This window comes from Mesorhizobium sp. CNPSo 4684, assembly GCF_057784315.1.
In genome coordinates, this window is record NZ_JBWLUX010000001.1 from 221,646 (window position 1) to 273,957 (window position 52,312).

At 63.5% G+C, this 52,312-nt stretch carries 66 protein-coding genes and 1 tRNA gene (2 of these 67 only partly in view); 41 read left to right on the forward strand and 26 right to left on the reverse strand.

The features are described from left to right. The 3 genes from AC04SG_RS01140 to hrcA form a co-directional block, all read right to left on the reverse strand. On the reverse strand, nucleotides 1–405 hold the start of the coding sequence (locus AC04SG_RS01140) for a PQQ-dependent sugar dehydrogenase (RefSeq protein WP_488549578.1). It extends 945 nt beyond the left edge of the window; the window shows 405 of its 1,350 coding nt (coding positions 1–405); the start codon lies at nucleotides 403–405; the stop codon falls past the left edge of the window. 105 nt (nucleotides 406–510) lie between these two features. Next, complete coding sequence (locus AC04SG_RS01145) at nucleotides 511–714, reverse strand: hypothetical protein (protein WP_192258685.1); 204 nt, start codon at nucleotides 712–714, stop codon at nucleotides 511–513. A 36-nt stretch (nucleotides 715–750) separates the two neighbouring features. Then, a complete protein-coding gene (gene hrcA / locus AC04SG_RS01150) occupies nucleotides 751–1,836 on the reverse strand; it encodes a heat-inducible transcriptional repressor HrcA (protein WP_488549579.1) in 1,086 nt (361 codons plus the stop codon). Nucleotides 1,837–2,089: 253 nt separating this feature from the next. Here hrcA and rph point away from each other — a divergent pair, with 253 nt between their 5' ends. From rph to AC04SG_RS01180, 6 genes are all read left to right on the forward strand, one after another. Further along, nucleotides 2,090–2,806, forward strand: coding sequence for a ribonuclease PH (gene rph, locus AC04SG_RS01155; protein ID WP_023672052.1), 717 nt, complete (start codon nucleotides 2,090–2,092; stop codon nucleotides 2,804–2,806). A gap of 190 nt (nucleotides 2,807–2,996) precedes the next feature. Next, the gene (locus AC04SG_RS01160; protein WP_488549580.1) at nucleotides 2,997–3,407 is read left to right on the forward strand and encodes a VOC family protein; all 411 of its coding nucleotides are present in this window, start codon (nucleotides 2,997–2,999) and stop codon (nucleotides 3,405–3,407) included. Further along, complete coding sequence (rdgB, locus tag AC04SG_RS01165; protein WP_488549581.1) at nucleotides 3,407–4,054, forward strand: RdgB/HAM1 family non-canonical purine NTP pyrophosphatase; 648 nt, start codon at nucleotides 3,407–3,409, stop codon at nucleotides 4,052–4,054. The genes AC04SG_RS01160 and rdgB overlap by 1 nt, the downstream gene beginning before the upstream one ends. Nucleotide 4,055: 1 nt before the next feature. Then, entirely contained in the window at nucleotides 4,056–5,213 is a 1,158-nt protein-coding gene (gene hemW / locus AC04SG_RS01170) for a radical SAM family heme chaperone HemW (protein WP_488549582.1), read from the forward strand. 116 nt (nucleotides 5,214–5,329) lie between these two features. After that, the gene (locus AC04SG_RS01175) at nucleotides 5,330–5,653 is read left to right on the forward strand and encodes a hypothetical protein (RefSeq protein WP_488549583.1); all 324 of its coding nucleotides are present in this window, start codon (nucleotides 5,330–5,332) and stop codon (nucleotides 5,651–5,653) included. Between the two features lie 68 nt (nucleotides 5,654–5,721). Continuing rightward, a complete protein-coding gene (locus AC04SG_RS01180; protein ID WP_488549584.1) occupies nucleotides 5,722–6,045 on the forward strand; it encodes a low molecular weight protein tyrosine phosphatase family protein in 324 nt (107 codons plus the stop codon). 228 nt (nucleotides 6,046–6,273) lie between these two features. Here AC04SG_RS01180 and AC04SG_RS01185 read toward each other — a convergent pair whose 3' ends face one another. Together AC04SG_RS01185 and AC04SG_RS01190 are read right to left on the reverse strand one after the other, a co-directional pair. Continuing rightward, nucleotides 6,274–6,462 carry a hypothetical protein gene (locus tag AC04SG_RS01185; protein WP_488549585.1) on the reverse strand — a complete coding sequence of 63 codons (189 nt, stop codon included), beginning with the start codon at nucleotides 6,460–6,462 and terminating at the stop codon, nucleotides 6,274–6,276. A 7-nt stretch (nucleotides 6,463–6,469) separates the two neighbouring features. Beyond that, nucleotides 6,470–6,661 (reverse strand): hypothetical protein, encoded by a 192-nt coding sequence (locus AC04SG_RS01190; protein WP_488549586.1) that lies wholly within the window; start codon nucleotides 6,659–6,661, stop codon nucleotides 6,470–6,472. Nucleotides 6,662–6,848: 187 nt separating this feature from the next. On the opposite strand from AC04SG_RS01190, the gene rsmI reads away from it, so the two are divergent. Both rsmI and AC04SG_RS01200 read left to right on the forward strand, forming a co-directional pair. Next, complete coding sequence (gene rsmI, locus AC04SG_RS01195; protein ID WP_488549587.1) at nucleotides 6,849–7,757, forward strand: 16S rRNA (cytidine(1402)-2'-O)-methyltransferase; 909 nt, start codon at nucleotides 6,849–6,851, stop codon at nucleotides 7,755–7,757. Further along, a complete protein-coding gene (locus AC04SG_RS01200; RefSeq protein ID WP_162739130.1) occupies nucleotides 7,750–8,127 on the forward strand; it encodes a YraN family protein in 378 nt (125 codons plus the stop codon). Before rsmI ends, AC04SG_RS01200 begins: the two co-directional genes overlap by 8 nt. Before the next feature lie 99 nt (nucleotides 8,128–8,226). On the opposite strand, the gene AC04SG_RS01205 is transcribed toward AC04SG_RS01200, so the two are convergent. Continuing rightward, the gene (locus tag AC04SG_RS01205; RefSeq protein WP_488549588.1) at nucleotides 8,227–9,033 is read right to left on the reverse strand and encodes an undecaprenyl-diphosphate phosphatase; all 807 of its coding nucleotides are present in this window, start codon (nucleotides 9,031–9,033) and stop codon (nucleotides 8,227–8,229) included. A gap of 169 nt (nucleotides 9,034–9,202) precedes the next feature. Between AC04SG_RS01205 and AC04SG_RS01210 the strand changes: the two genes are divergently transcribed. The 9 genes from AC04SG_RS01210 (at nucleotide 9,203) to AC04SG_RS01250 (ending at nucleotide 17,955) form a co-directional block, all read left to right on the forward strand. Continuing rightward, nucleotides 9,203–9,895, forward strand: a complete 693-nt coding sequence (locus AC04SG_RS01210) for a glutathione S-transferase family protein (RefSeq protein WP_112559120.1) — start codon at nucleotides 9,203–9,205, stop codon at nucleotides 9,893–9,895. Further along, nucleotides 9,876–11,030 carry a tRNA epoxyqueuosine(34) reductase QueG gene (gene queG, locus AC04SG_RS01215; RefSeq protein WP_488549589.1) on the forward strand — a complete coding sequence of 385 codons (1,155 nt, stop codon included), beginning with the start codon at nucleotides 9,876–9,878 and terminating at the stop codon, nucleotides 11,028–11,030. Before AC04SG_RS01210 ends, queG begins: the two co-directional genes overlap by 20 nt. Further along, on the forward strand, nucleotides 11,027–11,929 hold the full coding sequence (locus tag AC04SG_RS01220) for an SDR family oxidoreductase (protein ID WP_488549590.1): 903 nt from the start codon (nucleotides 11,027–11,029) through the stop codon (nucleotides 11,927–11,929). The genes queG and AC04SG_RS01220 overlap by 4 nt, the downstream gene beginning before the upstream one ends. 64 nt (nucleotides 11,930–11,993) lie before the next feature. Next, nucleotides 11,994–13,091, forward strand: coding sequence for a penicillin-insensitive murein endopeptidase (gene mepA, locus AC04SG_RS01225; RefSeq protein ID WP_488549591.1), 1,098 nt, complete (start codon nucleotides 11,994–11,996; stop codon nucleotides 13,089–13,091). A gap of 82 nt (nucleotides 13,092–13,173) precedes the next feature. Continuing rightward, a complete protein-coding gene (locus AC04SG_RS01230; RefSeq protein WP_488549639.1) occupies nucleotides 13,174–14,202 on the forward strand; it encodes a glucokinase in 1,029 nt (342 codons plus the stop codon). 143 nt (nucleotides 14,203–14,345) lie between these two features. Next, entirely contained in the window at nucleotides 14,346–16,205 is a 1,860-nt protein-coding gene (locus AC04SG_RS01235; protein ID WP_488549592.1) for an ABC transporter ATP-binding protein, read from the forward strand. Then, a complete protein-coding gene (gene dapB / locus AC04SG_RS01240; protein ID WP_488549593.1) occupies nucleotides 16,202–17,023 on the forward strand; it encodes a 4-hydroxy-tetrahydrodipicolinate reductase in 822 nt (273 codons plus the stop codon). The genes AC04SG_RS01235 and dapB overlap by 4 nt, the downstream gene beginning before the upstream one ends. Before the next feature lie 94 nt (nucleotides 17,024–17,117). After that, nucleotides 17,118–17,738, forward strand: coding sequence for a 2,3-bisphosphoglycerate-dependent phosphoglycerate mutase (locus AC04SG_RS01245; protein ID WP_488549594.1), 621 nt, complete (start codon nucleotides 17,118–17,120; stop codon nucleotides 17,736–17,738). A gap of 132 nt (nucleotides 17,739–17,870) precedes the next feature. Beyond that, a tRNA-Leu gene (locus AC04SG_RS01250) sits at nucleotides 17,871–17,955 on the forward strand. A 161-nt stretch (nucleotides 17,956–18,116) separates the two neighbouring features. Here the strand turns inward: AC04SG_RS01250 and AC04SG_RS01255 are convergent. After that, nucleotides 18,117–18,860, reverse strand: coding sequence for a cation efflux transmembrane domain-containing protein (locus tag AC04SG_RS01255; protein WP_488549595.1), 744 nt, complete (start codon nucleotides 18,858–18,860; stop codon nucleotides 18,117–18,119). A 64-nt stretch (nucleotides 18,861–18,924) separates the two neighbouring features. Here AC04SG_RS01255 and AC04SG_RS01260 point away from each other — a divergent pair, with 64 nt between their 5' ends. From AC04SG_RS01260 to AC04SG_RS01290, 7 genes are all read left to right on the forward strand, one after another. Continuing rightward, nucleotides 18,925–19,350: a MerR family transcriptional regulator gene (locus tag AC04SG_RS01260; protein WP_477344527.1), complete on the forward strand. Its 426-nt coding sequence runs from the start codon at nucleotides 18,925–18,927 to the stop codon at nucleotides 19,348–19,350. 165 nt (nucleotides 19,351–19,515) lie between these two features. Next, nucleotides 19,516–19,848: an ArsR/SmtB family transcription factor gene (locus tag AC04SG_RS01265; RefSeq protein ID WP_488549596.1), complete on the forward strand. Its 333-nt coding sequence runs from the start codon at nucleotides 19,516–19,518 to the stop codon at nucleotides 19,846–19,848. A 26-nt stretch (nucleotides 19,849–19,874) separates the two neighbouring features. Beyond that, nucleotides 19,875–20,384 carry an arsenate reductase ArsC gene (locus AC04SG_RS01270; RefSeq protein ID WP_488549640.1) on the forward strand — a complete coding sequence of 170 codons (510 nt, stop codon included), beginning with the start codon at nucleotides 19,875–19,877 and terminating at the stop codon, nucleotides 20,382–20,384. 5 nt (nucleotides 20,385–20,389) lie between these two features. Further along, complete coding sequence (locus AC04SG_RS01275; RefSeq protein ID WP_488549597.1) at nucleotides 20,390–21,079, forward strand: aquaporin; 690 nt, start codon at nucleotides 20,390–20,392, stop codon at nucleotides 21,077–21,079. Continuing rightward, nucleotides 21,076–21,498: an arsenate reductase (glutaredoxin) gene (gene arsC, locus AC04SG_RS01280; protein WP_488549598.1), complete on the forward strand. Its 423-nt coding sequence runs from the start codon at nucleotides 21,076–21,078 to the stop codon at nucleotides 21,496–21,498. The genes AC04SG_RS01275 and arsC overlap by 4 nt, the downstream gene beginning before the upstream one ends. A gap of 69 nt (nucleotides 21,499–21,567) precedes the next feature. Beyond that, the gene (locus AC04SG_RS01285; protein ID WP_436262201.1) at nucleotides 21,568–21,888 is read left to right on the forward strand and encodes an ArsR/SmtB family transcription factor; all 321 of its coding nucleotides are present in this window, start codon (nucleotides 21,568–21,570) and stop codon (nucleotides 21,886–21,888) included. Between the two features lie 49 nt (nucleotides 21,889–21,937). After that, nucleotides 21,938–23,323: an NAD(P)-binding protein gene (locus tag AC04SG_RS01290; RefSeq protein ID WP_488549599.1), complete on the forward strand. Its 1,386-nt coding sequence runs from the start codon at nucleotides 21,938–21,940 to the stop codon at nucleotides 23,321–23,323. 35 nt (nucleotides 23,324–23,358) lie between these two features. On the opposite strand, the gene AC04SG_RS01295 is transcribed toward AC04SG_RS01290, so the two are convergent. Then, nucleotides 23,359–23,877 carry a GNAT family N-acetyltransferase gene (locus AC04SG_RS01295; protein ID WP_488549600.1) on the reverse strand — a complete coding sequence of 173 codons (519 nt, stop codon included), beginning with the start codon at nucleotides 23,875–23,877 and terminating at the stop codon, nucleotides 23,359–23,361. Between the two features lie 156 nt (nucleotides 23,878–24,033). Between AC04SG_RS01295 and AC04SG_RS01300 the strand changes: the two genes are divergently transcribed. Further along, complete coding sequence (locus tag AC04SG_RS01300; protein WP_488549641.1) at nucleotides 24,034–25,173, forward strand: MFS transporter; 1,140 nt, start codon at nucleotides 24,034–24,036, stop codon at nucleotides 25,171–25,173. A gap of 209 nt (nucleotides 25,174–25,382) precedes the next feature. Here the strand turns inward: AC04SG_RS01300 and AC04SG_RS01305 are convergent, their stop codons facing one another. Continuing rightward, nucleotides 25,383–25,628, reverse strand: coding sequence for a hypothetical protein (locus AC04SG_RS01305; RefSeq protein WP_488549601.1), 246 nt, complete (start codon nucleotides 25,626–25,628; stop codon nucleotides 25,383–25,385). A gap of 471 nt (nucleotides 25,629–26,099) precedes the next feature. Here AC04SG_RS01305 and AC04SG_RS01310 point away from each other — a divergent pair, with 471 nt between their 5' ends. The 3 genes from AC04SG_RS01310 to AC04SG_RS01320 all read left to right on the forward strand — a co-directional run bounded on the left by AC04SG_RS01310 (nucleotide 26,100) and on the right by AC04SG_RS01320 (nucleotide 28,442). Continuing rightward, nucleotides 26,100–26,324, forward strand: a complete 225-nt coding sequence (locus AC04SG_RS01310; RefSeq protein WP_488549602.1) for a hypothetical protein — start codon at nucleotides 26,100–26,102, stop codon at nucleotides 26,322–26,324. 133 nt (nucleotides 26,325–26,457) lie between these two features. After that, nucleotides 26,458–28,137: an FAD-dependent oxidoreductase gene (locus AC04SG_RS01315; RefSeq protein WP_488549603.1), complete on the forward strand. Its 1,680-nt coding sequence runs from the start codon at nucleotides 26,458–26,460 to the stop codon at nucleotides 28,135–28,137. Then, a complete protein-coding gene (locus tag AC04SG_RS01320) occupies nucleotides 28,134–28,442 on the forward strand; it encodes a UBP-type zinc finger domain-containing protein (protein ID WP_488549604.1) in 309 nt (102 codons plus the stop codon). Before AC04SG_RS01315 ends, AC04SG_RS01320 begins: the two co-directional genes overlap by 4 nt. Before the next feature lie 52 nt (nucleotides 28,443–28,494). Here AC04SG_RS01320 and AC04SG_RS01325 read toward each other — a convergent pair whose 3' ends face one another. After that, nucleotides 28,495–28,686 carry a hypothetical protein gene (locus tag AC04SG_RS01325; RefSeq protein WP_488549605.1) on the reverse strand — a complete coding sequence of 64 codons (192 nt, stop codon included), beginning with the start codon at nucleotides 28,684–28,686 and terminating at the stop codon, nucleotides 28,495–28,497. A 117-nt stretch (nucleotides 28,687–28,803) separates the two neighbouring features. On the opposite strand from AC04SG_RS01325, the gene AC04SG_RS01330 reads away from it, so the two are divergent. Further along, entirely contained in the window at nucleotides 28,804–29,100 is a 297-nt protein-coding gene (locus AC04SG_RS01330) for a type II toxin-antitoxin system TacA family antitoxin (RefSeq protein ID WP_488549606.1), read from the forward strand. 43 nt (nucleotides 29,101–29,143) lie between these two features. Then, nucleotides 29,144–29,647, forward strand: coding sequence for a GNAT family N-acetyltransferase (locus AC04SG_RS01335; protein WP_488549607.1), 504 nt, complete (start codon nucleotides 29,144–29,146; stop codon nucleotides 29,645–29,647). 43 nt (nucleotides 29,648–29,690) lie between these two features. On the opposite strand, the gene AC04SG_RS01340 is transcribed toward AC04SG_RS01335, so the two are convergent. Further along, nucleotides 29,691–30,869 carry a trans-sulfuration enzyme family protein gene (locus tag AC04SG_RS01340; protein WP_488549608.1) on the reverse strand — a complete coding sequence of 393 codons (1,179 nt, stop codon included), beginning with the start codon at nucleotides 30,867–30,869 and terminating at the stop codon, nucleotides 29,691–29,693. Then, nucleotides 30,866–32,299 carry a pyridoxal-phosphate dependent enzyme gene (locus AC04SG_RS01345; protein ID WP_488549609.1) on the reverse strand — a complete coding sequence of 478 codons (1,434 nt, stop codon included), beginning with the start codon at nucleotides 32,297–32,299 and terminating at the stop codon, nucleotides 30,866–30,868. The genes AC04SG_RS01340 and AC04SG_RS01345 overlap by 4 nt, the downstream gene beginning before the upstream one ends. A 249-nt stretch (nucleotides 32,300–32,548) precedes the next feature. Here AC04SG_RS01345 and AC04SG_RS01350 point away from each other — a divergent pair, with 249 nt between their 5' ends. Both AC04SG_RS01350 and AC04SG_RS01355 read left to right on the forward strand, forming a co-directional pair. After that, nucleotides 32,549–32,974 (forward strand): hypothetical protein, encoded by a 426-nt coding sequence (locus AC04SG_RS01350; protein ID WP_488549610.1) that lies wholly within the window; start codon nucleotides 32,549–32,551, stop codon nucleotides 32,972–32,974. Beyond that, nucleotides 32,971–33,615 (forward strand): cysteine hydrolase family protein, encoded by a 645-nt coding sequence (locus AC04SG_RS01355; protein ID WP_488549611.1) that lies wholly within the window; start codon nucleotides 32,971–32,973, stop codon nucleotides 33,613–33,615. The genes AC04SG_RS01350 and AC04SG_RS01355 overlap by 4 nt, the downstream gene beginning before the upstream one ends. A 7-nt stretch (nucleotides 33,616–33,622) precedes the next feature. Here AC04SG_RS01355 and AC04SG_RS01360 read toward each other — a convergent pair whose 3' ends face one another. Continuing rightward, nucleotides 33,623–33,976, reverse strand: a complete 354-nt coding sequence (locus AC04SG_RS01360; RefSeq protein WP_488549612.1) for a winged helix-turn-helix transcriptional regulator — start codon at nucleotides 33,974–33,976, stop codon at nucleotides 33,623–33,625. Nucleotides 33,977–34,088: 112 nt separating this feature from the next. Between AC04SG_RS01360 and AC04SG_RS01365 the strand changes: the two genes are divergently transcribed. After that, a complete protein-coding gene (locus tag AC04SG_RS01365; protein WP_488549613.1) occupies nucleotides 34,089–34,859 on the forward strand; it encodes a type 1 glutamine amidotransferase domain-containing protein in 771 nt (256 codons plus the stop codon). A gap of 328 nt (nucleotides 34,860–35,187) precedes the next feature. Here AC04SG_RS01365 and AC04SG_RS01370 read toward each other — a convergent pair whose 3' ends face one another. From AC04SG_RS01370 to AC04SG_RS01385, 4 genes are all read right to left on the reverse strand, one after another. Further along, on the reverse strand, nucleotides 35,188–36,540 hold the full coding sequence (locus AC04SG_RS01370; protein ID WP_488549614.1) for an FAD/NAD(P)-binding protein: 1,353 nt from the start codon (nucleotides 36,538–36,540) through the stop codon (nucleotides 35,188–35,190). A 16-nt stretch (nucleotides 36,541–36,556) separates the two neighbouring features. Further along, nucleotides 36,557–37,033, reverse strand: coding sequence for an RrF2 family transcriptional regulator (locus tag AC04SG_RS01375; RefSeq protein WP_488549615.1), 477 nt, complete (start codon nucleotides 37,031–37,033; stop codon nucleotides 36,557–36,559). 433 nt (nucleotides 37,034–37,466) lie between these two features. Continuing rightward, nucleotides 37,467–38,075, reverse strand: coding sequence for a histidine phosphatase family protein (locus tag AC04SG_RS01380; protein WP_488549616.1), 609 nt, complete (start codon nucleotides 38,073–38,075; stop codon nucleotides 37,467–37,469). A gap of 230 nt (nucleotides 38,076–38,305) precedes the next feature. Further along, on the reverse strand, nucleotides 38,306–38,491 hold the full coding sequence (locus AC04SG_RS01385) for a hypothetical protein (protein ID WP_162711955.1): 186 nt from the start codon (nucleotides 38,489–38,491) through the stop codon (nucleotides 38,306–38,308). Between the two features lie 353 nt (nucleotides 38,492–38,844). Between AC04SG_RS01385 and AC04SG_RS01390 the strand changes: the two genes are divergently transcribed. The 4 genes from AC04SG_RS01390 to AC04SG_RS01405 all read left to right on the forward strand — a co-directional run bounded on the left by AC04SG_RS01390 (nucleotide 38,845) and on the right by AC04SG_RS01405 (nucleotide 41,986). Next, nucleotides 38,845–39,150: a septal ring lytic transglycosylase RlpA family protein gene (locus AC04SG_RS01390; RefSeq protein ID WP_434221202.1), complete on the forward strand. Its 306-nt coding sequence runs from the start codon at nucleotides 38,845–38,847 to the stop codon at nucleotides 39,148–39,150. A 251-nt stretch (nucleotides 39,151–39,401) separates the two neighbouring features. After that, nucleotides 39,402–40,679 carry a polyhydroxyalkanoate depolymerase gene (locus tag AC04SG_RS01395; protein ID WP_488549617.1) on the forward strand — a complete coding sequence of 426 codons (1,278 nt, stop codon included), beginning with the start codon at nucleotides 39,402–39,404 and terminating at the stop codon, nucleotides 40,677–40,679. Nucleotides 40,680–40,871: 192 nt separating this feature from the next. Then, complete coding sequence (locus AC04SG_RS01400; protein ID WP_488549618.1) at nucleotides 40,872–41,489, forward strand: transglutaminase-like cysteine peptidase; 618 nt, start codon at nucleotides 40,872–40,874, stop codon at nucleotides 41,487–41,489. A 272-nt stretch (nucleotides 41,490–41,761) separates the two neighbouring features. Next, entirely contained in the window at nucleotides 41,762–41,986 is a 225-nt protein-coding gene (locus AC04SG_RS01405) for a hypothetical protein (RefSeq protein WP_488549619.1), read from the forward strand. Between the two features lie 65 nt (nucleotides 41,987–42,051). Here AC04SG_RS01405 and AC04SG_RS01410 read toward each other — a convergent pair whose 3' ends face one another. Genes AC04SG_RS01410 through AC04SG_RS01425 form a run of 4 tightly spaced genes read right to left on the reverse strand, consistent with a single transcriptional unit; the run spans nucleotide 42,052 to nucleotide 44,768 of the window. Continuing rightward, complete coding sequence (locus tag AC04SG_RS01410) at nucleotides 42,052–42,420, reverse strand: helix-turn-helix domain-containing protein (RefSeq protein ID WP_436262185.1); 369 nt, start codon at nucleotides 42,418–42,420, stop codon at nucleotides 42,052–42,054. Continuing rightward, nucleotides 42,421–42,939 carry a Smr/MutS family protein gene (locus AC04SG_RS01415; RefSeq protein ID WP_488549620.1) on the reverse strand — a complete coding sequence of 173 codons (519 nt, stop codon included), beginning with the start codon at nucleotides 42,937–42,939 and terminating at the stop codon, nucleotides 42,421–42,423. Next, complete coding sequence (gene mltA, locus AC04SG_RS01420; protein WP_488549621.1) at nucleotides 42,936–44,039, reverse strand: murein transglycosylase A; 1,104 nt, start codon at nucleotides 44,037–44,039, stop codon at nucleotides 42,936–42,938. The genes AC04SG_RS01415 and mltA overlap by 4 nt, the downstream gene beginning before the upstream one ends. 24 nt (nucleotides 44,040–44,063) lie before the next feature. Further along, on the reverse strand, nucleotides 44,064–44,768 hold the full coding sequence (locus AC04SG_RS01425) for a Tim44/TimA family putative adaptor protein (protein ID WP_488549622.1): 705 nt from the start codon (nucleotides 44,766–44,768) through the stop codon (nucleotides 44,064–44,066). Between the two features lie 198 nt (nucleotides 44,769–44,966). On the opposite strand from AC04SG_RS01425, the gene AC04SG_RS01430 reads away from it, so the two are divergent. Together AC04SG_RS01430 and secB are read left to right on the forward strand one after the other, a co-directional pair. Next, the gene (locus AC04SG_RS01430) at nucleotides 44,967–45,467 is read left to right on the forward strand and encodes an FxsA family protein (protein ID WP_488549623.1); all 501 of its coding nucleotides are present in this window, start codon (nucleotides 44,967–44,969) and stop codon (nucleotides 45,465–45,467) included. A gap of 426 nt (nucleotides 45,468–45,893) precedes the next feature. Continuing rightward, nucleotides 45,894–46,397 carry a protein-export chaperone SecB gene (gene secB, locus AC04SG_RS01435; protein ID WP_112393905.1) on the forward strand — a complete coding sequence of 168 codons (504 nt, stop codon included), beginning with the start codon at nucleotides 45,894–45,896 and terminating at the stop codon, nucleotides 46,395–46,397. Nucleotides 46,398–46,502: 105 nt separating this feature from the next. On the opposite strand, the gene dnaQ is transcribed toward secB, so the two are convergent. The 5 genes from dnaQ to AC04SG_RS01460 form a co-directional block, all read right to left on the reverse strand. Continuing rightward, nucleotides 46,503–47,207: a DNA polymerase III subunit epsilon gene (gene dnaQ, locus AC04SG_RS01440; RefSeq protein ID WP_488549624.1), complete on the reverse strand. Its 705-nt coding sequence runs from the start codon at nucleotides 47,205–47,207 to the stop codon at nucleotides 46,503–46,505. Between the two features lie 219 nt (nucleotides 47,208–47,426). Next, nucleotides 47,427–48,011, reverse strand: coding sequence for a dephospho-CoA kinase (gene coaE / locus AC04SG_RS01445; RefSeq protein WP_488549625.1), 585 nt, complete (start codon nucleotides 48,009–48,011; stop codon nucleotides 47,427–47,429). 13 nt (nucleotides 48,012–48,024) lie between these two features. Continuing rightward, entirely contained in the window at nucleotides 48,025–48,852 is an 828-nt protein-coding gene (locus tag AC04SG_RS01450) for a shikimate dehydrogenase (protein WP_488549626.1), read from the reverse strand. Continuing rightward, entirely contained in the window at nucleotides 48,845–49,444 is a 600-nt protein-coding gene (locus AC04SG_RS01455) for a Maf-like protein (protein WP_488549627.1), read from the reverse strand. Before AC04SG_RS01455 ends, AC04SG_RS01450 begins: the two co-directional genes overlap by 8 nt. 251 nt (nucleotides 49,445–49,695) lie before the next feature. Next, nucleotides 49,696–50,517: a pyruvate, water dikinase regulatory protein gene (locus tag AC04SG_RS01460; RefSeq protein ID WP_192251860.1), complete on the reverse strand. Its 822-nt coding sequence runs from the start codon at nucleotides 50,515–50,517 to the stop codon at nucleotides 49,696–49,698. Nucleotides 50,518–50,917: 400 nt separating this feature from the next. Here AC04SG_RS01460 and hemE point away from each other — a divergent pair, with 400 nt between their 5' ends. Beyond that, the gene (gene hemE, locus AC04SG_RS01465; protein WP_488549628.1) at nucleotides 50,918–51,949 is read left to right on the forward strand and encodes a uroporphyrinogen decarboxylase; all 1,032 of its coding nucleotides are present in this window, start codon (nucleotides 50,918–50,920) and stop codon (nucleotides 51,947–51,949) included. A 59-nt stretch (nucleotides 51,950–52,008) separates the two neighbouring features. Next, a protein-coding gene (gene hemJ, locus AC04SG_RS01470; protein WP_488549629.1) for a protoporphyrinogen oxidase HemJ crosses the window boundary here: on the forward strand, nucleotides 52,009–52,312 show its 5' portion. 185 nt of this gene lie beyond the right edge of the window; only the first 304 of its 489 coding nucleotides appear in the window; its start codon is at nucleotides 52,009–52,011; the stop codon falls past the right edge of the window.

The following is a 52,312-nucleotide window of genomic DNA, read 5'->3' on the forward strand; positions in this document are numbered from 1 at the left end:
GGCAAAGATCGCTTTCTGAACGGGTTTTGCGCTACCCTTTCCGAGACGATAAACGCGTATCTCGTCGTCGTTGCTGTTGGCAACAAACAGGTCGCCATTCGGAGCAACGCGAACGACGCGCGGGTTGGCGATACCGGAGGCGATAAGCTCCGCTGTAAAACCCGGCAGCACAACTGGATTGGCGCCTTCGGGCCTCTCCGCCACGCCGGGACCATTGGATGCGGATTCGGTGACAAAGGGCGCCTGTAGGTCCTGCGGCTTGATCAGCCGGCGCACGCCCGGTTTGTCCGCCTTCCAGTCGCCGAAAGCGTCCTTGCCGGTCAGCAGCGGTTGATCGGCTTGCTGAGCGAAGGCACTGGTGGCCACAAGCAGGGCAAGGCTCGCGAAGCCGGCAATCCGGATCATACTGTCCTCCTCGAATTCACGCCGGTCGGGGCGTCATGCAAAGAAGAGATATCGCGCGAGCGCCACAAAAGAGAAGCGTGCGCGCGCAGATTCAAGCGAAACCCGTCAGCTGTCCTCTTCCTCGACGTCGAGATCGTCGTCGAGCCGCTTTTCCAGCGCGACGAGATCGTCCGGCAGCGGCAGGCCCATGGCGCGCATTTCGCGAAGTTTTTCGCGCAGCTGCTCCTGGATTTCGTGCTCGTCCTCGGGCTGGTTGACCATTTCCTCGAGCAGCAGACTGATCTGGGCCTTGAACGATTCAAGCGCCATTCTGCGCCCTCCTTTGCGGTGATGCCGGCTTTGGACTTATCTCAACATCCGGGTAATCAATTGGGCAGTGTAGTCGACCATGGGCACGATGCGGGCATAATTCAGCCTGGTAGGGCCGATGACGCCGAGCGCGCCGACGACGCGGGCATCCTTGTCGCGGTAAGGCGCCACCACCAGCGACGAGCCTGAGAGCGAAAACAGCTTGTTTTCCGAGCCGATGAAAATGCGCACGCCGGGGCCGTCCTCGGCGAGGTCGAGCAGCTGGATCAGCCCGTCCTGCGTTTCCAGGTCCTCGAACAGGTGCCTGAGCAATTCGATGTCGGCGTGGGCGGTGACATTTTCGAGCAGATTGGCGCGGCCGCGCACGATGAGACGCGCCGGCAGGCCGCTGTCGGCGCCCGCCCACACCGCCAGGCCTTTTTCGACGAGATCCTGCGACAGCGTGTCGAGGGCGGCCCTGGTCTCGTCCTTGATACGGGCGATCTCGATGCGCGCCTCGGCGAGCGTGCGGCCCCTGATATGGGCGTTTAGGAAGTTGGAGGCTTCGTGCAGCTGCGAGACGGTGATGCCGGCCGGCAGGTCGACGACACGGTTCTCGACATCGCCGTTCTGCGACACCATCACGGCCAGCGCCTTGGTCGGCTCAAGCTGGATGAACTCGATGTGCTTCAGCGCCACCTCGTTCTTGGTGGCCAGCACCAGGCCGGCGCCGCGCGACATGCCCGACAGCATCTGGCTGGCCTCGGTCAGCATGTGTTCCAGCGTCGCGCCCGAGCCGGAGGCGCGCACCTGCGCCTCGATGACGCGGCGTTCCTCGTCGGAAAGATCGCCGAGCTCCATGAAGGCATCGACAAAGAAACGCAGGCCCGCCTGTGTCGGCAGCCGCCCGGCCGAGATGTGCGGGGCATAGATCAGGCCGAGATGTTCGAGATCGCTCATCACATTGCGGATGGTGGCCGGCGACAGCGACGACGGCAGGATGCGCGACAGGCTGCGCGATCCCACAGGCTCACCATCCTTGAGGTAGGAATCAACGATGCGCCGGAAAATGTCGCGCGAGCGCATGTCGAGCGACTGCAGCGCGGGTGCCAGCAGACTGGGTTCGGTGACTGCCTTGGTCATTCGGGCCAAAAACCTCCGGCTAAAGGATATAGACTTCCTTCGCCCCTGCGCAACCCGCTGCCGCACTTGCGGTCAGCGGCGCCTGTTCCAGATCGCCCGCTGCCGCGTTTGCGGCCAGCGGCGTCGCTCTTGCGATCGCCCCATGCCGTATGCGGTCACGGCGCCGCGTTTGCGGCCATTTTCCTTTGCGCCATGGGCTGCATGCGTCTACAAGCCGCCCACGCAACCGCAAAAAGAACAGAAAGAGGCCTCGATGCGCCCCTCCAAACGCCAAGCCGACGAAATGCGCGCTATCTCCTTCGAGCGCGGCGTGTCCAAACACGCCGAAGGCTCGTGCCTGGTGAAATTCGGCGACACGCATGTTCTGTGCACGGCGAGCCTGGAGGAAAAGGTGCCGGGCTGGATGCGCAATTCCGGCAAGGGCTGGGTGACGGCTGAATACGGCATGCTGCCGCGCTCGACCGGCGAACGCATGCGCCGTGAAGCTTCTGCCGGCAAACAAGGCGGCCGCACGCTGGAGATCCAGCGGCTGATCGGCCGTTCGCTGCGCGCGGTCGTCGACCTGCAGGCGCTGGGCGAACAGCAGATCACCGTCGACTGCGATGTCATCCAGGCCGATGGCGGCACCCGCACGGCTTCGATCACCGGCGGCTGGGTGGCGCTCTACGATTGCCTGCGCTGGATGGAAGCACGGCAGATGGCCAGCGTTGCCAAAGTGCTGAAAGACCATGTCGCGGCGATTTCCTGCGGCATCCATGACGGCCAGCCGGTCATCGATCTCGACTATATCGAGGATTCGTCGGCCGGCACCGACGCCAATTTCGTCATGACCGGCAAGGGTGGCATCGTCGAGATCCAGGGCACCGCCGAGGGCGAGCCTTTCTCCGAAGGGCAGTTCGCGGAGCTGATGGGTCTGGCCAAGAAGGGCATCCAAAGGTTGGTGAGTTTGCAGCAGATGGCTGTGGCCTGATTGAATTTACTGCGATGACGTCGGCGATCCTTCACACCCCCCTCTGGCCTGCCGGCCATCTCCCCCGCAAGGGGGGAGATCAGAGGTCGCTACCGTTTTCGCCAACCATCAACGTTGAGACGCTGCCAGCGGAACTGCCAATCTCCCCCCTTGCGGGGAAGATGCCCGGCAGGGCAGTGGGGGGTGCCTCGTGACTCCCTCTGCTATTTTGGAATCCGCTCTCTACGTCACCGATCTTGCGGCCGCAGAAACCTTCTACCGCGATGTGCTCGGCCTCGACCTCCTCGGCAAGGTCGACGGCCGCCATCTCTTCTTCCGCTGCGGCGCCGGCGTTTTGCTGATCTTCAACGCCGAGGCGACCAAAGTGCCGCCGGCGCCGGATGCGCGGCTGAAAGTGCCGCCGCACGGCACGGTCGGCGAGGGGCATCTGTGCTTTGCGGCGAGCGCGGATGAACTCGGGCGCTGGAAGGCGCAGCTTGAGGCGAAAAACATCGCCATCGAAAGCGAATTCGAATGGCCGCAAGGCGGGCGTTCGATCTACATACGCGACCCCTCGGGCAATTCGATCGAATTCGCCGAGCCACGGATCTGGGGCCTTTGATGCATTCTCTCGATGGAAAAAAGATCGTCGTCGCCAGCCACAATGCAGGCAAACTGCGCGAATTCGCCGATCTGATGGGTCCGTTCGGCTTCGAGGCGAAGTCGGCCAAGGACTACGGCTTGCCGGAACCGGACGAGACCGGCACCACCTTCGAGGAAAATGCCTATATCAAGGCTTTTGCGGCGGCTAAAGCCACCGGCCTGCCGGCGCTGTCGGACGATTCGGGCCTCTGCGTCGACGCGCTCGACGGCGCACCCGGCGTCTACACCGCTAACTGGGCCGAAACCCCGGGAGGCACTCGCGATTTCGGCATGGCCATGCAGCGCACCGAAGTGGCGCTGCAGGAGGTCGGCGCGGCCGAGCCCAAGCAACGAACAGGCCGCTTTGTCGCCGTCATCTGCCTCGCCTTCCCAGACGGCGAAGCCGAATATTATCGCGGCGAGGCCGAGGGAACGCTGGTGTGGCCGCCGCGCGGCGAGCTCGGCTTCGGCTACGACCCGGTTTTCCTGCCTGACGGTTTCGACAAGACGTTCGGCGAGATGAGCGCCGAGGAGAAGCATGGCTGGAAGCCCGGCCAGCCAACGGCGCTGTCGCACCGCGCCCGCGCCTTCCAGAAATTCGCCCGCGCCAGACTTGGTTCGGCCTGAGATGCCGCTGGACCGCAGCCCGGGCTTCGGCGTCTACATCCATTGGCCGTTCTGCGCGGCCAAATGCCCGTATTGCGACTTCAACAGCCATGTCCGCCACCAGCCGGTCGATCAGCAGCGTTTTGCCCGCGCCTTCGAGACCGAGCTCGCGACGATGCGCGGGCGCACCGGGCCGCGCGAAGTGACCAGCATCTTTCTCGGCGGCGGCACGCCGTCGCTGATGCAGCCCCAGACGGTGGCGGCGGTGCTCGACGCCGTGGCCAAGAACTGGACCGTGCCCGATGGCATCGAGGTGACGCTGGAAGCCAATCCGTCCTCGGTCGAGGCCGAGCGTTTTCGCGGCTACCGCACCGCCGGCGTCAACCGGGTGTCGCTCGGCGTGCAGGCGCTGAACGACAAGGATTTGCGCTTCCTTGGCCGGCTGCACAATGTCGAGGAAGCAGTGCATGCCATCGGGCTGGCGCGTGAGATTTTTCCGCGGCTTTCCTTCGATCTGATCTATGCCCGTCCCGGCCAGACGCTGGACGCCTGGCAGGCGGAGCTCGAACAGGCGATCGACCACGCCGCCGACCATCTGTCGCTCTACCAGCTGACCATCGAGGAAGGCACGCCGTTCCACGCCCTGCATGCCGCGCACAAATTCACCATTCCCGACAATGACCGGGCAGCCGATCTCTACGCGCTGACGCAAGAGGTGACCGCAGCGCATGGTTTGCCGGCTTACGAGATTTCCAACCACGCCAGGCCGGGCGCCGAGAGCCGGCACAATCTGACCTACTGGCGCTATGGCGAATATGTCGGCGTCGGGCCGGGCGCGCATGGCCGTTTCATCGAGAACGGCCACCGCACCGTCACCATCGCCGAGCGGATGCCGGAGACCTGGGCCAATCTGGTCGAGGCCAAGGGCCATGGCGTCACCGGCGGCGAAGTCTTGACGCGTTCGGAGGAGGCCGACGAGTTCCTGCTGATGGGGCTCAGGCTCGCTGAAGGCATCGACCTTACCCGCTACGAGGCGTTTTCCGGGCGCGGCCTGTCCAGCGCGCGGCTGTCGGTGCTGCAGGACGAGGGGCTGGTGGCGCCTATCGGCAACGCCAGGCTGCGCGCCACGCCGGCCGGCATGATCGTGCTCGACGCCGTGGTGGCGGATCTGGCGCGGTAAGCCCACAGGCCAAGTGGCTAGTCTGTGGTGGACGATTTATCGGCTCCAGTAAGGATGCTAGAAGTTCGGCTTGTTGAACCGAAGGCGTGCCCGCGCCGTATCCAGATGGTCCTGCGATGAAGTTCCTGATCCACGAGACGCTGCGGACATTGAACACTGATGATGTGTTCGAGTTTGGACTGGGCGAGATCTCTAAACCGTCGAAAGACGAAGATTTCTATGAGGCAGAAGTAATTTTTATCAAGAACGGAAAAGTTCTCACCAAGGGAAAGACAGCCAATCTGAGTGAATTCAGCGTCGTAACCAGCTTTATCACCTTCATCGGCATCAGGCTTAGAGCGATCGCCAAGGATGATTCTATAGAATTCGATCTTTATGGACTTACTATTGATCAGTACATCCCTCTGACAAAATCGATACGAGAGATATGGGATGAGTAATTGCACGCGGCGGAGCGCAGTTTGGGTTTCTAGCCAGGGCAATAGCCAATAACTAAAGATGGAAACTCTTGAGGAACGTCCTCTTTGTCTGCAGCCAGAATCGTTTGCGCAGCCCGACTGCCGAGCAGGTGTTTTCCAAGCGCAGGGACATCGAGGTTGAGTCGGCCGGCACCAATCACGATGCCGACACGCCGCTGACGCATGAACTGGTGGCGTGGGCCGACATCATCTTCGTCATGGAAAAGGCGCACCGCACCAAATTGCAGAAGAAATTCAAGGCGAGCCTGAAGAAGGCGCGGGTGGTCTGCCTCGACATCCCTGATGACTATGAATTCATGGACCCGGAACTGGTGCGTCTGTTGGAGGTGCGCGTTTCGCGGTATCTCGGTTGAACAAGATGCGGGGCGTTGGCATCCACGCCTTCGTCATCCTCGGGCTTGACCCGAGGATCCATGCCGCGACCTTAGCCTAGGAATTCGGCAGAACAGAATTCTGGACCGTTGCGACGCTTTGATGTCACGGCATGGATCCTATGGTCTGCGCCGCGTCGCTACGCTCCTTGCTTCGCCATAGGATGACGAAGGATCAACCGTCTCGCCCAACCGCAAAGGTCTGTGGGATCAAGCGTCGTGCTTGAAGCGGCGCTTGCCACGGTCCTTTGCGGCATGCGCGTTGCCGGGTCGGGCCGGCTTGGCGTCGGCCTTGTCGCGGCGGACGCTGTGCTGGTCGTTCATCGGATGCGGCGGCACGCCTTCTCTGGCGCTCTTGGTTTCAAGACGGGTGATGAAGATATCGAAGCGATTGGGCATCGTCCGGTCAGTGCTCCGTCGTGCTGCTTGGCTGGGGCTGATTGTCGGAAAGCCTGACATTCGTCGGCAAGGGGGTGGTGGCCCGCCTGGTCAGGCTGGTCTCGCTCTTGGCGAGCAGACGCTTGTCCTTTGGCACGGGCACGCGGTTGCGCCCGGCATAGTAGGGCTCGAAAACGTCCTGCAATTTGAGGCTGTCCATCCTGTCCTCCTCCTCAAGAGACTCAGGTATTCAATCCGCCGGCCACGGTTTCGTTCCCCACTATGGCAAAGACATGGCGGCCGGATTACATCGGCGTCAGGTTTGGGGCGGTCAGGTTGAGGCGGGACGCCGGGCTTTTGCAACCGCGCCTGCGCCGTGCCAAACAGGGCTGAACGGAGAGTGAGCGGTGACCGGCGAAAAACGCAGCTATGTGATCGGCCAGACCGAGATGCCGGCCCGACCGCTCGAGCCGGCGCTCTATCTGGTGGCGACGCCGATCGGCAATCTCGCCGACATCACGCTGCGCGCGCTGGAAACGCTGGCCGCCGCCGACATTGTCGCCTGCGAGGATACCCGCGTCTCGCGCGTGCTGCTCGACCGCTACGGCATCCGCCGCCGCACCACCGCCTATCACGAGCACAATGCCGGCGAGGCCGGGCCGAAGCTGATCGCAGCGCTTGAGGCCGGGCAGAGTGTGGCGCTGATTTCCGATGCCGGCACGCCGCTGATCTCCGATCCGGGCTACCGGCTGGTCGGCGAGGCGCAGGAGCGCGGCCTGCGCGTCGTGCCGATCCCGGGTCCGTCGGCGCCGCTGGCGGCGTTGACGGCGTCGGGCCTGCCGTCCGACGCCTTCCTGTTTGCCGGGTTCTTGCCGGTGAAATCAGGGCAGCGGCTGACCAAGCTCGAAACCTTCAGGGCGGTGCCGACGACGCTGATCTTCTTCGAATCGCCACGCCGGCTGGCCGAAACGCTGGCTGCCATGGTCGAGGCGCTGGGTGGCGAGCGCAAGGCAGCCATCGGCCGCGAGCTGACCAAGACCTTTGAGGAGATGCGCACCGGTACGTTGCGGGCGCTGGCCGACCACTATGCGGCGGCCGACACGCCGAAGGGCGAGATCGTCATCTGTGTCGGCCCCGCCGAGGTCAAGGCCGACCAACCCGCCGACATCGACCGGCTGCTTCTGTCGCTGGCCGCCGAAATGCCGGCCTCCAAGGCTGCGGCGGAAGCGGCGAAGATGACCGGCGGGCAGAAGCAGGCGCTGTACCGGCGGCTGCTTGAGCTCAGGGATGCCGCTGGAGAAGGCGAAGGTGGCTGAGCGCCCGAGCGCCAGCCGCCAAAAGGCCTATCGGCGCGGCCATCGCGGCGAGTGGCTGGCAGCAGCGGCGCTGATGCTGAAGGGCTACCGCATCCTTGCGCGCCGCCATCGCACGCGCTTCGGTGAAATCGACTTGATCGCCAGGCGCGGTGACCTCGTGCTGTTCGTCGAGGTCAAGGCGCGGCGCACGCTGATGGAAGCGATGGAGGCGATCGGCCATGAATCCGAGCGCCGCATCGAGGGCGCCGCCGACATCTGGCTGTCGCGGCAGCCGGATTACGGAAAGCTGTCGATGCGATTCGACATGGTGGCGGTGCTGCCCTGGCGCTGGCCGGTGCACGTGGAGAATGCGTTTTATGGGAGGAGTTGAGGGGCTAGTGACAGGCGTCGCTCGCCCTTCGCTGGCTCAGGGCGTTCGTCGTTCGGAAAGCCAAGCAATTGGCTTTCCGTCCGCTTCGCGGACCACTCCTCACCCCCAAATCATCAACGCCACCAAGCCCACACCACCCACCACCAGGCGCCACCAGCCGAACAGCGAGTAGCCGTTGCGCGAGACGTAATCGAGCAGGAAGCGGACGACGATCAGCGCGGCGACGAAGGCGGCGACGAAGCCGATGGCGATGATCGGCAAGTCGGCCGTGGTCAGCACATTGCGGTTCTTGAACAGGTCGAAGGCGAAGGCGCCGACCATGGTCGGGATGGCAAGGAAGAAGGAGAATTCCGCCGCCGCGCGCTTGTCGACGCCCAGAAGCAGCGCGCCGACGATGGTCGAGCCGGAGCGCGACGTGCCGGGGATCAGCGACAGGCACTGGAACAGGCCGATCTGCAGATAGAGCCGGGTCGGGAAACGTTCGACGTCGCGGTAGACGGGCTTGAGGTTCATGCGGTCGACCGCCAGCAGCACGACGCCGCCGATGACCAGCATGATGCAGATCAGCCGCGGCGATTCGAACAGGATGGTCTTGATGAAATCATGCGCCAGCGCGCCGATGATGGCCGCCGGCAGGAAGGCGATCAGGATGCCGAGGACGAAATGCCGCGTCAGCCGGTCATGCGGTAGGTCGAGCAGCATCTGCCACAGGCGGCGGAAATAGACGCTGAGGATCGCCAGGATGGCGCCGAGCTGGATCAGGATCTCGAAGGCCTTGCCTGTGGAATGGAAGCCGAGGAAATGGCCGGCAAGCAGGATATGGCCGGTGGAGGACACCGGGATGAACTCGGTCAGCCCCTCGAGCAGGCCGAGCAGCAGGGCTTCGACAAAGGTGTGGCTATCCATGGCAACCTCGGCATTCAAGTGACGGAAGGAAACGGCTTGCAAAAGGGCTTGCTTGTCACGGCGCGGAAGTCCCCCTATAGGTCGCAATACCGTGACGGCCGCATGACGGGCCGCCAAGACTTACCGGTGCGCCCTGCGATTCGCCAGTGCGCTGAATTATCGCGGAACCATGCTGACGCTTTTCCATCACCCGATGTTTGCCACCTGCCGCTTCGTTCGCCTCGCCTTTGGCGAGTATGGCGAGGAGCTGGCGCTGATCGAGGAAAAACCGTGGACGCGGCGCAAGGAGTTCCTGGCGCTGAACCCGGCCGGCACCTTGCCGATCCTGCTTGCCGAGGGCGACGTGCCGATCGTCGGCGCCATGGTGATTGCCGAATATCTCGACGAGACGCGCGGTGTGCTGAAGCGCGACAAGCGCCTGTTTGCCGAAGACCCGATGCAGCGCGCCGAGATCCGCCGGCTGACCGACTGGTATCTCAACAAGGCCGAGAGCGAAGTGACCAGGCATCTCGTGCGCGAACGGGTGCTGAAGCCGATCATGCCGGAGACGGCGGGCGGCGGTTCGCCCGATTCTGGCGCGATCCGGGCCGCGCGCGCCAACATCCGCCAGCACATGAAATATACCAATTGGCTGGCAGGCACCCGTCATTGGCTGGCCGGCAGCAAGGTCACCTATGCCGACCTGGCAGCGGCCGCGACGCTGTCGGTGCTGGATTATCTCGGCGAGATCGACTGGCGCGAGCATGCCGCGGCGCGCGAATGGTACACGCGGGTGAAATCGCGGCCATCCTTCCGGCCGCTGCTCTCCGACCGGGTGCGCGGCCTGTCGCCGGTGTCGCATTATGCGGACCTCGACTTCTAAACGCGAAACCCTGCGCGCGCTGATCGACGCGGAGGCGCGGCGCGCCGGCTTCGATGCGGTGGCCGTCACCACGCCTGACTCGATCCCGCTTGCGCCGGGACGGCTCGCCGAATTCGTCGCCGATGGTTTTCATGGATCGATGGCTTGGATCGCCGAGACACTCGAGCGGCGCAGCGAACCGTCGACGCTGTGGCCCGAAGTACGCTCGATCATCGTGCTGGCGATGAATTACGGCCCCGACCATGATCCGCGTGCGCTGCAAGCAAGGCGCGACCGCGGCGCGATCTCGGTCTATGCGCAGAACCGCGACTATCACGAGGTGATGAAGGGAAGGCTGAAGGAGATTGCCGGCAAGATCGTGGCGCGGGCCGGCGGCGACGTGAAGGTGTTCGTCGACACCGCACCGGTGATGGAAAAGCCGCTGGCCGAGGCCGCCGGGCTCGGCTGGCAAGGCAAGCACACCAATCTGGTCAGCCGCGAGCACGGCTCGTGGCTGTTCCTCGGCACCATCTTCACCACGGCGGAATTGGCGCCCGATGCAGCCGAGGTAGACCATTGCGGCTCCTGCCGCGCCTGCCTCGACGCCTGCCCGACCGATGCCTTTCCGGCGCCATATCGGCTCGATGCCAGGCGCTGCATCTCCTACCTCACCATTGAGAACAAGGGCCCGATCCCGCACGAATTCCGCGAAAAGATCGGCAACCGCATCTATGGCTGCGACGATTGCCTAGCCGCCTGCCCGTGGAACAAGTTCGCCCGCGCCGCTTCCGAAGCAAAACTCGCCGCGCGCGACGAATTACGCGAGCCGGTGCTGGGGGAGCTGTTGCAGCTGGACGACGCGGCGTTCCGGTCTTTCTTCTCCGGCTCGCCGGTCAAACGCATCGGCCGCGACCGCTTTGTCCGTAACGTGCTGATCGCAGCCGGCAATTCCGGCGATGTTTCGCTGGCCAGTTCGGTGCGCGTTTTGCTGGACGATGCCTCGCCGCTGGTGCGTGGCGCGGCCATCTGGGCGCTGGCGCGGCTGGTGCCGGTCGCGGAATTTGCCGAGCTGGCCGCCGCCTACTCGAAAACCGAAACCAACACGACAGTGCGCGACGAATGGCTGTCCGCGCTGCCGATTGAGGCGGATGCATGAGCGAAAAGCAGATCTTCATCTTCGGCGCCGGCTATTCGGGCAAGGCGTTTGCCCGTGCCAACGAGGAAAAGGCGACGGTTTTCGGCACCTCGCGCTCGCCTGAAAAACTCGAATCACTGAAGCAGGCTGGCATCGCGCCGCTACTGTTCGACGGCGCGCTGACGCCTGAGGCTGGCGAGGCGCTGGAGAATACCACGCATCTGATCGTCTCCGTGGCGCCGGAGGAGGCCGGCGACCCGGTGCTCAACGCCGCGCGCCTGGCGATAACAGCGATGCCCGCCCTTGGCTGGATCGGCTACCTCTCCACCGTCGGTGTCTATGGCGACTATGGCGGCGGCTGGGTCGACGAGACGGCGGCATGCCGGCCGGTGTCGAAGCGCTCGGTGATGCGCGTGGCGGCCGAGCAGGATTGGCTGGAGCTTGGCCGCGAGATCGGCAAGCCGGTGGCTATCCTGCGGCTTTCCGGCATTTACGGGCCGGGTCGCAATGCGCTGGTCAATCTGGAGAACGGCACCGCGCGGCGGCTGGTCAAGCCCGGCCAGGTGTTCAACCGTATCCATTGCGACGACATTGCCGGTGCGCTGTGGCATCTCGTCGACGGCAATACGGGCGGCATTTTCAACGTAACCGATGACGAGCCGGCGCCGCCGCAGGATGTCGTCACCTATGCCGCTTCGCTGATGGGCGTCGAACCGCCGCCCGAAATTCCTTTCGAGACTGCCCAACTTTCGCCCATGGCGCGGTCTTTCTATGGCGAGAACAAGCGCGTCGCCAACACAGCGATCAAGGCGGCCGGCTATCGGTTCCGCTTTCCGGACTACCGCCAGGCATTCGACCAGATGTGGGCTGACGGGAGCTGGCGCGATGGCGAGCCGCGCAGCCCGATCAAGGGTAGATAATCGAAACGCGGCGCCGGGCGTGCTATGATTCGCTTGAATAAGCGGCCTGCAGCAGAGGGGGCTCATGACGATTTCGATGCGATCCTTGCCCGGCAGGCGGCCGTTCCTGACGGCGGCGCTGGCGATCGTGGCGCTGGCCGGACTGGTGGCGGGCGCAATCACGGCCGAGCCCAGGGCAAAAGACCTGTTCGGCGCCAAGAAACTACCGGCGGTGGCCGCGGCGCAATCCTTCGGCTTCTATTCCAAGGGCTGCTTCACCGGCGGCGTCGCCATTCCGATGGATGGTCAGAACTGGGAGGTGATGCGACCATCGCGCAACCGCCGCTGGGGCCATCCGACGATGATCGCGCTGATCGAGAAACTGTCGCGCGATGCCGCCGCCGACGGCTGGCCGGGGCTTCTGATCGGCGATATCTCGCAGCCGCGCGGCGGGCCGATGCTGACCGGGCATGCCTCGCACCAGATCGGGCTCGACGCCGACATCTGGCTGACGCCGATGCCCGACCGCAAGCTCACGACCCAGGAGCGCGAAAACATCAGCGCCACGCTGATGGTCGACGACAAGACGCATCTGGTGAAGGACAGGCTGTGGAAGCCGATGCACACGCAGCTGCTGAAGCGTGCGGCAAGCTATCGGGAAGTCGAGCGCATCCTGGTCAATCCCGGCATCAAGAAGAAGCTTTGCGACACCGTCACCGGCGACCGTTCCTGGCTGCGCAAGATCCGGCCGTTCTGGGGCCATGACTATCATTTCCATATCCGTATCGGCTGCCAGCCGGGCTCGCCCAACTGCAAGGGACAGGAAGCGACACCAGACGATGACGGCTGCGGCAAGCCGCTGGCCTGGTGGTTCACCGCGGAGCCGTGGAGGCCCAACAAGAACCCGGACGCGCCCAAGGCGCGCGACGTGATGACGATGGCGAACCTGCCGAAACAATGCCAGTTCGTGCTCGACCAGCCCGATGCCGACTCGGTTGAAGCCGTCACCTATCGCGGCGGCGGCGTGCCGATCGCGGCCAGGGCGCCCGAACCTGATGCGCCTTTGCCGCCCATCAACGGCAACGCGGCGGGCCTGCCAAGCGCCGCTAACGCCTACACCGCGACGCCGGAGATCGGCATTCCCCTGCCGAGGCGACGGCCGCCGGCAAACGTCGGACAGTAAAGGCGACCTGACGCTTCCCCTTTCCTGGGTCATGCGCTAGTCAATCGATTGAAACGGGCGCAACGGCGTCGCAAAGGGGACGATCAAGAGCATGTCAGGCGACGACGACGCAGCGTTGCGGTTTCCAGTGTTGATCGGCGATATCGGCGGCACCAATGCGCGCTTTTCGATCGTGCTCGATGCGAATTCGGAAGCCGGCGAGCCGCAGATCGTGCAGACGGCCAATTTCAACACCATCGACGAGGCGATCCAGGCGGCGGTGCTCGACCGCTCGTCCATCCGGCCGAATTCGGCGGTGCTGGCGATCGCCGGGCCGGTCGATGGCGACGAGATCCCGCTCACCAACTGTCCCTGGGTGGTGAAGCCGAAGCAGATGTTTTCCAATCTGGGCCTGAGCGACATCGTCGTGCTCAACGATTTCGAGGCGCAGGCGCTGGCCGTCGTGGCGCTCGGCGAAGAGCATATGGAAAAGATCGGCGGCGGCACGCCGGAGGAGAATGCCGGGCGCGTCGTGCTCGGCCCCGGCACAGGGCTCGGCGTCGCCGGGCTGGTCCATGCGCTCAACCACTGGATACCGGTGCCCGGCGAAGGCGGCCATATGGATATCGGGCCGCGCACACCACGCGATTTCGAGGTGTTCCCGCATATCGAGAAGCTCGAAGGGCGCATTTCAGGCGAACAGATCCTCTGCGGGCGCGGCCTGGTCAATGTCTACCGGGCGGTGGCCAAGGCCGACGGAAAACCTTCTCCCTTCACCACGCCGGCCGAAATCACCGGGGCGGCACTGGCGAAGACCGATGCCGTCGCCGAGGAAGCGCTGGCGCTGTTCGTCACTTGCCTCGGCCGCACCGCAGGCGACCTGGCGCTGGTGTTCATGAGCCGCGGCGGCGTGTTTTTGACCGGAGGCATCGCGCAAAAGATCGTGCCGGCTCTGAAGGAAGGCAATTTCCGCGCCGCCTTCGAGGACAAGGCGCCGCACAGCGCGCTGATGCGCACGATGCCGGTCTATGTCATCACCCACCCGCTGGCAGCCCTTCTCGGGCTCGCCGCCTATGCCCGCAACCCGTCGCTGTTCGGCGTCCAGACCGCGGGGCGGCGCTGGCGGGCGTGATCCGCTTTGCCTTTCCTTGGGCCCGTTTCAGGCTGCGATCCCGGCCGCGACGAAGTTTCGCCATAGGCAAGCCGTAGCCGGGGCGCTAAGAGGGGGCCAAATTCAGCCCGCTCTACCCAGGAAACCGACGAAGCGCTGCAGATTTGACACTTCAAAGCCCAAACAGAGTGAAGGTGCGGCCGACCGAGGTCTCGGCGGTGCTGCGCCGTATCCTGGCTGAAAACAGCCGCGACTATCGCTGGCACTATGCCGTCGCCATCATCTGTTCGCTGCTGGTTTCGGCCACGACGGCCTTCAGCGCCTGGATCATGGCGCCGATGGTCAACCAGATCTTCTACGAACGGCAGGGTGGCGCCGTCTTGTGGATCTGCGCCGGTTTCATGGGCGCCTTCATGATCCGCGGCTTCGCCGGCTACGGCCAGGCGGTGGCGCTGGCCACGATCGGCAACAATCTGGTGGCGCGCTACCAGAGACGCATCTTCGATCATCTGATGAAGCTCGGCGTCGACTTCTTCAACGACACGCGTTCGGGCCGGCTGGCGGCGCAGGTCAATGAGAATGTCGGCGGCATTCGCGACCTTTTGTCGTTGACCATCGTCTCGATCACCCGCGACGCCGTCACGCTGGTCGGCCTTGTCGGCGTCATGATTTACCAGGATCCGGTGCTGTCGCTGAGTTCACTGCTGATCGGACCGCCGCTGATCTGGGCCGTCGTCTACATCACGCGCCGGGTACGCAAGATCAACCGGGAATCCGTGCTTATCAATTCCCGGCTGATCGGGGCCGTGCAGGAGGCCACGCAAGGCATCGCCATCGTCAAGGCCTTCACCATGGAGGAGGAGCTGTCGCGCCGCATCGGCGACCTCGCCGCCAGCGCCGAACAGCGCAGCAACAAGATCGCCCGCGTTTCGGAACGGCTGTCGCCGATTTCCGACATGCTGGCCGGCCTCGCAGTGACCGCGGTCATCGGTTATTCCGGCTATCGGGCACTGGTCCTCGGCCAGCCGCCGGGCGCGGTGTTTTCGTTCATCACCGCGCTGATCCTGGCCTATGACCCGGCGCGACGTCTGGCGCGCATGCAGGTCTCGATGGAGCGAGCGCTGGTCAATGCGCGCATGATCTACGAGTTGCTCGACCGCGAGCCGAAGCAGGGCGACGCGCCAGGCGCCACAGAGGCGCATTTCACCACCGGCGCCGTGCGGTTCAACAACGTGTCATTCCGCTATGTCGAGGAAGTGCCGGTGTTGCAGGATCTGAGCTTTACCGCCGCCGCCGGCAAGATGACAGCCATCGTCGGCGCTTCGGGCGCCGGCAAGACGACGCTGGTGGCGCTGCTGCAGCGTTTTTACGATGTCGATGCAGGCACGATCGAAATCGACGGCCAGGACATTTCCAAAGTCACCAAACACTCGCTGCGAAGTTCGATCGCCTATGTCTCGCAGTCGCCCTATCTATTCGAAGGCACCATCCGCGACAACATCAGGTATGGCCGGCTTTCGGCCACCGATGCCGAGATCGAGCAGGCGGCGATCCAGGCCGCGGCCGACGACTTCATCCGCCAGCAGCCGCAAGGCTACGACACGCCGGTCGGCGAAAGCGGCGCGACGCTGTCGGGCGGCCAGCGCCAGCGCGTCTCGATCGCTCGCGCTATCGTGCGTAACGCGCCGATCCTGCTGCTCGACGAAGCGACCTCGGCGCTCGACAACGAGGCCGAAGCCCGCGTCCAGGAAGCGCTCACCCACGTCATGGCCGGCCGCACCACCATCGTGATCGCGCACCGTCTGTCTACCGTGGTCAATGCCGACCACATCATCGTCATGGAGCAGGGCCGGCTGGTCGAGGAAGGCACGCACGCCTCGCTGATGGCCGATCCGCACAGCGTCTACGCCCGCTTCCACCGCGTGCAGGGCAAGAAGGGGCTGGGGCTTGTCGACGACGCCAAGCCAATCCAAACTCCGCTGCCGCGCTCGCGTGGAAAGAAGGTGTTGGGGAGGACCGTATGAGCGAATCCGGCGATATGGGCCTGGTGGTGGTGGGGGCGGCCGGCCGCATGGGCCAGACGCTGATCCGCGCCATCCATTCGATCCCCGGCGCGCGCGTCGTCGGCGCGGTCGAGCGCGCCGGATCGCCCTATCTAGGCAAGGATGCGGGCGAGCTCGCCGGCATCGGCATCATCAATGTGACGATCTCAGACGACCCGCTGCCGGTGTTCGCCAAAGCCGACGGCGTGCTCGATTTCACCGCTCCGGCCGCTACCGTCGAGTTCGCCGGCTACGCCGCGCAGGCGCGCATTGCCCATGTCATCGGCACCACCGGCTGTTCGGCGGAAGACAACGCCAAGATCGAAGCCGCGGCACGCCACGCGACAATCGTCAAATCCGGCAATATGAGCCTCGGCGTCAATCTGCTGGCAGTGCTGGTGGAACAAGCGGCGCGCGCGCTCGACGCCGACGATTTCGACATCGAGATCCTCGAAATGCACCATAAGCACAAGGTCGACGCGCCGTCAGGCACCGCCTTGCTGCTCGGCGAAGCGGCGGCGGCGGGACGCGGTATTGCGCTTGCCGGCAACGATGTGCGCGCGCGCGACGGCCATACCGGCGTGCGCAAACCTGGAACGATCGGTTTCGCCAGCTTGCGTGGCGGCTCGGTGGTCGGCGACCACAGCGTGATCCTGGCCGGCACCGGCGAGCGCATCACCCTGTCGCATCATGCCGAGGACCGCGCGATCTTTGCCCGCGGTGCTGTGAAGGCGGCGCTTTGGGCTCGCGCGAAGAAGCCTGGACTGTATTCGATGCGGGACGTGCTCGGCCTGAGCTGAGGCATCTATTTTTCTTACGCAATTCCGGACGGAAAACCGCTACACACTTTTCCTGGAATTGCTCAGACCCATCCACAAACTCGAAGGAGCAAACATGTCGGGAACTCTCGTGCTCGTGCGCCACGGCCAGAGCGAATGGAACCTGAAGAACCTGTTCACCGGCTGGCGCGATGTCGACCTGACCGAGCAGGGCCACAGGGAGGCCAAGGAAGCCGGTGCGAAGCTCAAGGCGCGCGGCATGAAATTCGACATCGCCTTCACCTCGGCGCTGATCCGGGCGCAAAAGACCTGCCAGCACATTCTCGACGCCGTCGGCCAGAGCGACCTCAAGACGATCCGCGACCAGGCGCTGAACGAGCGCGACTATGGTGACCTCTCCGGCCTCAACAAGGACGACGCGCGCAAGAAGTGGGGCGAAGAGCAGGTGCACATCTGGCGCCGCTCCTACGACGTCCCGCCGCCCGGCGGCGAAAGCCTGAAGGACACCGGCGCCCGCGTCTGGCCGTACTATCTGCACGACATGCAGTCGCATGTGCTGAGGGGCGGCACGGTGCTGGTCGCAGCGCACGGCAATTCGCTCAGGGCGCTGATCATGGCGCTGGACGGCAAGAGCGGCGAGGAGATCGTCAAGCTCGAGCTCGGCACCGGCGTGCCGGTGATCTACAAGCTCAACGCCGATTCCACCGTGGCGTCGAAGGACGTGCTGGAAGGCTGAGCCGGCGCGTCGCCGCAGGCGTTTCTTGATTGAGCATGATCTTTTCCGAAAACCGGTTCCCACTTTTCGGGATCATGCTCTGAAAAAGCGCGTTGACACCTGTCGCTTGCCCGCTTACATGAGCCCGCACCAGCCCAGATGGCGGAATTGGTAGACGCGCACGGTTCAGGTCCGTGTTCCGCAAGGAGTGGAGGTTCGAGTCCTCTTCTGGGCACCACCCTTCGCTCTTCGAGCTTCGGGTGGCAGGCCACCCGAAGTCGTTAGACGAAGGAGCGTCCTCCGAAGCCTTGGCGAAGGAGGACTGGTGATGGTTTGATTGAGCCCGCTGGGCGCATCAATCGTCGTTCAAAAAAAGCCCGGTTCGTCCGGGCTTTTTTGTTATTCCGCGGCAGCAAGCTGGCGGCTCTGGCTGTACTCAACCCAGGCCTGTCTCAGGATCTGGACGGACGAGGTCAGGAATATTCCCGCCATCAGCGCGGCGACGACAAGATCCGGCCAAGCGGTGGCTGTGCGCCAGACTCCTACGGCGGCAGCCATCACCACCACATTGCCGATGGCGTCATTGCGCGAGCAAAGCCAGACCGAGCGGACATTTGCATCCCCGTCCTTATAGGGGCGCAGCAGCAGCACGGAGCCAAGGTTTGCAGCCAGCGCCATGAAGCCGATGACCCCCATGACCTCCGCACTTGGGACACCGAGGATCAAGGTCTGGTAGACCGTCGAAGCGAACACCCACAGCGCCATGACGAACAGAGACAGCCCCTTGAACAAGGCCGCGGTCGCACGTGTTTGCAGGGTTGCACCGATCACGGCGAGGCTCAGGCCATAGGTGACGGTATCGGCGAGGAAATCCAGGGCGTCGGCCTTGAGCGCTTGCGAGCCGGCGAGCTGGCCGGCGACCATCTCGGTGAGGAACATCGCGCCGTTGATCGCAATGACCGCCCAAAGCACCCGCTTGTATCGAACGTCCATGCCGTCAAAAACAGCCACTCCGCCCGAGCAGCATGATGCGTTCGGCGCTCCATGACCTGCCGCTTCTGCCCTGTCGGTCCTGGCAGGCAGCACCAAGGGAGGCGGGCCAGCGCAGGTCGTTGTTTCGTGGGCGCAGCAATCGTCAGCCATTGAAAATCTCCATGCTTGCGATCACCTTAGTTCCTCTAGCCACTAGAGGTTCAAGAGGTTTCTTATGGATTTCTCAATCGGCGAACTTTCGCGCCGAACGGCGGTGAAAGTCCCCACCATCCGCTACTATGAGCAGATCGGGCTGCTGCCGGTGCCGCCGCGCACCGAAGGGCAGCAGAGACGGTACGAGAAAGCCGCCGTTTCAAGGCTGGCTTTTATCAGGCACTCCCGCGAGCTCGGCTTTGAAGTCGAAGCCATTCGCGCGCTGCTGTCGCTTCAGGACAACCCGGAGCAATCTTGCGCGACAGCTGATGCGATCGCCAAGGCCCGGCTGGCGGAAGTCGAGAGCAGGATCGCGAGCCTCAACGCCCTGCGACTTGAACTGACACGCATGGTCGATGAATGCGCTTGCGGCAGAGTGGCGGAATGCCGGGTCATCGAAACTTTGGCGGACAGGAGCCATGGACACGGTCCTTTGGCTCTGGGATGAGGGATCCAATGCCGCTTGGGCTCTGCTTAGCGGCTAGCCGCATGCCATGATGGCGGAATTGGTAGACGCGCACGGTTCAGGTCCAACGATCGATCCGGTTTCCTGAATGTCATCTAAATGTCATACGCCTTGGCTACACGACGATAAATCTGGATTTATGGATACGTGGACAAAGAGACCGCCCTTCTCGCGCTTGCGGCGCTTGGCCAGGATACAAGGCTGGAGGTTTTCCGGCTGCTGGTTCGGGCCGGCGCTGAAGGCGTGCCCGCCGGCGAGGTCGCATCGCGCCTAAGCATCGTCCAGAACACCATGTCGGCGCATCTGAAAATACTTGGCCATGCCGGGCTGGTCCGCGCCGAGCGCGAGGGGCGCACCATTCGCTATGTCGCCGACATGACCGGTTTTCGCGACTTGCTTGCTTACCTCATGGAGGATTGCTGCAACGGTACCCCGGAGCTTTGCCAGCCGGTAATCCAGGCGGTGACTTGCAAGTGTTAGGCCGGCAAATGGCAGGGGAGGAAGCAATGAGCGATCAGATTTACAACGTGTTGTTTCTGTGCACCGGTAATTCGGCGCGCTCGATCCTCGCGGAGGCGATCCTGAACCGTGTCGGCGCCGGCAGGTTCAAGGCCTTTTCCGCCGGTTCCCATCCGAAGGGTGCGGTCCATCCCTATACGCTGCAGCTTCTGAAGACCCTCAACCACGATACCTCCTTTGCCCGTTCGAAGGACTGGGAGGAATTTGCGGTGCCGGGCGCACCGGAGATGAATTTCGTTTTCACTGTCTGCGACAACGCAGCCAATGAATCCTGTCCTGTATGGCCCGGTCAGCCGATGACGGCGCATTGGGGAGTGCCCGATCCTGCAGCCGTCGAGGGCACGGATGCTGAAAAGCACCTGGCATTCGCCGATGCCTACCGCATGCTCAACAACAGAATTTCAATCTTCGTAAGCCTGCCGATGAATACGGTCGACAAGCTTGCCTTGCAGAAGCGCCTGGATGAGATCGGTCGCAATCACCCCAATGCAGGCTGAACAGCATGGCCACTGATTTGTCACGACGCCTTGTCGCCGAAGCGCTCGGCACCGCCATGCTGGTTGCCGCGGTTGTCGGTTCGGGCATCATGGCCGATCGCTTGACCGACGACGTGGCACTTTCGCTGCTCGGCAACACGATCCCGACGGGCGCTATGCTGGTGGTGCTGATCACCATTCTTGGGCCGATTTCCGGGGCGCATTTCAATCCGGCGGTGACGCTGGTATTTGCTTTGCGACGGGGAATCCAGACAAAGGCGGCTATCGCTTACGTCATCGCCCAAATCACGGGCGGCATCGCAGGTACATTCCTGGCGCACGCCATGTTCGACCTGCCGATCCTGCAGATCTCCCAGACCGTGAGGGCCGGAAGCGGCCAGTGGATCGCGGAGCTGGTGGCCGCCTTTGGCCTTGTCTTCACTATTCTTGCCGGCTTGCGTTTTCGCAGCGACGCCATTCCGTGGCTGGTCGGGCTCTACATCACATCGGCCTATTGGTTCACCGCCTCGACCTCGTTTGCCAATCCGGCCGTCGCCATCGCGCGTGCCTTATCGAATACATTTGCTGGCATCCGGCCGCTCGATGTCCCGGCCTTCATCGTCGCCGAACTGCTTGGCGCGCTACTCGCCATGGCGCTGGCCGGCTGGCTGCTTTCAGAACCCAAACCCGAGCCAGAGATGAAAGCTGCGCAATGACCATCACCATCTATCACAATCCCGATTGCGGCACCTCACGCAACACGCTGGCGATCATCCGCCAGTCCGGCGAAGAACCGGAGGTGATCGAATATCTTAAGACGCCGCCGTCGCGCGAAAGGCTCGTCGAGCTGATTGAGGCGATGGGGATGACACCGCGCAACTTGCTGCGCGAGAAGGGTACCCCCTATGCCGAGCTCAACCTCGGCGATCCCAAATGGAGCGACGGCGAGATCCTCGATTTCATGCTGGCGCATCCGATCCTGATCAACCGGCCGATCGTGGTGACACCGCTCGGCGTCGTGCTGGCGCGGCCGTCGGAAGCCGTTCTCGACATCCTTCCAAATCCGCAGATCGGCGCCTTCACAAAGGAGGATGGTGAGGTCGTCATCGATGCCGAGGGCAAGCGCGTGATCTGAGCAGCGCGTTATTTCGATGGCAGTCGAAATAACGCTTGACGGCCTCGATCACTGGCGTATTGTATTTCGATGAAACTCGAACAAGCAGCAAAACAGCTTGAAGCGCTCGGCAACCCGACGCGGCTGAACCTCTATCGCACGCTGGTCAGGGCCGGTGCGGCCGGCAGGCCGGTCGGTTATTTGCAGGAGAGTCTCGGCATCGCTGCCTCGACCTTGTCGCATCACCTGCACCGGCTGATCCTCACTGGCCTAGTGACTCAGGAGCGGCAGGCGACGACGCTGATCTGTCGCGCCAACTATCCCATCATGCAGGATCTGATCGGTTTCCTCGCCGACGAATGCTGTGCCGATGCCGCCTGCACTCCCGCCACCGGAGAAGTGGCCGCGTAATTTTTTTGCTTGTTATTTCGATAATCCCGGAATGACGGAAGGTATAGAAATGACCCCGCAAGGCGATCTACCCATTGCTGTTATCGGCGCCGGTCCGGTTGGGTTGGCGGCAGCGGTCCATCTGTTGGAACAAGGCCTGCCGGTGAAGCTCTATGAGTCCGGCAGCGGCGTTGCGTCCAACCTGCGGGATTGGGGTCATGTCAGGGTGTTCACGCCCTGGCGCTATTGCATCGATCACGCGGCGAGAAAATTGCTCGAGGCCCATGGCTGGCACATGCCGGAGCCCGAGGCATTCCCCACCGCCGGCGAGCTTGTCGAGCATTACCTGGAACCGCTTGCCGGGCTGCCGGAACTGGCGCCGGCGATCGAAACCGGCGCTCGCGTCATTGGTATCTCGCGCTGGGGCGCCGACAAGGTGCTGAGTAAAGCACGCGAGACGCGGCCCTTCATGCTGGTGGTCGAAACGGCCAATGGCACAAGGCGAGACAGCGCCCGCGCCGTCATCGATGCCTCCGGCACATGGCAGATGCCCAATCCGCTCGGCGCGGGCGGAATCGCGGCCGAGGGCGAGGCAGAGAATGCCGACCGTATCGCCTATGGCATCCCCGATATTCTCGGCCGTGACCGCGCTCTTTATGCCGGCCGCACGACGCTGGTTGCCGGTTCGGGGCACTCGGCCGCCAATGCGTTGCTCGACCTCGCCAGACTGGCCGATGCCGAGCCCGGCACCGCGTCCATCTGGGTGACGCGCGGCACCGACCTCGTGCGCATCTATGGCGGCGGCGATGCCGATGCTTTGCCGGCGCGCGGCGAGCTTGGTGCCGATGTTCGCGAACTGGCGGAAAGCGGCCGCGTCTCGCTGGTAACAGGATTTGCGACCGTCGCCATCCGTGCGCAAGAAAATCGTCTGATCGTCGAAGGCGAGAGCGCAGGCGGTTTGCGCCAGGTCGGCCCTGTCGACCGCATCATCGCCGCAACCGGGCAGCGGCCCGATCTCTCGCTGACCAGGGAGCTTCGCCTCGACCTCGATCCGTGGCTTGAAGGCGTCAAGGCACTGGGGCCACTCATCGATCCCAACGAGCATTCTTGCGGTGATGTGCCGCCGCATGGCCACCGTGAGCTCAGCCATCCCGAGCCCGACTTCTACACGGTCGGCATCAAGAGCTATGGCAGGGCGCCGACCTTCCTGCTGCTGACGGGTTATGAGCAGGTCCGCTCTGTCGCCGCCGCGCTTGCCGGCGACATGGTTTCCGCCGACGCAGTGAAACTGGTGCTGCCGGAAACCGGTGTCTGTACGGTGCCGTCTTCATCACTTGCAGCCTCAAAAGGCTGTTGCGGCGGCCCGGCAGCAAAGGAGGCGGATGCCTGCTGCGTCGCCGATGCCGAGGCGAAAGCGGTCGGCAAGGGTGGGTGCGGTTGCGGCGTTGCCGCGTGAGCGCGCTGCCACCATCGACGGCCGGCATGCGCGGCCTAAAGCGACAGATGCTTCATGAAATAGATGGAGACTTTCGGCTGGCCATGCGGGTCGACAGAGTGATGCGGGACGGAGCCGACCTCATGCCAGTCGAGCCGCCTGTAGAGTCGCTCGCTGGCCCCGCCCTCGACCGTATCGAGGAGGAGCAAAGTCCGTTTTCTGCTCATAGCCTCACGCTCGACAGCCTGCATGAGAGCGAGACCGATGCCTTGCCGCTGGAAGTCGCGATGAACGAGGAGTCTGTAAACTTCGGCCCGGTGTGGTGCGTTCGGCTCCGGCGAAAGATAAAGTTGAACCGTGCCGACGACACGGCCGTCGATATCGGCGCAGATGAGAAGCCGTTCGCCTTCACTCACCGAACGAAAAACACCCTCCCAATGCGCCAGCGCCTGAGGCTCGTCAAAAGGAAGCACGAAGCCGACGAGCGCGCCGTCTTCGACGCTCTGGATCAGCATCTCGGCCAGGGCCTGCACATGAAGCCTTGCCTCAGTCTCATCAAACACGGCGATGCGCATCAGGTCTTTCCTCTTGAGGGGTCAGAAATAGCGGGCTTTTACGGTCGCGTGAAGGCACCGACGATAGCCGCTTTGCTCGCTTCCCGGGAGCATGCCTGAGTGGCTACAATCCCAAGTCGTCCGGTTATCGTCACGACCCTCGGCCTCACGCAAATCATGGCATGGGGCTCCTCCTACTATCTGCCGGCCGTCATTGGCCCTGCCGTGTCGGCCCAGACCGGCTGGCCCTTTCCCTGGGTGATCGGCAGCCTGTCGCTCGGGCTGCTTGTCGCGGGCCTGATATCGCCGCATGTCGGTGCCGCGATCGAACGCCGCGGTGGCCGCATGACGCTCGCCTTCAGCGCCGTTTGCCTGGGCATTGGCCAGCTCGTTCTTGCCGCGTCGCCGACGCTGGCCGTCTTCGTCGCCGGCTGGCTGATCATTGGTTTCGGCATGGGCGCCGGTCTTTATGACGCCGCCTTCAGCGCGCTCGGACGGCTGTATGGGCGCAGCGCCCGTTCGACCATCACCAGCCTGACGCTGTTTGGCGGTTTCGCCAGCACGGTGTGCTGGCCGATTTCGGCGTTTTTGCTCGATGCGTTCGGGTGGCGCGGCGTGTGCCTGGTTTATGCGGCACTCCAGCTTGTGGTGGCATTGCCGGCCTATCTGCTCATCCTGCCGCGCGGCGTTCCCGCCGAAGCGTCTGCGCAGACGACTGTCGCGCCGGAAACGGGCCTGGCGCCGCGCAGCCTGCCGCTGATGGCGACGCTGGCGGCAAGCATCACGTTCTCAGCGGTCATATCGTCGACCTTGTCGGTGCATCTGCTGACCGTGCTGCAATCCACCGGCCTGGCGCTCGGCGCGGCGGTCGGCCTCGGCGCGCTGGTCGGTCCTTCCCAGGTCGGCGCCCGCGCCATCGAGATGATGATCGCGCGCTATCACCATCCGATCTGGACGAAACTTGCCTCGGTGACGTTTGTTGTCATCGGTGTGGCGACACTCTGGACCGGGCTGCCGGTACTGCCGGTCGCCCTGGTGTTCTACGGCGCTGGCATCGGCCTGGAATCGATCGCGCGCGGCACGTTGCCGCTCGCCCTGTTTGGCGCCACCGGCTATGGGAAGCTGATGGGTCGGCTCGCCATGCCGAGTTTGATCGCTCAAGCCGCGGCGCCGTCTGTCGGCGCGCTGCTCCTGCAACATACCGGTGAGCGGGGATTGCTGACGGTGCTGCTCGGCCTCGCCCTGATCAACGTGGCGCTGGTCGGCACACTGTTTGCCTTGAAGCGCGAGGCCATGCGACGCATCCGCACCAGCTAACGGCAAGTTGCCAGGCGCGCCAATCGGCGTTGAAAAGTTGTTTCAGGTCAGTATCAAGCCGGCCAACAAGACCGCGAAGATCACCGACACCGGCACGGCAAGAAGCCACCGAGCCTCCAATAGGCTGTTGTGCGGATCATCCATTGTCTTGTTCCCTGGTGAAAGCTGGCTCCAGCGCTCCTCCGGCGCTGGAGCCGCAGCCGATCGGCTCAACCGCCGTTGGCGGGAGCCGGGGCTGGAGCCGCCGGCGCGGGCGCCTCGACCTTGGGTGCAGGGGCGGGCGCCTCGACCTTGGGCACATCGACTTTCACGTTGATGTCTTGTCCACCACTGCCATTGAGATTGATGACGCCGGTGACGAAAAGCAGGGCAAGGATTGCGACGATTGCGACAACAATCGCTATCGCCGTTCCTGCGCCCCCTCCTGCATTCACAACAGTTGGTCCGTCAGCCATTTCTTCCTCCCTGAGGTATCTCCAGAGGCAACGGCGGCTGTAAGCCTTTGTTCCTGCTCAGGGTATTCAGTCGTAAAGTGTTAAGACTTCAGTCCGAACCGGAGCGGCTCCGAGACGCTCGGGTCTCCCGTGTCCGGTCAGCCAAGGAAGCACGCGCCACTCGCACTTGCTGGTCACCAGACAATCCGAACCTCGTTCGGCGGCCCAGAGCGTGTTTCGCCTGCATAGGACGTAAGTCCGATAAAACGAGCAATGGTCCTATGGGCAGGACTTTTTGGGAACACGGAGCACGTCTGACTGTTGTTTGAGATCGCGGTTTGAAGCCGGAGCTTGCCTGCGACATAGGTTTTGGTGTGAACAGGGAGAGCCGTCGTGAACAGGATCATATGGGCCGTTGGGGCTGTTGTTATCGTCATCGCCATACTGAGCTTTTTTGGACTCCGGTAAGGCCGGCACTTGAGGTGCAAAGTTATGACGCAATCCGTGCAAGCGCCGATCCTGTCCGAGACCAGCCAAGATCGGGAGATCAATTGTGAAGTCGCATTGGAGGCGGCATTTGGCGAGCTGGTGGCGGCGGCATTGGCTCAAGGGTGGACACCCCAGGAAACAGCTGCCGCTTTGGTCAACATAGCTGCCGAGCACGCCCAGAAAGTTGACGAGCTTGTCGTAGACGCCTCACCCACTCACACTGCCTAGGTGGCCGGTCCAGTTGGCCTCAGAAGGAGCGTTGCTCCTCCTGCAGACGAAGTCGCGGGGCCAAACTGCCCTTCCGGCCAGGCTGCCAACAAACCGCTTCAAACCCGGCGCTCATGACGCTACGCTCGCACCCATGGCCCCACCCGCCCAGCCGATCACCGTCACCCGCCGCGACCAGATGTTTCCCATCCTGGGCGACGCCGATATCGAGCGCATGCGCCGGTTCGGCGAGGCGAGTTCCTATGAAGCGGGCGAGCATATCGTCACCGCGGGCAGCGTGGCGCCCGGTCTGATCGTCATCCTGTCGGGCGCGGTCGACATCACCCAGGACGTCAGGCCTGGCCGGCGCGAGACCATCGTCACCCATGGTCCCGGCAACTTCATCGGCGAACTGGCGCAGCTTTCGAGCCGGCCATCGCTGGTCAATGCCGAAGCGAAAGAGCCGGTCGAGGCCTTCGTCATTCCCTCGCAGCGGCTGCGCGACCTGATGGTGCAGGAGGCCAGCCTTGGCGAGCGAATCATGCGGGCGCTGATCCTGCGCCGCGTCGGGCTCCTGGAAAGCGGCAGCAGCGGGCCGATCGTCATCGGGCCGGCCGGCAATGGCGATACGCTGCGGCTGCAGGGGTTTCTGCGCCGCAGCGGGCAGCCGCACCGAGCGCTGGACTCCGACACCGACCCGTGCGCCAAAACGCTGATCGGGCATTTTCATGTCGATCCGCACCATCTGCCGATCGTGCTGTGCCCCAACGGCAAGCTGATGCACAATCCCGGCGACACCGAACTCGCCCGCTGCATCGGCCTGCTGCGGCCGATCGACCCCGACAAGGTCTATGACGTCGCCATCGTCGGCGCCGGTCCGGCGGGGCTGGCGGCCGCGGTCTATGCGGGGTCCGAAGGCCTGTCGACCATCGTGCTCGATTGCCGCGCCTTCGGCGGCCAGGCCGGCGCCTCCGCGCGCATCGAGAACTATCTCGGTTTCCCCACAGGCATCACCGGCATGGCGCTGATGGCGCGCGCCTACAACCAGGCGCAGAAATTCGGCGTCGAAATCGTCATCCCCGACGAGGCGAAGCTGCTCGGCGCCGCCGGCGACGCGCCGGGTTACAAGCTCGACGTCGGCGACGGCGAGAGCGTCAAGGCACGCACGGTCGTGATCGCCAGCGGCGCGCGCTACCGCCGCCTCGACATTGCCAATCTGGCCGAGTTCGAGGGAACGTCGGTGCACTATTGGGCTTCGCCGATCGAGGCGCGGCTGTGCGCAGGACAGGAGGTGGCGCTGGTCGGCGCAGGCAATTCGGCGGGGCAGGCGGCGGTGTATCTCGCCAGCCAGGTGCGCAAGGTGACGTTGCTGGCGCGCCGCGACAGCCTCGACTCCACCATGTCGCGCTATCTGGTCGAACGCATCAAGGCGCAGCCGAACATCGAGGTGGTAACCGAGACCGCGATCGAGGCGCTGGAGGGCGGGGCGGGCAACCTGACCGCGCTGCGCTGGCGTAACCAGAGGACCGGCGTCGAGACGACACGCCCGATCCAGCATCTCTTCCTGTTCATCGGCGCCGACCCCAACACCGACTGGCTGGCGCACTGCAATGTCGCGCTTGATGCCAAGGGTTTCGTGCGCACCGGCGCCGACATAGCGGCGGACCAGATGGAGACCAGCCGCAGCGGGGTCTTCGCCATCGGCGATGTGCGCTCCGGCTCGGTCAAGCGGGTGGCAGCCGCCGTCGGCGAGGGCGCCCAGGTGGTAGCGGCCTTGCATGCCTATCTCGCGCGAACCGACGCAGCAGCGCCCGAACTGGCCAGGAGAGCATGATGGACGAATGCAGGCACACGGCAGGCATCAAGACGGTGACGCCGAGCGCGCTCGGCTGCGAGGAATGCCTGAAGAGCGGCTCGATGTGGGTGCATCTCAGGCTCTGCCGCACCTGCGGCCATGTCGGCTGCTGCGACGACTCGCCCAACCGCCACGCCACCAAGCATTTCCACGCCACCAAGCATCCCATCATCGAAGGCTACGACCCGCCGGAAGGCTGGGCCTGGTGCTTTGCCGACGAGGTGTTCATCGACCTCGAAGGCGACGTGACGCCGCAGAACGGGCCGATCCCGAAGTTTTTCTGAGGCGGCTGTCGGAGCGACGTCGGCTGTTTCCCCAAAGCCGACGGCTGCGTCGCTATTTCACCGAGCCGGTGACGGTGCGATCAAGACTATCGGGATGGCGCTCGTTGCCGGCAAGCGCGGCGATGACCAGAAGGCTGGCGACGACCGGGACAAACAGGATGGCCACACGGGCCTGCACATAAAAAATGGCGCGCCATTCGCTGCGCTTTTCCGGGCTGTTGTCCATCACACTCACTCTTGCCATGCCTCCCCCGGCGGGAGATAGCGGCGAAGGGTTAAGCAAAGGCTTCCGGGTTTGTTAACGGGGGAGCGTAGCTCGGGCGATAATGACAATGTCATTACGAGCTGCTATGCTGAAACGATGAAGCACGAATCTCCACCCGAAGCTTCCAAGCGAAGCACGCTGAACATTCGCATCAAGCCCGAAGACCGGGGCCTGATCGACGAGGCTGCGCGCGCGCTCGGAAAAACGCGAACGGATTTCATCCTCGATGCAGCACGGCGCATGGCCGAGGATACGCTGCTCGACCGCACTCTCATCAAGGTCTCGCCGGAAGCCTATGCGGAATTCCTCGCTTTGCTCGATGCGCCGGCCAAGCCTGATAAGCGCTTGTCCAAGCTGATGAACGCTCGCCTGCCATGGGAGACGGGCGAATGAGCCGGATGGATTTTCGAACATCCAAGGAATGTGCGACGCTGTAATGACGCTGCGACCGCCAGAGCCCCTGGACCGCACCCATGACCTGTCCTCGTTTTCCTCCGGTGTGCCGGTCCTGGACGACTGGCTGAAACGCCGAGCGCTGGCCAATCAGGACAGCGGCGCGACACGTACGTTCGTCGCCTGCCGAGACGGCAATAGGGTTGTTGCCTACTATGCACTGGCGTCGGGCGGCGTTGCCGCCAGCTATGCGTCTGGTCGTTTCAGGCGCAACATGCCGGACCCGATCCCTGTCGCCATTCTTGCTCGCCTTGCCATCGATGCCTCCCATCAGCGTCAGGGGTTGGGCATGGCGCTCATGCAGGACGGTGCGCGCCGGGTGATGAATGCAGCAGACACCCTTGGTATACGAGGCATCCTGGTCCACGCGATTTCCGAGGATGCGCGGGCCTTTTACACAAAGCTGGGCTTCAATCCCTCGCCGCTTGACCCGATGACGCTGATGATCTCACTGGCGGATTTGCGCCTGGCCGCAGACGACGACTAAACAACAGCTTCAACGGGTTCTTCGCTACCAAGCAGACAGCTGCCTAAGCGCTTAGCGCCTGATCCAGATCCGCAATCAGATCATCGCCATCCTCGATGCCTGCGGACAACCGCACCAGCGAATCCGAGATGCCGATCGCTGCCCGCTTTTCGGCCGGGATCGAGCCGTGCGTCATCAGAGCCGGGTGCTCGATCAGGCTTTCGACGCCGCCAAGGCTTTCGGCCAAGGTGAATAGCTGGGTGCGTTCGAGGAAGCGCTTGGTGCCGGCGAGGTCGCGGTCGAGGTCGACCGAGATCATGCCGCCGAAGGCGTGCATCTGCTGGACGGCGATGGCGTGCTGCGGATGGCTGGCGAGGCCGGGATAGACAACGCGGCGCACGTCTTTTCGCGCTTCCAACCATTGCGCGATCTTAAGGCCGTTCGCCGAGTGCCGCTCCATCCTGAGCGCCAGCGTCTTGATGCCGCGCAGCGCCAGAAAACTGTCGAACGGCCCCGAGATGGCGCCGATGGCGTTCTGCAGGAATTTGAGCTGAGCGGCCAAATCCTTGTTGTCGCCGACAATGGCGACGCCGCCGACCATGTCGGAATGGCCGTTGAGATATTTTGTTGTCGAATGGACGACTATGTCGATGCCGAGCTCCAGTGGCCGCTGGATATAGGGGCTGCAAAACGTGTTGTCGGCGACCGTCAAAACGCCCTTGCGCTTGGCCAGCGCCGCAACACCTTCGAGGTCGACAATGCGCAGCAGCGGGTTGGTGGGGGTCTCGACCCAGAGCAGCTTTGTCTCCGGGCGGATGGCGGCTTCGACGGCGGCGAGGTCGGTGAAGTCGACGAAGCTCACCTGCAGATTGGCCGAGCGCTTGCGCACCCGCTCCATCAGCCGGAACGAGCCGCCATAGATGTCGTCGGTGGCGACGATATGGGCGCCGCTGTCGAGCAATTCGAGCACCGTCGAGATCGCCGCCAGGCCGGAAGCGAAGGCGAAGGCGGCCGAGCCGCTTTCGAGATCGGCCACCGCGCGCTCGAAGGCGAAGCGCGTCGGGTTCTGGCTGCGGGCATATTCGAAACCCTTGTGCACGCCGGGCGACTGCTGGCCGTAGGTCGATGTCGCGTAGATCGGCACCATCACGGCGCCGGTCAGCGGGTCGTGGCTCTGGCCGCCATGGATGGTGCGCGTCGAGAAAGCCAGGCGGTTTTTGCCCGTCGGGGTGTGTGCAGTCATCGTGCGCGCCTCAAATGATTGATCAGGTCGATACGGGTTATCAGGCCGACGAACTCGTCGCCATCGAAGATGATGGCGACCTCGTTGCGGTCAAACACCGGCAAAAGCGCATCCAGCGTCTGGCTGGCCTGCAGCGTGTGCAGATTGGAGGTCATGGCGGTGCGCACCGGGGCGTTGAAACGATCCCAGCGGCCGTCATAGGGACCGTCGACCTTGGCCAGTATGTCGCTTTCATCGACGATGCCGACGAGCTTGCCGTTGTCCAGCACCGGCAGCTGCGAGACGTCGGAGCGGCGCATGCGGCCATAGGCGTTGAGCAGGCTTTCGTCGGGGCCGACATAGACGGTGTCGCCGGTGCGGTGCGAGCGCATGACGAGGTCGCGCAGATCGCCATGCTGCTCCTGCTCGGCGAGACCCTGCTCGGCCAGCCAGAAATCGTCGAAGACCTTCGACAGATATTTGTTGCCGCTGTCGCAGACGAAGGTGACGACGCGTTTCGCAACAGTCTGCTCGCGGCAATAGCGCAGCGCCGCCGACAGCAGCGTGCCCGAGGACGAGCCGGCGAGAATGCCTTCCTTGGACAGGAGATCGCGCACGGCCAGCATGCTTTGCTTGTCGGGTATGGAATAGGCCTTTTTGACCAGCGACAGATCGGCATTGGGCGGCACGAAATCCTCGCCGATGCCTTCGACGGTCCAGCTGCCGGCCTCTTCCATCTTGCCGGTCTTGATCAGCGGCGCCAGCACCGATCCCACCGGGTCGGCCAGCACCATCTCGGTGTCCGGCGAGACTTTCGCGAAGTAGCGGCCAAGCCCGGTCAGCGTGCCGCCGGAGCCGACGCCGACCACCACGGCGTCGACATCGCCCTCGAGCTGCGAAAAGATTTCCGGGCCGGTGGTGGTCTCATGCGCCTTAGGATTGGCCGGATTGGCGAACTGGTTGGCGTAGAAGGCGCCGGGCAGTTCGGCGGCAATCTTCTCGGCCATATCCTGGTAATATTCGGGGTGGCCCTTGCCGACATCGGAACGCGTCATGCGCACTTCGGCGCCGAGCGCACGCAGATGCTGGATCTTTTCGCGCGACATCTTGTCGGGCACGACGAGGATGATGCGGTAGCCCTTGGGGATGCCGACCTGGGCGAGGCCGAGGCCGGTATTGCCGGCGGTCGCCTCGACGATGGTGCCGCCGCGCTTAAGCTTGCCCTGTTTCTCGGCCGCCGCAATCATCGACAGCGCGATGCGGTCCTTGATCGAGCCGCCGGGATTCTGGCTTTCGAGCTTGATGAACAGCCGGCATTTTCCCGTGTCGAACTTAGTCAGCTCGACCACCGGCGTCTGGCCGATAAGGTCGAGCACTGAGGCGTAGGGTGGACGCAGGCGGGATAACGCGCCGTCCGAACTGCCCGGCGCAGCTTTTCTCTGCTCGCTCATATCGATGTGCTCCCTTGATCAAGCGACCGCCAAGAGCATGATGCCGAAAAGTGCGGAGCGGTTTTCGGACGACATCATGCTCTACTTCTTTGATTCAGCCGGCAGAGCGGCAGCGTAGCTTCTTTTCCAGCCGTTTGCAGGCGGAAAGAAGATAGATCGTGCCAATCAACTGGCCAGAGGGGGAATGGAATTCCACGAGCGGCTGACATTCCTTGCCCGCAAGGTTGGTGGGGCAGCGGAGGAAAGACCTTGGTCGCTTTGCAACGCACCATCTCGTTCGTTGCCGCCGGCATTTTCACCGTGCTAGCCGAACGGATGCGGGGCAATGCAAGGATCATTTCGATGAAGATCATCGCCTATGACAATTTCAAGCCCGGCGTCACCCTGGACGATCTAAGGCCCTATCTGCGCGACGAGGTCTCGAATGTCTGGCGGCTGTGGAAGGCCGGCGTCGTGCGCGAGAATTATGCGCGCGCCGATGTCGGCGGCGTCATCATCGTCTTCGAGCTCGACAGCGTCGAGGATGCCAGGCGCTACACCAACGATTTTCCACTGTCCAAGGCAGGCCTGCTGGAATGGGTTTTCCTGGCCTTCGATTCCGCACCCCTGCCGCTCGAATATCTCTTCGATCCGACCGTCGACATCGCCACCCCCTGGGACCGGACGGCGGCATGATCCGGTCGCGCGAAGGCATTGAGATCCCCACCAGCCTCGCGGAGTGGTGCGATCCCACCCGCATGGCGCTGGTCGTCTACGACATGCAGGTCGGCATCTGCCGCCAGGTTGCCGGCGCGGCCGAGATCGTCGAGCGCACCGGCATTGTGCTTGAGGCGGCGCGCTCGGCCGGCATGCGGGTGGCGTTCACCCGCCATCTGTCGCTGCCGCTGAAATGGATGGGCGCCACGCAGTTGCGCACCGCCATGGCCTGGCAACGGCGCGACAGCCCCGATGCTGTCGAGCCATGGTTTCTGCGCGATGCGGAGGCGACGCAGATCGTTCCCGAGCTGGCGCCCCGCGCCGACGAGGCGGTGTTCGACAAGCTGACCATGTCGGCTTTCGATTCGACCGCGCTCGGCTTTGCCTTGCGCGATTGCGGCGTGCGCGCCATCGCCATTGCCGGAATCGCCATGGAGATCGGCATCGAGCCGACCGTGCGCCAGGCGACCGATAACGGCTTTGCGGCGGTGGTGATCGAGGACGCCTGCGGCTTCGGCAACAAGGAAGCCCGCGATCGTTCCATGGCGACGCTTCGCTTCCTCGGTGAAGCCGTCATCACCGACGTCGCCGGCTTTTGCGGCGCGCTCGGCGGGCGATAGGCTGATGTCAGGCCGCCGCGTCGACGTCGGTGCGGAAGCGCACGCCTTCGGCGCGGCCATGCACGCTGCCCCAGTCGTAGAGCGCCTGCAGCGCGGCGGCCAGATCGTGGCCGCGCGGGGGCAAGGTGTAGCGCTGCTTGCCGTCGGCCGAGGTCTCGAGCACGACGAAGCCGATCTCGACGAGATCGGCCAAGCGCTGCGTCAGCATCTTGTCGGAGAGCGAAGGGATAAGCCGGCGCAGTTCGGAATAGCGCAGCGGCCCTTGCTTGATGCGCGCAATGATCACCGTTTTCCATTTGCCGCCGAGCGCGTCCAGCGCGAACTCGACCGGGCAGCCATAGAGTCTTCCGCGTTGGGTCATGCGGCAATTCTAGGCAGAGTATTGCTACGACGGAAGCGGAAATTGCCCGGCCAGATGGCGGGGTTGCGGCGCGGCAGCTTTGTCGGCAACGACCCACAGAAGGAGCAACAAAATGAGTGTTCGTGATCCCAATCCGGTCGATGCCAAAAGCCCGAAACGCGTAGCGATCGTCATCGCCAATCCGGCTGTGTCGACCACGACAGGCTGGCCGGTCGGCTTCTGGTGGAGCGAGCTTACCCATCCCTGGTTCGCCTTCACCGAACGCGGCTATGGCGTCGAGATCTTTTCGCCCGACGGCGGCAAATGCGAGGCCGATGCGCTGAGCGACCCGCGCGACTCCTCCGGCTACTCCGAGACCGACCTGATCTCGCTCGGCTTCATCGCGAGCCCGAAGCTGATGGCCCTGGTCGAGGCCACGCGGCCGGTGGCGGAGATCGATGTCGAGCGCTTCGACGCGATCGTCGTCGCCGGCGGCCAGGCGCCGATGTTCGGCTACGACCGCGCGGAAACGCTGCAACAGATTTTCGTCGCCTTCCATGAAGCCGGCAAGGTGGCGGCCGCACTGTGCCACGGCACGGCGCTGCTGCGCTATGCCAGGCGCGCCGACGGCACGTTGCTCGCCGCCGGCAAGACGGTGACCGGCTTTGCCAATGCCGAGGAGGATTTTGCCGACGAGGCGACCTGGGCGATGGGCGCGCTCGAACGCGGCAAGCATCTGATGCCGTGGCGCATCGAGGACGAACTCAAGGCGATCGGCGCCAATTACATCCAGGCCGGGCTGTGGCGCGGCTTTGCCGTGCGCGACGGCAATCTGATCACCGGCCAGCAGAATTTTTCCGGCACAGAGACCGCGCGCCTGGTGTGCGAGGCATTGGGCGGCTGAACGCGCCCTCTCCCTTTGGTTTTGACGCACTTCTCTAAGCGCTAACGCGCTTTTCCCAGAAATGGTGTCCAGACGTCCCATTACGGCAGGGACTTCAGTCTTAATTGAGATACAGCTAATATATATGTAGCTTTGCCAGTGCGGGGCGACGATCCCAAAATCCAAGCCTAATCCCGCAATGGCCGGTGCGGCACGCTTTCAACCCAAGCATCCTCCGCACCGGCCATTCTTTTGCCTGCCGCGGGGTAACCCATGGTGCGATCGCGAAAGGCGCTCTCGGGTCGAGCCGAATACCGTCTGTCAGATTTATAGTCTTTCCTGAATCACCCTAGCCCAGCAATTGCTTGCTCAGCCGCGCGCACTGGACGCGAATATCCGGGATGGCATCGATCTCGAAGAAGGTTCCCCGGGTCAGCGGTCCGACGGCGAGGATCTTGGCTGAAACCGAACCGTCGCCGGCGATGATTTCGCATTTGGCTGAGACATCGAGGCCGAGCCGCAGCGGGTCCGGCCGCGCCAGGCCGCGGTCGACCAGCGAGCGCACGACGCTGTTTGACGTCGTCGAGATGTCCCTGGCGATGCCCGTGCAGTCATAGATTCGGGCGACCTGAAGCGTCTCCTGCGCCTGCGTGTGGCGCGACTGGATGTCGATGGTGAAGCCATCGCCCGCCTCGATGCCGACGACACGGCCGGCGACGGGCCGGATGCGGCCGGTGCGCACCGCCTCGGTGACGCGGGCATGGACCTCCGGCGCCAGACGGTGGCGGTGGATATCCCACCAGGCTTTGGTGTGCTCGACGAAACGGCGCTTGGCCGAGGACGGCCAGTTCTGCCAGATCTTCTGGTTGAAAGGCCTGAGCCCATCGACGACGTCGCGCCAGTCGATGCCGGCTTTCTGGTTTTCGCGGATCAGGTCGCGGAACCAGCTGACGAAATAGGACAATTGGGTGCCGAGCGGAATGTCGGCGACGTCGAGCTTGATCGGGTTGCCCTTGCGGTGCGGTGACGGCAGCAGGCCGCGCCGCGACACGGCGACGATCTCGCCCTTGTGGCCACGCTGCTCGAGCGACAGGAAGGCGTCGACCATACTCAGCCCGGTGCCCAGCACCAGCACACGGGCTTCAGGATCGAGCGCAGTGTCGGCCTCGGTGCCCATGCGGATGGCGTGGCCCTGGCCGGCGCCGGGCTGTTCGTCATGGCCGGTGGCAAGCACCGCCAGATGCGCGACCACGCTGGTGCCGTTGGCGAGCGTCACCTCGACCCCGGAAGAGGTCGGAGAGATCGACAGGCTTTCCTCGCGGATCAGCCTGAGACGGCCGGTTTCCTTTTCCCGCTCTTCGAGTTCGTCCAAAAGTTCCTTGAGATAGCGGGCATAGACGCTGCGCGGCGCGTAGAAGGGTGTCTGCGGCGTCTGCTCCTGGCTCACCAGGCCGCGGGCCTGCAGCCAGCGCCAGAAATTGCCGGGATCGTCGGCATAGGCGCTCATGCCTGCGGCGCTGACGTTAAGCACGTGCGCCGACAGCAGCGTCGAATAAGCAATGCCCTGGCCGAAATGCGGACGTTTTTCGATCAACGTGACGCGCAGATCGGGGTGGGGCGATTTGAGGAGATGCGCGGCAAGCACGACGCCGCTGGCGCCGCCGCCGACAATGATGATCGAATTGGTGCGCCCGACACTCATGTGCGCACGCTCAGGATCAGGCGAGGACCTTCTGCGTCAGCGGCAGGCCGTCTATGCCGCCCGCGACCGCAAGGTCGTCGAGGACGATGTCGCGCATCTCGGCCAGCGTGCGCTGGTCGAGCACCTCGGCGATGGCCTGCCGGACCTCGAGCATCAGATGTCGGACTTGGCATGTCGCCTCATTACAGTCTTCACAGCGCTGATACTGGGTGCGGCTGGCGCACGGGATGGGTGCCAGCGGTCCGTCGAGCACGCGCACGACATGGCCGACCTTGATCTCGTCGGCCGGGCGCGCCAAGCGATAGCCGCCTTCCTTGCCCTTGCGGCTCTGGACGAAGCCGGCATTGCGCAATTCGCCGAGAATGGCGTCGAGGAATTTCTTCGGGATGTTGTTGCCGCTGGCGATGTCGCCGACGAAAGCGAGCTGCCCGGCCGGCAGTTGCGCCAGGTGGACCAGCGCCTTGAGGCCGTACTTGCCTTTTTTGGTGAGCATAGAGCGAACGTTTCCCTGTCAGGCGATGGCTCAAAGCCATCGGTTGCGAAACGCCTGACGTGCCTCCCCGCCGCGTGCAAGCTGCTTCGACAGATAAATTCTAGTGACATGATATACAAGCGGAGAAACCTTGATTTTGCTTCGTTTTCACGCCGCAGGGGCGACTTTGCCGGGGCTTTGTGCCGTTAAGGTCACAAGCTGGGCCGCAAAGGCAGGCGGATGCCGTGAGCGATCATGGTGGCAGAGTGGCCGCGCATTCATCTCCTCCATTCCTCAATGTCGATAAGATTAATATACTTACCCTCGAACTGGCGGAACGTGTTTTCAAATCGGCGGCTATTTACAGCATGGATTTGCTCAGCCAAGGCGCTGCGCGCAATCTCGTTCGCTGTCGGCGACCAAGATCGGTATGGGCGGGACGAATGCCCAATACTCAGGACTGGGCGTCGTCGCCTTGCAACTGGTCAGACCTGGCGGGTTTGGCCACCGGCACCCCGCTCGAGCGCAACATCCAGCGCTGGCCGTCGCTGCGCAAATCGGTGACGCTCAGCGGCTCGACATCGATCCTGCGGCAGGCCGAAAGCGGCGCGCCGAGGACATGGACGATTGCTGCGCGGATGACGCTGGCATGGGTGACGGCGATGGTGTGGCCGCTCGTCCGAATCAGGTCGTCTAAGAAGCTCGCGGTGCGACGCGCCACATCGGCCAGCGACTCGCCGCCATGCGGAGCGGCCTCGGCATCGCCGAGCCAGGCGGCGACGCCGCTGGGATCAAGCGCCTGCACCTCCGCGAAACCCTTGCCGGCCCAGCGGCCAAAATCCTGCTCGGCCAGCAGCGGCTCGACGGAGGCCTGCAGCCCCATCGCCTCGGCGGTCTGCCGGGCGCGCGGCGCCGGGCTGGTCCAGACCCGGTCGGCACGGCGCAGGGTCATCGCTGCCGCCAGCGCCAGGGACCGCGGCTCCAGCGCCTCGTCGAGGGGGAACGACCCGTTGCGCGTGGCGGGCGTTGCGCCGCTGCAGATCAGGGTCAGGCGTACCAGCATGGAAAGCTGCCTCTTTCCGGCCAGCCGGGCCGGCGGATTGATGGTTTGCGCCGGCTCTACACGGTCGCGTGTAGAGTATCACGGTTCGTTGACGGGTATCGGCCGGGGCCGGCGCAAGCGATCGAAAGCCCGCGCGCCTTTGCCTTCAAGGGCGTTGAGAGCCGTTCGGGTAGGGCTGCCTTGCGGCGGCGGCGCGATTGACGAGCGGCTTCCCCCCACTCCGTCGCAGCTCAGCCGCGCGAGCGGCTCGCCCATCCCAGCCCAAGCAGGCCGACCAGCATGGTGACGATGCCGATATAGAGCCATTGCGACTGGCCGGTCATGAAGCTGCCGCCAACCACGCCGAGGCCTTGCAGCGACCACAGCGCCCCGATGGCCAACACAATCAGGGCCAGCAGATATCTGAACAGTCTCATCGCCGAGATTCCTTTCCCAAGTCGATCGTCAACTGCGCCATGGCCGTGATGAAAGAGCGAAAGGATGAGGTCCAGTCGCGCGTGTTTTTACTTGTATAATAACGCCTTATCTTGCTGAAGGTATGCAAGATGGCCGCGAAAGCCGCTTGAAATACCCCGGCGCATCGCGAAAAACCCCTGACAAACTGTTTCCCAGTGACTCCAAACGTGTGCCAGTGCCACGGAACCGCCAGATACTTGCCGCATTTCCTGCCTTATTCAGCACTTACCGGCTGGGGTCTGTAAAAGGAGCCTCCCAAGTGAACAAGAAGAACCAAACCGCGCTTGTCGCGGTAACGATCGCGGCTGGCCTGATGGTCGGCGTATCCGCCTCTTCCGCCGCCGGCCAATGCGGTCGTGCTTCCTGGTACGCGCTGCACTCCCGGACCGCCAATGGCGAGCGCATGAACCCGTCGGCAATGACCGCCGCGCATCGCAGCCTGCCCTTCGGCACCAGGCTGAAGGTGACCAACCAGAACAATGGCCGCAGCGTCATCGTGCGCATCAACGACCGCGGCCCGTTCATCAAGGGCCGCATGCTCGACCTGTCGAAGGGCGCCGCCGGCCAGCTCGGCTTCATCGGCTCCGGCCATACCTCCGTCTGCGTGGCGCGCGTCTGATCTGTCCAAGTCCGGCCCATCCGGGCCGGACGCATCTGCTCTCAATATTCGACGGCCGCGCTTTCGCAGCTGCACATTGAGCCGGCTGGCCCCGTTCGAAGCGGATTCTCAAGGCCTTGGACCAAAGAATGGCATATGTCACGCCACGGGACGTATTGCATCGCAGCAATATCTTGTTAACCTCCGCGCGAGACATTCAAGGATCGGCGCTGCTCGTCGTCCCTTCGATCACGGCAGCTGCGGAGTACCTGATGTTCTACCAGCTCTATGAAATGAACCATGCCGCCCTGCAGCCCGCGCGGCTTTATGCCGATGCGGTGCGGCTGTTCTACACCAATCCGCTCAACCCGTTTTCGCACACGCCGTGGGGCCGCTCGGTGGCTGCCACCGCCGAACTCTTCGAACGCACGACGCGCCGCTACAGCAAGCCGCATTTCGAGCTGACCAAGACCGTGGTCGACTGGAAAAGCGTCGAGGTTACTGAGAAGACGGTGTGGTCGAAGCCGTTCTGCAACCTCGTCCGTTTCGAGCGCGCCGTGCCCGCGGGGCGCAAGGCCGACCCCAAGCTTTTGATCGTGGCGCCGATGTCGGGCCATTATGCGACGCTGCTGCGCGGCACGGTCGAGGCGATGGTGCCCTATGCCGACGTGCACATCACCGACTGGGTCGATGCCCGCATGGTGCCGCTGACCGACGGCCATTTCGACCTCGACGACTACATCGACTACATCATCGACATGCTGCATGCGCTGGGGCCGGACACCCATGTGATGGCGGTGTGCCAGCCTTCGGTGCCGGTGCTGGCGGCGGTGGCGCTGATGGAAAAGCGCGGCGATCCCTTTGTGCCCTCTACGATGACGCTGATGGGCGGGCCGATCGATACCCGCCGCAACCCGACCGCGGTCAACCTTCTGGCCAAGGAAAAGGGCATCGACTGGTTCCGCGACAATGTCATCATGAACGCGCCGTGGCCGGTGCCGGGCTTCGGCCGCGAGGTCTATCCGGGCTTCCTGCAGCTGTCGGGCTTCATGAGCATGAACCTCGACCGCCACATCATAGCCCACAAGGACTTCTTCATGCACCTGGTCAAGCATGACGGCGACAATGCCGAGAAGCACCGCGACTTCTACGACGAATATCTGGCGGTGATGGACCTGACGGCGGAGTTCTATCTGCAGACCGTCGACACGGTGTTCGTGCGCCATGCGCTGCCCAAGGGCGAGATGATGCATCGTGGCGAAATCGTCGATACCAAGGCGATCCGCAACGTCGCGCTGTTCACGGTCGAGGGCGAGAACGACGATATTTCCGGGCTCGGCCAGACCCAGGCCGCGCACGACCTCTGCTCCAACATCCCGGCCGACCGGCATGCCCATTACGTGCAGCCGGCCGTCGGCCATTACGGCGTCTTCAACGGCTCGCGGTTCCGTTCGGAAATCGTGCCGCGCATCGTCGATTTCATCACCAGCTACGGCCGCCAGAACCGCGTTGCGGTCAAACCGAGGTTGGTTCGCTCTGCCAAGGGTTGACGCTCGACACAGCTGTGGCGTGCATTGCCTGCAGAAGCGGGGCGACTTCGCACGCCAGAGGCGTTCTGTTGCACAATAGACGCTGTCGGGCGGGCGCGGGTAACCATGCCGGAGAATCTATCTCCCCCCATAATTGACACGGACTGTAAATCCCCTTTAACCTTTCGTTAACAACAAGGGCGAACGGGGACAATGACTTCCTCAGCGATGGCACGGACGCTGCACTTGTGTGCGGCAACAGGGCTGGCGGTTTTGGGATGCTGGGCGGCGCCGGCTTCGGCGGGCGGCGCCATGGCGACCGGCGGCATGACCTCGCAGCCGATCGGCCATTATGATTTCTGCAAGTCCAATCCGGGCGAATGCTCGATCCGGCCAAGCAATCTCAACCCGGCTGCGATGACCGACGCCTTCATGCGCAAGCTGGTCAGCGTGACATCCAGGGTCAACGCCACCGTCAAGCCGATGAGCGATTACGACATTTACGGCAAGGACGAAGTCTGGGCCTATCCCGACAAGGGCGTCGGCGATTGCGAGGACTATGTGCTGGAAAAGCGCCGCCAGCTCTCCCGCTCGGGCGTGTCGCTGGCCGATCTCCTGATCACCGTCGTGCGCAAGCCGGACGGCGAAGGCCATGCGGTGCTGACGGTGCGCACCGACAAGGGCGACTACGTCCTCGACAATCTCACCGACAAGGTGAAGATCTGGGACGCCACCGGCTACCGCTTCCTCAAGCGGCAGGCGATCGACAATACCGGCCGCTGGGTCTCGATCCGCGGTGGCCAGCAGGTTCTGGTCGGCGCGGTCCAGTAGAGTTTTAGCACGACCATTCAGGCACGCCGCGTCGAAGCGGCTGCCGTCATTGATGACTTCGCCAATTACTAACGTTGCAGCAAACGGCGGCGACGCCGAAGCTAGTCCCTTCTCCCCGTCACTATACGGGGAGAAGGTGCCGGCAGGCGGATGAGGGGCAGCACCAGCGCGCGCCCGAACCGCCTCCAAAAAAATTTCACAGTCACCATGAACCAAACCGTCTCCGCCGGCGACACACAGCCGTAACCAGAACCCAACCAAGGAGACTTCCAATGACTTCTTTCCTGCGCACTGCTTTCCTTGCCGCCGTCGCGGTGTCGTCCCTGGCCGGGTCGGCCTTGGCCGATCAGACCATCACCTGCTCCAACACCAAGACCAACGACTGGTGGGCTGGCCGTTGCTGCAGCGCCGGCACTGCGGATTGCCTTGGCCACGAGAGCCATGGCCGCGACCATCACGACAATGGCGGCCGTGGTAGCACTGCCGGCAAGAAGTGATGCAACGTCTCGCCGGCGATCGCCTCTCCAATTGAGGCGAACGCCGGCAAGCGCCTCATGCCATCCTATCCAGTGCGTCCAAGCGCCGCCCGGATCGACGCTGTGATGCGGCGAAGCTCGGCTTCGTCCAGCTTCTCGATGTTTTCAGCCAGCAGATTGGCAAGTTCCGTTGCGGCCGGGCTGAGCCCGGACGTATCGAGTTTTACGCGCGGGTGCGAGGCCTCGGCCAGCCGCGCCAGCTCCTCGGCATCGTCCCAGATGACGTTGAAATAGCCGATGATCTTCTGGATCAGCGTCCAGGTCGGCGCACCGCGGCGGCCATGCTCCAACGCCGACAAATAGGCGGCGGAAACACCGATCGCCTGCGCCATATCCTTCTGACGGACACCGCGCTCGGCTCGAAGCGCCCGAAGTTTTTCGCCGAACGGCGTCATTTAGCGTACTCGCCTGAGCCGGACATAGAGCGCGCCCGAACCGCCATGGTTGCGGGCGGCGTGGTCGTGGCTGGAGACCAGCGGCCGGAAGGCAGGCGTCGACAGCCAGGCCGGCACGGCGCGCCGCAAGACGCCGTCGCCGCCCGATGACGAACCTTTTCCCGTAATGATCAGGACATAGCGAATGCCGCCGGCATGCGCCCGGTGCAAAAACGAAAACAGCAGCGAATAGGCCTCGTCCTGCGTCATGCCATGCAAATCGACGCGGCCTTCGATTGGCACCCGGCCTTTCTTCAACTTGTCCAGCGTCGGCTCGTCCAGCGCATGCGACACATGTTGTGCCTTCGGCTTGGCGGCAACGACCGCGCTGACAGCTACCGGTGCTTGGGCCGGTTTGGGGTCGGCAACGATGTCGGGGATGTCGACCGCCATCCTGCCCTTCAGCGGCCGGGCGGTCCGCGCCACCAGGTTCCACAACACCCGGTCGTCCTCGCTGAGCCGATCGGGGCGCTTGCTCATCGATTCGTCTCCGAAACGAGAGCTCTTGGAACCAGCGCATAGAAATCCGCCTCGTTGCGCACGACCCCAGCGATCTCGCCGGCGGCATCGCCTGAACCGGCGAAGAGATCGCCGCGCGCCGGTCCGGTGATGGCCGAGCCGGTGTCCTGCGCGATCATCAACCGCCGGAAAGGCTTCTTGTCGAACGCTGTCAGCCTCGGTGCATCGATATAAAAGGGCGTGCCAAATGTGTGCAGCAGCCGGTCGACCGCGAGCGAGCGGCCCGGCGTCAGCGGCACCTTGGCGGCGGCGATCGGACCGAGCGTCGCGTCGTCGACCGCTGCTTCGCGAAAGAAGATGTAGGAGCGGTTCTGCCAGAGGATCTCGTCGATGCGGTCGGGATGCGACCCGAACCAGGCGCGGATCGACTGCATGGTCACTTTTTCGAGCGGGATCTCGCCGAGATCGGCGAGGATCTTGCCTGGCCCCGTAAAACGCTGGCCGGATTTGGCGGCATAGGTGACGCGGCAAAGCCGACCGTCGGTCATCTTCAGTCTGGCGGCGCCCTGCACATGGATGAAGAACGCATCGACTTTTTCCGCAAGCCAGGCGATTTCCAGGCCTTTGCCGGCCAGCGCGCCGCGCTCGATCTGGCCACGGTCGAAATACTCGACCGGCCCCTGCGGCGTGTCACGGGCAAAGGCCAGATACTCGTCCATGCCCTCCTCGGGACGGTTGGCACCGTCGATGTCGATGAGATCGCCCGGCCGCGCCAAAAGCGGCACCGTGAATTGATCGGTGCGCACCGGCGAGGCCTCGACCTCCGGCTCGTAGAAGCCGGTGACCAGACCCGCATTTTCAGCCTGAACCTTGGCTGGAACGAAATGACGCTCGAAGAAATCCTTGGCTGCCGACCGATTCGCCGGCGAAACGGAACGCGCCTCGTCATAGGCGCCGGCAAAGGCGTCGAACCGGACACCGAGCGAACCGGTGCGATAAGGCTTGGTCGGGACATGACAGGCCGAACGGCGGAAGGCTTCGAAGGCGGCAAGGTGATCGTCCGCAGCCCAGCCGGGAAGATCATCAAAGGATTTCTCGACGAAAAGGGACGATAGCGACACCGTGGCCCCGCCAATGTCCGGGATTCAGTCTTCTTCCTCGGTGGCGACCAGCTTCCAGTTCGGATCGCGCGAACGTGTGTCGCGGGCAAAGGTCCAGACATCCTTGACCTCGGCCACCGTCTCGGGATCGCCATCGATGACAGCACCCGCCTTGTCGCGGGTCGCCGAAATCAGCTCGCTGACGATGCGCAGCGTGATGTGGGCCTCGCCACCCTTCATCTCGGCCGAGACGATGTCGGCCTTGTCGATGCCGACGAAGGAGGACTGGATCTTTTCGGCTTTCGCCTCGCGGTCGCCTATTGCGGCCACGAAACCGTCAAAAACCTCACGCGACAAAAGGTTCTTCAGCGTTTTGCGGTCGCCATCGGCATAGGCCATGACGATCATCTCATAGGCCATCTTGGCGCCGTCGACGAAACCCTTCGGGTCGAAGGACGGATCATTGTCCTTGATCGCGCGCAGGCCTCTGTTCAGATCGGTGTCGGGCTTGGCGAAAGCGTCGATGGCCGCATAGGTCTCGGCAGCCGTCTCGCCCGGCAGGCGCTTGCGCGGCAGTGAAACCACATTTTCGGGCTTTTGGGTCGCGTCCTTGTCGTTGCGGCTGGCCGTGTAAGGATCGAAGGGCGGGCGTTCGCTGCCCGTGCGGCGGCCGAGCACGTTGCGCAGCTGGAAAAAGATCACCACTGCGGCAATCAGAAAGAAAATGGTGCCGAAGTCGAAGAATCCCATATCTTTCGCCACTCAATCCCTGACCTGGCCGGGACCGCCGGCCAATCCGGGCCGCGGTCGCATAGCGTTCAACATGCAAAGCATATAGAACGCATGGCGCAATCATTCAAATCAAAGGCAGGCATACCTATCTAACGGCCTCAGTGCCAGCGGCGATTGTACGCCGTCCGGCAAAACATGGAAACGATCGGTCAAGACTTGCGCACTTCCTTCCTCCCTCTGTTCCTGCTTGCTCTGCCGCTGCTGGAAATCGCCGGTTTCGTCATTGTCGGCCGCGAGGTCGGGGCGCTGGCGACGGTCGGCCTGGTGCTGGCTTCCAGCCTTGCCGGCGTGCTTCTGCTCAGGCACCAGGGTTTTGGCGTCATGGCGCGGGTGCGCGCCGAGATGGCCGGCGGCGGCGACCCCAGCCGCCAGTTCGCGCACGGGGCCATGATCGTGGTCGCCGCGATCCTTTTGATCATTCCCGGCTTCATCACCGACATTATCGGCCTGCTTCTGTTCCTGCCGCCGGTGCGTGACCTTGCCTGGAGCAGGCTCAAGGGCCGCATCGTCGTCGCCACCGATTTCACCACCGGTGGTTTCCGCGGCAGGTCGCGCGACAAGGTCATCGATCTCGACGACGGCGACTATTCGCGCGAGGACGATTTCAAGCGCGGCCCGGATCATAACTCGCCATGGCGCCGCCTGAAGGACGATTAGATCGCAGTTGTTGGGTTTTGAACTGTCGTTCGGAAGTCGGCGCTGCCCCTCATTGCCCTGCCGGACGTTCGTCATTCGAAAAGCCAAGCAGTTGGCTTTTCGTCCGCTTCGCGGACCATTCCTCAACTCCCGGTATAGTGACGGGGAGAAAGAGGCTGGCCGCAGCCTTGGCGCCATTCCTGCAACGCTGGTGATTGGCGAAATCATCGATGAGATCGCCCCTCTCCCCGTCACTATACGGGGAGAGGATGCCGGCAGGCAGGTGAGGGGCAGCTCTAACTTCGACGAGTTTCTTCGACAAAGTCGAAGTGGACGAATGCCCGGAGTCCGAAGGCGGCAAACCTTGTCTTGTCATGCCGACCATGCTAGCCAACGCCCGATTTCAATTCGGTCAGCGCTGCTGCCCAGGCAAAAGGATCAAGGCTCATGGCCAGCAAAGATGACGCGCCGGTCGGCGCCGCCAACGGCAACAACGGCGAAACGGCGCAGCCGTCGCTCAACGTGCTCGCCCAGTATGTGAAGGACCTGTCCTTCGAAAGCCCCGGCGCGCCGAACTCGCTGCGCGGCCGCGACAAGGCCCCCGGCATCGCCATCAACGTCAATGTCAACGCCAACCCGCTCTCCGACAAGCAGTTCGACGTCAATCTGACGTTGAACGCCAAGGCCTCCTTCGACCAGGAAGTGCTGTTCAATGTCGAGCTGGTCTATGGCGGCGTCTTCGCTATCTCAGGCTTCCCGCAGGAACACATGCTGCCGATCCTGTTCATCGAATGCCCGCGGCTCTTGTTCCCCTTCGCCCGCCAGATCATCGCCGAAGCCACCCGCAATGGCGGCTTCCCGCCGCTGATGCTCGACCCGATCGATTTCGCGCAGATGTTCCAGCAGAAGCTGGCCGAGGACCAGGCGGCCTCGAAGGTCAAGGTGAGCTAAGAAGGCTCTACGCTAGTGTTTGAAAAGCCCGGCCTTGTGCCGGGCTTTTTGTTTGAGACGTTGGTGGGACAGCACGCTCTGGTTTAGCCGAAGCCCTCGGGAGTCTCACCCCGCAGCCACCTTCAGCCACAGCGCCTTCTCCCCAAGCGTCGCCACCAGACCGGCATGCGCTGCGCGCTCGCCCTCAGTCAGGCGTGGCGGCAGGGCGATCGGCCGGGCGGCGATCGAGATGTCGATGTCGGCGACGTCACCATTGCTATTGACCTGCACCGCCACCGTTTCGAGGATGAGCGCCGCCTGCTTGCCGCCGATGAGCTCGATGTAGACTTCGGCCAGCAGTTCGGAATCGAGCAGCGCGCCGTGCTTGGTGCGGTGGCCGTTGTCGATGCCGTAGCGGCGGCAGAGCGCATCGAGCGAATTGGGACCCATCGGGTGCTTGCGTCGCGCCAGCGCCAGCGTGTCGACGACGCGCCCCGTATCGATGACCGGCTGGCCGAGCCGGCCGAACTCGGTGTTGAGGAAGCCGACATCGAAATTGGCGTTGTGGGCGACGAGCTTGGCGCCATCGGTAAAGGACAGCCATTCCTCGGCGATTTCGGCAAAGGTCGGCTTGCCGACCAGGTCGGCGGCGCTGATGCCGTGCACGGCCTGCGCCTCGTGATGAACGGCGCGCCCTTGCGGGTTGATGAATTTGTGGAAGGTGCGCCCGGTCGGGAAGCGGTTGACCAGTTCGACCCCGCCAAGCTCGATAATGCGGTCGTCGCGCATGTCGAGGCCGGTGGTTTCCGTATCGAAGATGATCTCACGCATCGAATCAGCTCACTCCTAAGGGAGTAGAATCATAGAGCGGAACAAAATGGCAATGGGCTATACCCTTTTTCCCTTCTCCCCTTGTTGTGGGAGAAGGTGGATCGGCGCGCAGCGCCGAGACGGTTGAGGGGTGTTCCCAGCGGAGTGAGACGTAGAAACACGGTTGCTCATCCGTCGCCTTCGGCGACACCTTCTCCCACAGGGGGAGAAGGGAAAGCGTCAGCGCCTAGAAAGTTCGGCAATGATGGCGTCGACAGCTGCGCGGGCCGTGTCCATCCCTTCGCCGGTGTCGATGACGAAATCGGCCAGCCGGCGTTTTTCGGCGTCGGGCACCTGCTTAGCCAGGATCGCCGCCAGCTTTTCCTCGCTCATGCCAGGCCGCGCCAGCACACGAGCGCGCTGAACCTCCGCCGGCGCGGTGACGACGACGACCTTGTCGACGCGGTTGCGGCCGCCGGTTTCGAACAGCAGCGGAATGTCGAGCACGATCAGCGGCGCGCCGGCGGCGCGGTGTCTTGCCAGAAAGGCATCGGCGTCGGCGCGGACCAGCGGGTGGATGATTGTCTCCAATGTCTTCAGCGCGGCGGTGTCACCCAGCACCCGCGCGCCTAATTTCGCACGGTCTACGACGCCGGACACGGTGGTGCCGGGAAAGGCTGCTTCGACCAAGGGCGCGGCCTTGCCGGAATAGAGCCGGTGCACGGTCTCGTCGGAATCATGCACTGGCACGCCTGCGTCGGCGAACATCTTCGCCGTCGTCGACTTGCCCATGCCGATCGATCCGGTAAGGCCGAGCACGATCATGTCTTGGCGTCCATCATTTGCCGACGATGTCGGCGACGATCATCTGCCGCAATTCGGCAGTGACCTCCGGCTTCTGGCCGAACCAGCGCTCGAAGCCAGGCACGGCCTGGTGCAGCAGCATGCCGAGCCCGTCGACCGTTTTCAGTTTTCTCGCGCGGGCGGCGGCGAGAAGCGGCGTCTCCAACGGCACATAGACAATGTCGGCGACAATGGCGTGGCGAGGCAGGCCTGCCGGATCGGCGGCGAGCGTGGCATCGCCATGCATGCCGAGCGCCGTGGTGTTGACGAGCAGGCCGGCATCGGCAAGCAGGTCTCCGACCGCGCCATGCGCCGTGACGCCGGCGCCGAAGCGGTCTGCCAGTTCCTGCGCCCGCGCCAAAGTGCGATTGACGATGCGGATATCCCTGACGCCACGCACCTTCAGCGCGTGGATGACCGCGCGCGACGCGCCACCGGCGCCGAGCACCACGGCCGGGCCATTCTTGTCCCAGCCCGGCGCGTGCTCGTCGAGATTGCCGGCAAAGCCTATCCAGTCCGAATTGCCGCCCCACAACACGTCGTCTTCCAGCCACAGCATGTTGACGGCGCCGATCATGTCAGCCGCTTCGTCGCGGCGCTCGACCCGGGCGAAGGCGACTTCCTTGTGCGGGATGGTGACGTTGCCGCCCTGGTAGCCGTTGGCCTGCAGCGATGTGAGGAATGCGGGAAAATCGGCCGGCGCGACATCGATGGCGCGGTAGCTGCCGTCGATGTCGTATGTCTTCAGCCAGTAGCCGTGAATCTTCGGCGAACGCGAATGCGCGATCGGGTGGCCGGTGACGAAAGCTTTTCTCTCAACCATCGATGGCTCCGAGCGCCCGCAATTCCTTGAGCACCGGCAAGAGCGGCAGGCCGACAATGGTGAAATAGTCGCCTTCGATCTTTTCGAACAGCTGGATGCCTTCGCCCTCGATCTGGTAAGCGCCGACGCTGGAGAGCGCCTTGGCGCCGACGCGGGCCAAATGCCGGCCGATGAAAGCCGGATCGAGCTTGCGCATGGTCAGGCTGGCTATGCCGACATGGCGCCACAGCACCTTGCCGTCGCGGCACAGCACCACGGCGCTGTTCAGTTGATGGGTCTTACCGGACAGCGCCAAGAGATGGCGGCGGGCGCCTTCCGTGTCAGCCGGCTTGTGGAACACTTCATCTCCCAGTGACAAAGTCTGGTCGCAGCCGAGCACCAGCGCCCCCGGTCTGCGCTCGCTGACTTCGGTGGCCTTGGCCTCGGCGAGGATCAGGGCGACATCCTCCGGCGACACGCCGCTATCCTGCAACGGCGCCTCGAGCGCGCGTTCATCGACATCGGCCGGGACGGCTTCGATGTCGAGCCCGGCATTGACGAGCATTGCTTTGCGGAACGGACTGCCGGAAGCGAGGATGATTTTTTCGGTCATTTTAGCACTCGGCGCAGGGGCGGTTGGATTTCAGTCTGCAACGTCTACGCCGCCCCTCATTGTCCTGCCGGACATTTCTCCCCGTAAAGAGACGGGGAGAAAGGACCAATTGTTGCCACGCCGGCGATTGGCGAAACCATCGAAGGCAGCGCCCCTCTCCCCGTCACTATACGGGGAGAGGATGCCGGCAGGCAGGTGAGGGGCAGCGCCGAACCTCCACCAGGAAGAGCGCAAACTCATTCTTCGCTCATCTATCTATTCTTCCCCCGCAGGGCAACAATGGCCGCTGCCGTCTCCTCGATCGAGCGGCGGCTGACGTCGATCATCGGCCAGTTGTGGCGGGTGCAGATCTGGCGGGCATAGGCGAGCTCTTCGGTGATCAGCGCGCGGTCGACATAGTCCGAAGCTTCGTAGGTGCTGCTGTTGCCGAGCACGCGGTTTTGCCGGACATGCGAGATGCGTTCGGCGGTGGCGATCAGGCCGACGATCAGCGGCTTGCTGGCGGCGACCAGGCTTTCCGGCACCGGCACGCCGAGCACAATCGGGATGTTGGCGGTCTTGATGCCGCGGTTGGCGAGATAGATGCTTGTCGGCGTCTTCGATGTCCTGGAAATGCCGATCAGAACGATGTCGGCATCGTCCATATTGGCCGGCAGCTGGCCGTCATCATGCTCCATGGTGAAGTTGAGCGCATCGATGCGGCGGAAATAGTCGGCGTCGAGCACATGCTGGGCGCCGACGCGCCGGCCGGCCGGAGTGCCGAGATAGGACTGGAAGACGGTAAGCACCGGCTCCAGTACCGAGACGCAGGGCAGGCCCATCGCAGCACAACGCTCGTCAATGCCGCGCGCCAGCTTCTGGTCGACGACGGTGTAGAGGATGATGCCCGGTTCCTCCTCAATGTCCTCGAACACTTTCGCCACCTGCTTCTCGGTGCGGATGAGCGGATAGATGTGCTCGATGGCGCGCGCATCCTTGTATTGCGCCGAGGCTGCCCGGCCGGCCGCCAGCAGCGTTTCGCCGGTGGCGTCGGAAATCAGGTGCAGGTGGAAGAAGCTCTGGGGTTTGTTCACAGGGGGCACCTGGGGCTGTGGGCTGGTGTGGATAAACAGGGACCGGAAAGGCGACCGGCTGGAGGCGACTGTATCAGAAGGCAGGTTGTCCACAATTCGATGCGCTGTCGGCTTCGTCGGGCGGTTGGGGACAAATCTGGGGACGGGGATTCTTGCCAGCGCTTCGTCCACAGAGCCCGTTTTGCACGGCTGGCGTCAAGCCCTTGACTCCAGTGATGGAATCTCGGTCATCCACACTCTCCGCCAATCCCTGGGAAGAAGCACGCGACAATATGCTGGCTGGCCTTTTCCAGGGCGAAGCGGGACAGGTGACAACCACCACAACCAACAGACTCTTAGAAACAGAAGATTCTAGAAATAGACTATTTAATTATAGAGAAGGCAGGGAAGAGAGCGCTCAATGCCCGAGAACCGCATCATGCTGGACGTGCTGAGAGGCAAGGCAGCGTTTCCGCCGCCGCTCTGGATGATGCGTCAAGCCGGGCGTTATCTGCCGGAATATCGCGAGACCAGAAAGCGTGCCGGATCCTTTCTCGATCTCTGCTACAATCCCGACCTTGCCGTCGAAGTGACGCTGCAGCCGATCGAACGCTTCGGCTTCGATGCCTCGATCCTGTTCTCCGATATTCTGGTCGTGCCGCATGCGCTGGGCCGCGATGTGCGCTTCGAAGAAGGCCGCGGACCGCTGCTGACGCCGATCAATGCGGCCGAGATTTCCCAGCTCAACAGCGAAACGTTTCACGTGAATCTCTCGCCCGTCTACGAGACGGTTCGCCGATTGCGGGCAAAACTGCCTGACGAGACGACATTGATCGGCTTCTGCGGCGCGCCGTGGACAGTGGCGACCTATATGATCGCCGGCCATGGCACGCCTGACCAGGCACCGGCCCGGCTGTTTGCCTATCGCGAGCCGGTCGCGTTCCACCAGCTCCTGAAAGTTTTGGCTGATCATTCGGCGGCCTATCTGATCCGCCAGATCGAGGCAGGCGCCGATGTGGTGCAGATTTTCGATTCCTGGTCCGGCGTGCTCGACGATGCGTCATTCGACCTCTTTTGCGTTGCGCCGGTGGCTGAGATCGTCCGCCAGGTAAAGGCAGTCCATCCGGACGTCCCGATCATCGGTTTTCCCAAAGGCGCCGGTGCTCACTACCAGAGCTATCGACAGAAGACCGGTGTCACGGGGCTGGGGATCGACTGGACCGTACCCCTGGCAGCAGCGAAGGCATTGCAGGCCGGTGGCGCCGTGCAAGGCAATCTCGATCCCTTGCGGCTCGTGGCTGGCGGCAAAGCCCTGTCCGACGGCGTCGATGCGATTTTGAAGACGCTGGGCGACGGACCGCTGATCTTCAATCTCGGCCACGGCATCACGCCGGAGACGCCGGTGGCGCATGTCGAGGCGATGGTGAAGCAGGTTCGAGGCGCGACACGCTGATGGCTCAGTCGAACGATACGGGCAACGCTGCCGGGAGCACGGGTCAGGCGATGGTGCGCATGTCCATTGGCATCGGAGTGCTGGTAGCTCTCACCGCACTTTTGTTTTTCTTCGCGCCCGAGGGTTTTTATCCTTGGGCGAAGGCGATCCATATCCTCGCCGTCATCTCCTGGATGGCGGGCATGCTCTATCTGCCGCGGCTGCTGGTCTATCACGCCGATGCCGAGAAAGGTTCGGTTCAGTCTGAAACTTTCAAGGTGATGGAGCGGCGCCTGCTGCGCGGCATCATCAATCCGGCCATGGTCATCACCTGGGTGTTCGGCCTGTGGATGGCCTGGAAGATATTTGGTTTCCATGGCGGTT

Excerpts from the sequence above, each read along its gene's own strand:
- AC04SG_RS01145 (WP_192258685.1), bottom strand. The coding sequence starts at position 714 with ATGGCGCTTGAATCGTTCAAGGCCCAGATCAGTCTGCTGCTCGAGGAA.
- hrcA (WP_488549579.1), bottom strand. The coding sequence starts at position 1,836 with ATGACCAAGGCAGTCACCGAACCCAGTCTGCTGGCACCCGCGCTGCAG.
- rph (WP_023672052.1), top strand. The coding sequence starts at position 2,090 with ATGCGCCCCTCCAAACGCCAAGCCGACGAAATGCGCGCTATCTCCTTC.
- rdgB (WP_488549581.1), top strand. The coding sequence starts at position 3,407 with ATGCATTCTCTCGATGGAAAAAAGATCGTCGTCGCCAGCCACAATGCA.
- hemW (WP_488549582.1), top strand. The coding sequence starts at position 4,056 with ATGCCGCTGGACCGCAGCCCGGGCTTCGGCGTCTACATCCATTGGCCG.
- AC04SG_RS01175 (WP_488549583.1), top strand. The coding sequence starts at position 5,330 with ATGAAGTTCCTGATCCACGAGACGCTGCGGACATTGAACACTGATGAT.
- AC04SG_RS01185 (WP_488549585.1), bottom strand. The coding sequence starts at position 6,462 with ATGCCCAATCGCTTCGATATCTTCATCACCCGTCTTGAAACCAAGAGC.
- AC04SG_RS01190 (WP_488549586.1), bottom strand. The coding sequence starts at position 6,661 with ATGGACAGCCTCAAATTGCAGGACGTTTTCGAGCCCTACTATGCCGGG.
- AC04SG_RS01205 (WP_488549588.1), bottom strand. The coding sequence starts at position 9,033 with ATGGATAGCCACACCTTTGTCGAAGCCCTGCTGCTCGGCCTGCTCGAG.
- AC04SG_RS01210 (WP_112559120.1), top strand. The coding sequence starts at position 9,203 with ATGCTGACGCTTTTCCATCACCCGATGTTTGCCACCTGCCGCTTCGTT.
- queG (WP_488549589.1), top strand. The coding sequence starts at position 9,876 with ATGCGGACCTCGACTTCTAAACGCGAAACCCTGCGCGCGCTGATCGAC.
- AC04SG_RS01220 (WP_488549590.1), top strand. The coding sequence starts at position 11,027 with ATGAGCGAAAAGCAGATCTTCATCTTCGGCGCCGGCTATTCGGGCAAG.
- mepA (WP_488549591.1), top strand. The coding sequence starts at position 11,994 with ATGACGATTTCGATGCGATCCTTGCCCGGCAGGCGGCCGTTCCTGACG.
- dapB (WP_488549593.1), top strand. The coding sequence starts at position 16,202 with ATGAGCGAATCCGGCGATATGGGCCTGGTGGTGGTGGGGGCGGCCGGC.
- AC04SG_RS01245 (WP_488549594.1), top strand. The coding sequence starts at position 17,118 with ATGTCGGGAACTCTCGTGCTCGTGCGCCACGGCCAGAGCGAATGGAAC.
- AC04SG_RS01255 (WP_488549595.1), bottom strand. The coding sequence starts at position 18,860 with ATGGCTGACGATTGCTGCGCCCACGAAACAACGACCTGCGCTGGCCCG.
- AC04SG_RS01260 (WP_477344527.1), top strand. The coding sequence starts at position 18,925 with ATGGATTTCTCAATCGGCGAACTTTCGCGCCGAACGGCGGTGAAAGTC.
- AC04SG_RS01270 (WP_488549640.1), top strand. The coding sequence starts at position 19,875 with ATGAGCGATCAGATTTACAACGTGTTGTTTCTGTGCACCGGTAATTCG.
- AC04SG_RS01275 (WP_488549597.1), top strand. The coding sequence starts at position 20,390 with ATGGCCACTGATTTGTCACGACGCCTTGTCGCCGAAGCGCTCGGCACC.
- arsC (WP_488549598.1), top strand. The coding sequence starts at position 21,076 with ATGACCATCACCATCTATCACAATCCCGATTGCGGCACCTCACGCAAC.
- AC04SG_RS01285 (WP_436262201.1), top strand. The coding sequence starts at position 21,568 with ATGAAACTCGAACAAGCAGCAAAACAGCTTGAAGCGCTCGGCAACCCG.
- AC04SG_RS01290 (WP_488549599.1), top strand. The coding sequence starts at position 21,938 with ATGACCCCGCAAGGCGATCTACCCATTGCTGTTATCGGCGCCGGTCCG.
- AC04SG_RS01295 (WP_488549600.1), bottom strand. The coding sequence starts at position 23,877 with ATGCGCATCGCCGTGTTTGATGAGACTGAGGCAAGGCTTCATGTGCAG.
- AC04SG_RS01300 (WP_488549641.1), top strand. The coding sequence starts at position 24,034 with ATGGCATGGGGCTCCTCCTACTATCTGCCGGCCGTCATTGGCCCTGCC.
- AC04SG_RS01305 (WP_488549601.1), bottom strand. The coding sequence starts at position 25,628 with ATGGCTGACGGACCAACTGTTGTGAATGCAGGAGGGGGCGCAGGAACG.
- AC04SG_RS01310 (WP_488549602.1), top strand. The coding sequence starts at position 26,100 with ATGACGCAATCCGTGCAAGCGCCGATCCTGTCCGAGACCAGCCAAGAT.
- AC04SG_RS01315 (WP_488549603.1), top strand. The coding sequence starts at position 26,458 with ATGGCCCCACCCGCCCAGCCGATCACCGTCACCCGCCGCGACCAGATG.
- AC04SG_RS01320 (WP_488549604.1), top strand. The coding sequence starts at position 28,134 with ATGATGGACGAATGCAGGCACACGGCAGGCATCAAGACGGTGACGCCG.
- AC04SG_RS01325 (WP_488549605.1), bottom strand. The coding sequence starts at position 28,686 with ATGGCAAGAGTGAGTGTGATGGACAACAGCCCGGAAAAGCGCAGCGAA.
- AC04SG_RS01330 (WP_488549606.1), top strand. The coding sequence starts at position 28,804 with ATGAAGCACGAATCTCCACCCGAAGCTTCCAAGCGAAGCACGCTGAAC.
- AC04SG_RS01335 (WP_488549607.1), top strand. The coding sequence starts at position 29,144 with ATGACGCTGCGACCGCCAGAGCCCCTGGACCGCACCCATGACCTGTCC.
- AC04SG_RS01340 (WP_488549608.1), bottom strand. The coding sequence starts at position 30,869 with ATGACTGCACACACCCCGACGGGCAAAAACCGCCTGGCTTTCTCGACG.
- AC04SG_RS01345 (WP_488549609.1), bottom strand. The coding sequence starts at position 32,299 with ATGAGCGAGCAGAGAAAAGCTGCGCCGGGCAGTTCGGACGGCGCGTTA.
- AC04SG_RS01355 (WP_488549611.1), top strand. The coding sequence starts at position 32,971 with ATGATCCGGTCGCGCGAAGGCATTGAGATCCCCACCAGCCTCGCGGAG.
- AC04SG_RS01360 (WP_488549612.1), bottom strand. The coding sequence starts at position 33,976 with ATGACCCAACGCGGAAGACTCTATGGCTGCCCGGTCGAGTTCGCGCTG.
- AC04SG_RS01365 (WP_488549613.1), top strand. The coding sequence starts at position 34,089 with ATGAGTGTTCGTGATCCCAATCCGGTCGATGCCAAAAGCCCGAAACGC.
- AC04SG_RS01370 (WP_488549614.1), bottom strand. The coding sequence starts at position 36,540 with ATGAGTGTCGGGCGCACCAATTCGATCATCATTGTCGGCGGCGGCGCC.
- AC04SG_RS01375 (WP_488549615.1), bottom strand. The coding sequence starts at position 37,033 with ATGCTCACCAAAAAAGGCAAGTACGGCCTCAAGGCGCTGGTCCACCTG.
- AC04SG_RS01380 (WP_488549616.1), bottom strand. The coding sequence starts at position 38,075 with ATGCTGGTACGCCTGACCCTGATCTGCAGCGGCGCAACGCCCGCCACG.
- AC04SG_RS01385 (WP_162711955.1), bottom strand. The coding sequence starts at position 38,491 with ATGAGACTGTTCAGATATCTGCTGGCCCTGATTGTGTTGGCCATCGGG.
- AC04SG_RS01390 (WP_434221202.1), top strand. The coding sequence starts at position 38,845 with ATGGTCGGCGTATCCGCCTCTTCCGCCGCCGGCCAATGCGGTCGTGCT.
- AC04SG_RS01395 (WP_488549617.1), top strand. The coding sequence starts at position 39,402 with ATGTTCTACCAGCTCTATGAAATGAACCATGCCGCCCTGCAGCCCGCG.
- AC04SG_RS01400 (WP_488549618.1), top strand. The coding sequence starts at position 40,872 with ATGACTTCCTCAGCGATGGCACGGACGCTGCACTTGTGTGCGGCAACA.
- AC04SG_RS01405 (WP_488549619.1), top strand. The coding sequence starts at position 41,762 with ATGACTTCTTTCCTGCGCACTGCTTTCCTTGCCGCCGTCGCGGTGTCG.
- AC04SG_RS01410 (WP_436262185.1), bottom strand. The coding sequence starts at position 42,420 with ATGACGCCGTTCGGCGAAAAACTTCGGGCGCTTCGAGCCGAGCGCGGT.
- AC04SG_RS01415 (WP_488549620.1), bottom strand. The coding sequence starts at position 42,939 with ATGAGCAAGCGCCCCGATCGGCTCAGCGAGGACGACCGGGTGTTGTGG.
- AC04SG_RS01425 (WP_488549622.1), bottom strand. The coding sequence starts at position 44,768 with ATGGGATTCTTCGACTTCGGCACCATTTTCTTTCTGATTGCCGCAGTG.
- secB (WP_112393905.1), top strand. The coding sequence starts at position 45,894 with ATGGCCAGCAAAGATGACGCGCCGGTCGGCGCCGCCAACGGCAACAAC.
- dnaQ (WP_488549624.1), bottom strand. The coding sequence starts at position 47,207 with ATGCGTGAGATCATCTTCGATACGGAAACCACCGGCCTCGACATGCGC.
- coaE (WP_488549625.1), bottom strand. The coding sequence starts at position 48,011 with ATGATCGTGCTCGGCCTTACCGGATCGATCGGCATGGGCAAGTCGACG.
- AC04SG_RS01450 (WP_488549626.1), bottom strand. The coding sequence starts at position 48,852 with ATGGTTGAGAGAAAAGCTTTCGTCACCGGCCACCCGATCGCGCATTCG.
- AC04SG_RS01455 (WP_488549627.1), bottom strand. The coding sequence starts at position 49,444 with ATGACCGAAAAAATCATCCTCGCTTCCGGCAGTCCGTTCCGCAAAGCA.
- hemE (WP_488549628.1), top strand. The coding sequence starts at position 50,918 with ATGCCCGAGAACCGCATCATGCTGGACGTGCTGAGAGGCAAGGCAGCG.